Origin of the sequence: Gulosibacter molinativorax (assembly GCF_003010915.2) — a bacterium.
GTDB classification, from domain to species: Bacteria; Actinomycetota; Actinomycetes; order Actinomycetales; family Microbacteriaceae; genus Gulosibacter; species Gulosibacter molinativorax.
In genome coordinates, this window is sequence record NZ_CP028426.1 from 57672 (window position 1) to 113515 (window position 55844).

Here is a 55844-nt window from a genome sequence, read left to right on the forward strand (position 1 = left end):
GTACTCGGCTCGTAGGGCACGCGCGGGGGCACCGGTGAGCTGCACGAAACTGTCGATCGACTCGGTGTGGTCGATGTGCTCGTGCGTGAATATCACCAACTCGACCTCGCCCGCTGCGGCGACGATCGCATCCAGGTGCTCGGCCATATCTGGACCCGGGTCAACCACGACCGATCGTCCGGAATTCGCTCCAAGCACATAACTGTTTGTACCCTGGAGCGTCATGTGGTTTGGATTTGGGGCCAGGATGCACTGAACTAGGCTCTTAGGGCCATCGAGGGTGGTCATATCTACAGGCTACTCGTCCGCACAGGATGAGGACGGTAGTGTGCGAGACACGCACTTCACGACAACGGAAGGCAAGTTGGATATGCAGTCAGCGGACCGGAACGGGACTCGACTTGCCGCGACGGCAATCTTGATGCGTGACGGTGAGTCGGGGCTGGAGACGCTCATGATGAAGCGTCCGGCGAAGGGCTCGTTTGCGGATGCATGGGTCTGGCCGGGCGGTGCCGTTGAGGAAGAAGATCACGGGGACGCGCTTGCGCCGAACGAGGCCGAGGGGGCCGCGGCACTCGCAGCGGCCGTTCGCGAGACGCGCGAAGAGACCGGCCTTGAGGCTGACCCGTCGACCTTTGTTGCGCACGCGATCTGGAGCCCGCCCGCAGAAGTGAGGCCGCGGTTTCGCACATGGTTTTTTATGGGCCCGAACCCCGGCGGCACGCCGGTAGCGCATGAGTCCGAGGTCGTGGACCTCGCGTGGGTGCGCCCCGGTGACATGCTCGATGCCCACGCGCGCGAGGAAATCGTCCTCGCGCCGCCAACGTGGGTGACGCTGTTCCAGATCAGCGCATCCAGCAGCACCTCCGAGGCGCTCGAGCGCTGCGCGGCCGAGCCCTTCGAGCACTTCGAGACGCGAGTGCGCGAGGGCGGCAAGATGTTCTGCTGGTTCGGCGACGCGAAGTTCGAGGACGAGGACGGCACCGGTAAAGGCCGCCACCGTCTCGAGGCCACCACCAGGCCCTGGCGCTACGTTAGCGAGCCCGGCCGGTAGCTGAGGCTCGCGCTGGCGCACTGAGCTGCGGTCACGCTGGCCCGCCGCGCACGCGCTACTCGCGTCGCCGGCGCAGGCGAGAGCCCGACTACTCCTTGAGGCGGATCATCGCCTCTTGCGACACGCTCGCGACGAGACGCCCCTGGCGGTCGAAGAACTGGCCGTTCGTGAGGCCGCGACCGTTCTGCGCGGCCGGTGAATCGAGCACGAGCAGCAGCCACTCGTCGGCCCGGGCGAAGCGGTGCCAGCGCAGCCCGTGGTCGAGGCTCGCGACGCGGATGCGCCGGTCGATCCACGCGAGTCCGTGGCGGCGAAGAATCGGATCGAGCATGAGGTAATCGCTCACGTAACACAGCGCGGCGCGGTGCACGGCGGGGTCATCCGGCAGCTGACCCTGCGCCTTGACCCACACCATCTCGCGGGCCTCGCGCCGATCTGCCGGGCGAAGATAGAGTGCGCCATCGACGTGGCGCATCGCGAACGGTCGCCGGTGCACCCAGTAGTTTGCGAGCGACTCACCGGCCACCGCGACCTGGCTGGCCTCGCTCTCGAGAGATTCGGGGTCGGGGATGCGGCCCGGCATCTCGGCCGCGTGGGTTAGCCCGTCCTCTTCGACCTGGAAGCTCGCGATCATCGACCAAATTTGCTGTCCATGCTGGAATGCGCGCACCGAGCGGGTGCTGAACGAGCGGCCGTCGTGGATGCGATCGACCGCGAACGTGATTGGAAAGCGAACGTCGCCGGGGCGTAGGAAGTAACCGTGCATCGAGTGCATTGGCCGGTCCTCGTCAACGGTGAGGCTCGCGGCCATGATCGACTGGGCCGAGACCTGTCCGCCGAAGACGCGACCGTGCGGCATCCACTGGCTCTTCCCGGTGAAGATGTCGTTGCTCGTGCGCGCGCCCGTGTCGACGAGGTTGAGCGTTTCGAGGAATGACTCGAGCGGCGGCAGCTTGTCGATATCGCCCATCTCGGGTGCATCCGAGTCATCGAGCGGGTAGTTCTTAGTCATTCACGATCTTTTCTTTGACTTGGCGACGCAGGACCTTGCCGAGCATGGATTTCGGCAGCTCGTCCCAGACGAGATAGTTGCGGGGCACCTTGTGCTCCGCGAGGAATTCGCGGGCGTGTGCGCGCAGGCCGATCTCGTCGAACTCGGCGCCGTCTTCGAGAACGACGACCGCGGTAATGATTTCCGCGCCGGACTTGCCGCGGGAGACGCCGACGACGGCGCTCTCCGCGATGCCGTCGTACGCGTTCAGCACGCGCTCGACCTCGGAGGGCGCGACGTTGTACCCGCCCGTGATGATGAGCTCTTTCTTGCGGTCGACGATCGTGACGAAACCATCCTCATCCTGCGATACGAGGTCACCGGTGCGCAGCCAGCCGTCCTCGAGCAGGACCTTGGCGGTCTCCTCATCGTTATTCCAGTAGCCCTGGAACACCTGCGGGCCCTTGACAAGCAGCTCGCCGGTCTCGCCGAGCTCGACCTCGACATCGGGATTGTCCTGGTCGACGACCTTCATGTGGGTGGATGGGCAGGGCAGGCCAATCGTGCCGATCTTGCGCTTGTCCGAGAACGGGTTCGCGAAGAGGAACGGCGATGCCTCGGTGAGGCCGTAGCCCTCGTTGAGCTTGCCGCCGGCGACCGCTTCCCAGCGTTCGACGGTGGCGTCCGTCAGCGTCATCGCGCCGGACATCGCGTACCGGGACTGCGATAGGTCGAGATCTGGGTTCTGCTTAGCCACGCGCGCGAGCCGGTCGTACATCGGCGGTACACCGGGGATGAACGTGGCGGGGTGCTTCTTGGATGCGGTGGCGATGAGCTCCGGGTCGAAGGTCGGGAAAAGGGTGACACGCGAGGCCGACACGATGCAGTAGGTGAGGCCCAGCAGCATCCCGAACGAGTGGAACAGCGGGAGGAACGAGTAGATCGTCTCCTCGCCGGGCTTGAACTCGGGCATCCACGCCGAACCCTGTCGGCCGTTCGAGAGGAGGTTCGAGTGGGTGAGGATCGCGCCCTTCGTGGTACCAGTCGTGCCCGAGGTGTAGCTCAGGCAGGCGATGTCGCTCGCTGCGGGGCCGGGGAGTGACTCGGGCACCGGCTGCTGGCCGAGGAGCTTCTCGAAGGGGACGGTGCCCGGCGCCCTTGCGGTGAGCTTCTCCTTCGATTCCTTGGCCTTCGCGACGGGGAGGGACAGCGCGAGGCGCAGCTTCAGCGGCATCATCTTCGTCATGTTGACGGCGATGACGTGCTGCACGTCGACCTCGCCGGCGAGCGACTGCACGGTGGGGGCGACCTTGTCCCACGCGATCGTGATCTTCGCGCCGTGGTCGCGGTACTGGGTGAGCAGCTCGCTGCGGGTGTAGAGCGGGTTGTGCTCGACGGCGATCGCCCCGAGCCGGAGGATCGCGAGGTAGGCGATGACGTGCTGCGGGCAGTTCGGCATCACGAGTGCCACGCGGTCGCCACGCTTCACGCCGATGCGGCGCAGGCCGTTGGCGAAGCGGAGGACGTGCTCGTGCAGCTGACCGAACGTGAGCTCGGCGCCAAAGAATTCGAGTGCGGGGGAGTCCCCGTAGTTGTTGGCCCGGTTCGCTAGCGCGTCGTACATCGACTCGGTCACTGGGTCAATGTCGGTGGGTACGTTCTCGGCATAGTTCTTCGTCCACGCGCGCGTGGCATTCATCTGCTTCGCATCCATAATTTCGAGTCTATGCGTCAGGCGCGAAATGTCGGGGGTTGGGGCGACAATAGGGGGTATGTCGAAGAAGGATTTTGGTGCTCGGGAGGTTGGCGTTGTCGCCGACGACTCGACTGCCACCATCCTTCATGTCGACATGGATGCGTTCTTCGTCGAGGTCGAGTTGCTCGATCGTCCCGATCTGCGCGGCAAACCGGTGGTCGTGGGCGGTTCGGGCGGGCGCGGGGTAGTTTCCTCCGCGAGCTATGAGGCGCGCGCGTTCGGGGTGCGCTCCGCGATGCCGATCGGCCGAGCACTGCAGCTGTGCCCGCACCTCGAGATGCTGCCCGGTCACATGGAGAAATACCGCGCGGCAAGCGCCGTTGTGATGGGCATCTTCCGCGAGATCACGCCGTTGGTCGAGCCGCTTTCGATCGACGAGGCGTTCCTGGATGTGTCTGGGGCCACCCGGTTGTTCGGCTCGCCAACCGAGATCGCGCGGTTGATTCGCGCGCGGGTGCTCGAGCGCACGGGCCTGCCGTGTTCTGTCGGGGTCGCAGCGACGAAGTTCGTGGCGAAGCTCGCGAGCGGGAAATCCAAGCCGAACGGGCTGCTGGTGATTCCCGAGCAGGACACCGTCGCCTTCCTACACCAGCTCCCGGTCGGCGCCATGTGGGGCGTCGGCGACGCGACCGAGAAGCGCCTCGCGAGCCGGGGCATCCACACCGTGTTTGAGCTGGCGCACACGCCCGTGCCGGTGCTGGAGCGGATCGTGGGCAAGGCTGGCGCGGGCCGGCTCTCGGAACTCGCGTGGGGTCGCGACTCGCGAGCGGTACAGACCGAGCGGGCCGAGAAATCGGTCTCTCACGAGCAGACGTTTTTCGACGAGGTGACCTCGCACGCTGAACTCGAGCGGGAGGTGCGGGCCCAGGCGGATGCGGTGGGCACCCGGCTGCGCAAGGCCGGCTTGGTCGCGGGCACGATCGCTCTGAAGTTGCGGTGGTCGAGCTTCGAGACGATCACTCGGCAGACCCGGCTTTCCCGGCCGACCGACACAGGGCTGACGATTTTCAAGGCGGCGAGTGGGCTGCTCGACGAGGCGCACCGCGAGGGGCAGGCCGTGCGGTTGATCGGTGTGCGCGCCGACCAGCTTGCGGTGGGCGGCGAGGGGATGGCGCTCACGCTGTGGGACGAGGAACAGACCGACGAATGGGACACCGCCGAGCGCACCATCGACCAGGCGACGACCCGGTTCGGTCGGGATGCGCTGCGCCCCGCATCCCTGCTCGGCCGCCGCGAACGTCGCGACCGCGGCACCGGCCTCAGTGAGCGCCCGAACCGCCCCTCCCAGGGGTTTGACTGACTGTTGCTGTCGGCACGACCGTTCACCATCGGCGCTCGTCTGGAATGAATCTTCGCTTTCGTCCCGAAGCCTGGCTGGAATTTTCATGTCCGCCACGAAGCGTGGCTACGAGTTTTAAGCCACGCAAATGATGATTTGAAAAATCCCGCCGAATGGCTTTCACCGAGGCTATATACCTCCACACCAGCTATTTGGCGTTCATTTTCAGACGTGAAAAGTGCGGTCTGAAGATTTAAGCCCGCGTTTGCTTTTGCGTGAAATTTTAGGCCACCCCTGATTGCGGTGTGAAGATGTTGACCGAATTTCTTGAGGTCACGAGCAGTCGGAACGCGCCCGCTGTCAACTTTGTCGTTTGATAGACTAATGGCATGTGTTCTCGTGCATTGATCGCCTTCGTTCGGATTCGCCGCTCATAGCGGCGGGCTGACTCCTCTCACTCCGCCGTTTCCGGTATCCAGCCGGGCGGCGATACATGCTGCCCGGAAGTTTGCAACTTCTGCGGAGTATTTTCTAATGTCTACATATCGTGGCGGTCGCCATGAACACGGTCAAAACTTTCTCACCGACCGAAAAACTATTGCCAAGCTAGTGCGCCTTGTGGCTGAAACTAAAGGACCAATCCTTGAGATTGGCGCAGGGTCAGGCGCGATCACACTCGAACTGCAGGAATTGGGTAGGCCCATCACCGCGGTGGAAATTGACGGCACACTCGTCGACCGCTTAAAGCCACGGGTCGACGATTCCGTGCTGGTCGTTCACGAAGATTTTCTCAATTGGCGGCTCCATCCATCCACGAGCGTCATTGTGGGAAACCTGCCGTTCCATCTCACGACCGCGATGCTTCGACGCATCCTGCATAGCAATACGTGGACCGACGCCGTTTTGCTTGTGCAGTGGGAAGTGGCCAGGCGACGCGGAGGCGTCGGCGGCGCGACGATGATGACGGCGCAGTGGTGGCCGTGGATCGAGTTTTCTCTTGAAGGCCGAGTCCCGGCCGCGGCCTTCAAACCGCGGCCCAGCGTGGACGGCGGGTTGCTCAGGATGCGTCGACGACCGGAGCCTCTCGTGTCGCGAAAACAACGGAAAGCGTACAACCGGTTCGTTCACGCAGTGTTCACGGGTCGTGGGCGAGGACTGCATTCGATTCTGCAGCGCACAGTCGAGCCAAGCGCCCGAAATAATGTTCAGCGGGTCCTTGCCGAGGAACGGATTGTGTCTTCAATGCTTCCTAAAGATCTGAATGCTCAGCAATGGGTAACCTTGTTTGCGGCATCACGCACAAATTGAAGCTCGCCGTCGGACATGTGGTGTTGAAGGGATGTGAGCCCAGGTGAAATAAGGTGTCGCGAGTTTCGGCAGCATGGAATTGTATTCAGGAAAGTTTTTTTCGGTTTAATTCCTTCGGCCTTGACACTTTTCCCGCCAAAAATTCGTAAGGCGTTAGCTTTCTGGTGTGAGGTTTCACCGTATTTCGCGAGTTAAGGCTTGAAAATTTAAGCACTGCGCGAGTTCTCGATTGAAATTTTAAGCCGCCAAACGGTGGCTTAAAAAGTTCTGCCAAATACCTGGCGCGGAGGGTATATCCCCTCGGCGGCACGTATTTGGCTTGATCTTTCACCGAAGAAAATACTGGCTTGAAAATTCAAGCCACCAATCTCGCCAGGCTTGAAAATTCAAGCCGCAGAACCAAACCTCACTCGGGCGTCGGGCCGAAGACCGCGGCACTGTACGGCGGCAGTGTCGCGCGCTCGCCGTCCACGCGCACGTCGTCACGAGTCGCGAACAGGATGCGCGGCAGCTCGCGGTATTCAGTCCAGTGCACGTCGACGTCCAGCGCGACGTGCTGGGTCTCATCCGAGAAATTCAGTACGACTTCAAGGTCGCCGCGCCAGAAGGTGAACACACGCGATTCGACGTGGTACTCGGCTGTCACATCCCGCAGCCATGGGGAAGTGAGCTCAGGATGCGCCTTCCGCAGCGCGATCAGCCGCCGGTACACATCCAAAAGCGCCGCGCGCTCGGGCTTGTCGAGCTCCATCCACTCGAGCTTCGAGCGGCGGAAGGTCTCCGGATCCTGCGGATCGGGAATCTCGCTCTCGTCCCAGCCCATCCGCGAAAACTCCTGGATGCGCCCCTGCGAGACCGACTTCGCGAGCTCGGCTTCGGGATGCGACGAGAAGAACTGGAACGGCGTCGTCGAACCCCACTCCTCGCCCATGAACAGCATCGGCGTGAACGGCGAACACATCAGCAGCGTGGCGCCGACCGCGAGCTGATCGGCCGAGAGCTTCTCCGACAGCCGGTCGCCGCGGGCGCGGTTGCCGATCTGGTCGTGGTTCTGGGTGGATGCGACCAGTCGCCACGCGTTGGTTCCGGGGGAGAGCGGACGGCCGTGGTGTCGGCGCCGGAACGTCGAGATTGCCCCGTCATGGAAGAACCCGCGGGTGAGTACCTTCTTCAGCGCGCCCATCCCGTGGCCGCGGGTTTCGGCGAAGTCCTCGTAGTAGCCATCGTCCTCGCCTGTCAGCGTCACGTGGGCGGCGTGGTGAAAGTCATCGGACCACTGAGCAGTAATCGCGTAGCCGCCGGCCACTCGCGGCTGGATGATCCGGGGCGCGTTCATGTCGGATTCCGCGATGAGCGTGAGCGGCCTCCCGACGTGGGCCGAGAACGCTTCCACCTCCATCGAGATTTCCTCGAGGATGTGCACCGCGCGAGTGTCGACGAGCGCATGCACCGCATCTAGCCGGAGCCCGTCGACATGGAAGTCCCGCACCCACATCAGCACGTTGTCGGTGATGTAGCGCCGCACCTGGTCAGAGTCGAAGCCGTCGAGATTGACCGCATCGCCCCACGCCGTCTGGTGCTGATTCGCGACATAGGGCCCGTACTTGCCGAGGTAGTTACCGGACGGACCGAGGTGGTTGTACACCACATCCTGAATCACGCCGAGACCGCGCTGATGGCACGCATCCACGAAGCGCTGATACGCGAGCGGGCCGCCGTAGGGCTCGTGCACCGCGAACCAGTAAGCCCCGTCGTACCCCCAGCCGTAGTCTCCGTTGAAGGCATTGACCGGCATGGGTTCGACGAAGTCGACGCCGAGGTCAACGAGGTGATCGAGCCGCTCAATCGCCGAGTCGAGCGTGCCGTCGGGGGTAAACGTACCGATGTGCAGCTCGTAGATGACTCCACCGGCGAGCTGGCGACCACGCCACTCCGAGTCGCCCCAGTCGTACCAATTCGGGTCGAAGGTGCGCGAGAGCCCGTGCACGCCGCCGGGCTGGCGGCGCGATCGCGGGTCGGGGTATGGATGCGCGTCATCGTCAATCAGGTAGCCATAGTCGGACTCATGACCGGCACCCTCAGGGGGCAACTCCGGAAGTCCGACGGGACGCCACCACGACTCGTCGCTACGCACCATGTCGTAGATCTCGCCATCAACCTGGACGCGCAGCCGCTTGGCGAACGGTGCCCAGACATCGAAACGTGGATCGCGCATGGCGATCAGCCTCCTTCACTAGCGGTCGAGCGCAGCGCTGGTCTTTCGGTACACTTCGCTACTCAAGATCCGTGACTCAAGAATCGGCACTAACTTCGCAGGAGAATCGCGACGGGCAGTTCGCTCAGCAGGGCGCCGAGCGGAACCGACCCTGCGAACTGACGGCCCGAGAGCTGGTCCACCCAGGTGCCCTCAGGTATCGCCAGCTTCGTGTCGTGCCAGCCGCCGCCGGCTTCGAGACCGACGGGTCTGCGCATCCCGACAAAGGCCATGCCGCCGCGATTGAATGCGATCACGTGGTCGCGGCCCGCTCCCGTCGCGTACAGCGGTTCGTAGCGGTTCAGCCGCTCCGCGAAGTGCTTGCGAATCCGCAGCGCCGCGGTCGTCACCATCAACTTGGCCGCGCCCGACTCGTCGATCTCCGGGCGGGCGCCGCGGTTCACGGCGTCGAGCGCGGTCCGGCGCGAGTCCCAGCGCACGGCGCGACGGTTGTCGGGGTCGACGAGCGAGAAGTTCCACAGCTCGGAACCCTGATAGACATCCGGCACGCCCGGGGCGAGAAGCTGCATGGTCTTCAGCACGAGCGAATTCGTCCAGCCCGGGACGCGCACGAGGTCGAGGAAGTTGTTGATCAACGACCGCACCGCGGGGTGGTCGAAGGCTGTGTCGACCGCGGTGAGAAGCTCGGCCTCGTAGTCCTCGTCAACCTCGGTCCAGGTCGTGTGATCGCCAGCCTCCCGCGCCGCCTTGAGCGCATATTCGTGCAGGCGTTCCCGACGCGCGGGCCACACACCGATCACGGCCTGCCACAGCAGATTCGCGAACGAGTGGTTGCGGATCGGCGCGATCTCCAGCAGCTGCTCAAGCAGGTCATGCCACTGCTCGGGCAACTCCGACAGCACGTCGATGCGGGCGCGCACATCCTCGCTGCGCTTCGTGTCGTGCGTCGACAGCGCGGTCTGCGCGGCGGGCCACCACTCGAGGCGGCGCTGCTGCAGCGCGTGGAACGTCCGAAGGTCGATCGAAAAGAGCGACGGGTCGCCGCCGACCTCGTTGAGCGAGGTGAGCCGCGAATACCGATAGAACGCGCGGTCCTCGACGCCCTTGGCCATAACCATGCCTGTGACCTGTTGGAATCGCTTCGCGGCAGGATGCGTGGGGTCGGCCAGCAGCGCGTAGACCTGCTCGATCTGCGCCGCGAGGTCTTCGCGCCAGTCGGCGGCGTCGCGCGCAGCTCGGTCCAGCTGGTCGCGGCCCGTCGGGAGGTAGGTGCGATAGACGGCGAAGGATGCGGCGATCTCCGACAGCGCATCTTCGGCCCGGTCGATCTGCACGCCGGAGCGCGCGATCTCCCGCGCGACCCAGCGGATCTCGGCCTGCAGCGGGCCGTCGGTCACGAAGCGCTTCATCTTGTGCACGAGCGTCGGCCAGTCATCGATGTCGGTGTGGGAGAGCGCCGAGGTCGATTCGTCGAGCACCTGCACCGCCGTCGCATCCACGATGACACGCTCGTATTCGCCGAGCGCGTCGTAGCCGGTCGTCCCATCGCAAGACCAGTCGGGCAGGTCCTCGCCGGGTTCGAGAATCTTCTCGACCGTGACGTAGATGCCATCGGTGCGATCGCGTAGCTTCGCGAGGTAGCCCTCCGGATCGCGCAGTCCATCTGGGTGATCGATCCGCAGGCCGTCGACGAGGCCGTCCCGCACCCACGACAGGATCTCGGCGTGCGCATCCTCCCAGACCTCGTCGTCCTCGACGCGAACACCCGCGAGGGTCGTAACGGTGAAGAAGCGGCGGTAGTTCAGTGCGAAATCGCCCTCGCGCCAGTGCGCGAGCTTGTAGTGTTGGCGCCGCAGCACCGTGCGCGGGTCGTCATCCTCGTTGTCGGCCGTGCCCGGCGCGAGCGGGTACTCGTGGTCGTAATAGCGGACGACGCCGGCCCCACGGTCGATCCACAGCCCACCGATCGGGTCGCCTGGGCTCGGCGGCATGTCGTCGTCGCCGATCACCGGGATGAGCACCCGGCCGCCACCGTGATCCCAATCGATGTCGAAGAATTTCGCGTACTTCGACTCCTGCCCGTGCTGCAGCACATCCCACCACCACGGGTTTTCGCGCGGTACCTCGATGCCGACGTGGTTCGGCACGATGTCGACGAGTACGCCCAGCCCCGCGTCGTGTGCCGCCTTCGAGAGGGCCTCGAGGCCGCGTCGCCCGCCGCGGGATTCATCCACCCGAGTCGGGTCGACGACGTCGTAGCCGTGCGTCGAACCGGTCTTGGATTGCAGGATTGGGGACAAGTACACCCAGTCGACACCGAGCCCCGCGAGGTAGGGCATGATCTCGGCAGCGTCGTAGAGCGTGAACTCCGCGTTCAACTGCAACCGGTAGGTACTCGCTGGCGTGCGCATTTGCATCTTCCTTCTGCTTAGCTGGCGGGCGTCTCGTCGATTCCTGGGGTGATGACTTGGATGGGCTGGGTCCAGTTCGCGACCGATGCCGCAACCGAGTGGTCCGGTTCGGCCGCGGGTTCGTCGTACTCGCGCATCACGACAAGCGTCCGCTGTGGCAGCGTGAACGTGTCACCGGGCTCCAGGATCGCGCTGTCCGTGGTAGTCCCGGAGGTATCGATCAGCGATTCCCAGTTGAAGGTGATCTCGCCGGAGGGGAGAGTTACCTCGACGTCGTTTCCGGATGCATTGAAGTAGATGAGGAAGCTGTGGTCGGTGATGCGCTGTCCGCGCGAGCCACGGCCGGCGATCGCGTCACCGTTGAGGAAGTAGCCCATGGCCTTGATGTAGGCCTCGTTCCAGTCCTCGTGCTCCATCTGGCCGCCGTCGGTCGAGATCCAGACGACGTCGGGGAGGCCCTGGCCATCGCCACGTTTTGCCGGCCTGCCGTTGAAGAAGTGGCGGCGTCGGAATGTCGAGTGTTCGCGTCGCAGCTGGGACAGGGCCTTCGTGAACTCGATGAGCGCGTCGTCTGCCTGATCCCAGTGGATCCACGACAGCTCGCTGTCTTGTGCGTAGGTGTTGTTGTTGCCCTGCTGCGAGCGTCCGAGCTCGTCGCCGTGCAGCATCATCGGCACGCCCTGCGACAGCATCATCGTTGCGATGAAGTTTCGTTGCTGCCGTGCGCGCAGCGAGTTGATCTCGGGGTCGTCGGTCGGTCCCTCGGCGCCCATGTTCCAGGAGCGGTTGTGACTCTCGCCATCGCGCCCGTCCTCACCGTTGGCATCGTTGTGCTTCTCGTTGTAGCTCACGAGGTCGCGCAGCGTAAAGCCGTCGTGTGCGGTGACGAAGTTGACGGACGCGACCGGTCGGCGGCCCGAGTGCTCGTAGAGGTCTGGGGAGCCCGAGATTCGTGTCGCAAACTCGCCGAGGGTCGACGGCTCGCCGCGCCAGAAGTCGCGGACCGTGTCGCGATAAATGCCGTTCCATTCGGTCCACAGCGGCGGGAAGTTACCGACCTGATAGCCGCCGGGGCCAACATCCCAAGGCTCCGCGATGAGCTTGACCTGCGAGACGATCGGGTCTTGCTGCACGAGGTCGAAGAACGCCGAAAGCTTGTCGACGTCGTGCAGTTCGCGGGCAAGCGTGGACGCGAGGTCAAAGCGGAAGCCGTCGACGTGCATCTCGGTGACCCAGTAGCGCAGCGAGTCCATGATGAGCTGCAGCGAGTGGGGGCTGCGCATGTTGAGCGAGTTGCCGGTGCCCGTGTAGTCGGTGTAGTAGCGGCGGTCTTCCTCGAGGCGGTAATACGACTCGTTGTCGATACCGCGGAAGCTGAGGGTCGGGCCGAGGTGATTGCCCTCGGCGGTGTGGTTGTAGACGACGTCGAGGATGACCTCGATGTCGTTCGCGTGCAACGTCTTCACCATGGCCTTGAACTCTTGCACCTGCTGGCCGTGATCACCTGCGAAGGAGTAGTCGCCGTGGGGCGAGAAGAAGTTAAGGGTGTTGTACCCCCAGTAGTTCCGCAGGCCCTTCTCTTCCAACACCGAGTCGTGCACGAACTCGTGCACCGGCATGAGCTCGATCGCGGTCACACCGATTTTCTTGAGGTGTTCGATAACGGCCGGATGCGCGACGCCCGCGTAGGTCCCGCGCATCTCCTCGGGTACCTCGGGGTGCAGCTGGGTGAGACCCTTGACGTGCGCCTCATAGATGAAGGAATCGGCATACGGGGTGCGGGGGTGGCGGTCTCCGGCCCAGTCGAAGAACGGGTTAATGACAACGCCCTTCGGCATGAATGCTGCCGAGTCGTCTTCGTTGTGTGAATCCGGGTCACCGAAGTTGTAGCTGAAGACGGCCTGGTCCCATTTGATATCGCCGCTGACGGCCTTCGCGTAGGGGTCGAGTACGAGCTTGGAAGGGTTGAACCGTTGCCCGGAGGCCGGGTCATACGGCCCGTGGATGCGGTAGCCGTAACGCTGGCCAGGTTGGATCGAGGGGACGTAGCAATGCCAGACGTATGCATCCTGCTCGAAGAGTCGAAGGCGACGTTCGGTGCCATCGTCATCGAACAGGCAGAGCTCTACGCGCTCCGCGCCTTGCGAGTAGATCGCGAAGTTCGTGCCGGAGCCGTCGTAGGTTGCTCCAAGCGGGTAGGGGGTACCGGGCCAGGTCTCAGCGATAGTTGACTCGTTCATCAATAGGTCACTCTATGTCGGGATGGTGGCCGTTCACCTGAATCGGGGTGTCCGTGTCCCGGTATGCGCGGGGCACAACGATTCGACCGCGGCTTCCAGGATGTACGGATGCAAGCTCCGTAGCGTGTGACCCATGAGTGAACGACTGAATCCAGCCGGTGACGCAATTTCGAAACTTGGTGCGCGCCTCGCCTATGGCGACCGCATCGACCTGGGCCACGAGCAGATCATCCCCGTGGCATTTTGGGCCGGAGGCTCGGCAGAGGGCGAAGGCGGCGTTGACAGCGACCGCCACGCCGAAGGTACGAGTGAGGGCGGCGTCGCAATCCCGCTCGGTGCGTACGTCGGCGACGACTACGGCACGCGGTTCCGTCCGAACATCATCGCGCTGCTCGCCGTTTGCGTACCGCTCACGGTGGTCGCAGGCTGGGCACTTCCTCGCGTGATCAAAGCGCTGAAGAAGTAGCAGCTCCTGCATATAGTTGCGCTCGACGGCCGCTCGGGATCTGGCAAGACCACTCTCGCCGACCAGCTGGCTCGCCGCACCGGCTGCCAAGTCCTCCACGTCGAGAATTTTTATCCCGGCTGGGAGGGCCTGGATGCCGGTTCGGAGTATCTCGTGCGCGAAGTGCTCGTACCGCTTCGTGAGGGCAAGAGCGTCCGCACGCATCGGTGGGACTGGCACGTCGATCAATTTTTCGCGGGGGCGCTGATCGAACCGGCCGGGCTCATCGTGATTGAGGGATGCGGCGCGATCTCGAATGCGTCGCGCCCGCTTCTCGACGTCGCCATTTGGCTGGAAGCCGACGAGCGCATCCGCCGTGCCCGTGCGACCACGCGCGACGGCGACGAGTCCTGGTGGCTCGGCTGGCAGGCGCAAGAGGATGCGTTCTACACCCGCGAGCAGTCGGACCGGCTCGCGGATTATGTGCTCGACGCGGATGCGACGGCCGACGACGTCCTGGCGCTCTTGCGGGGCGAGCGCGGCTAGTAGTTCGTGACGCTGCTTGGCTCTTCGAGCCCGGAGAAAAACGCGATTCCCGCGGTGGCCATGATAATTGCGGCCACAATCATCAGCACGATGAGGATGGCCGACCACAACAGTGACGCGCGGGCATAGTTTTTCTTCGCCACCGACTCGGTTCCGCCAAACGCGAGCACCAGCAGATAAATGAACCCCACCACCGGAATCATCATGAGGAAAACGGCGAGCATCCAGCTGCCGAGGGAGTCCGTCTCCTCCGGGTGCCGCTGATACGGCTGAACGGCATAGTGGGGTTGTGCGTGCGGCTGCTGGTAGGGCTGGTACTGCGCCAAGAGTGCTTCTTTCGCTCGGAATCGGTCGCTACGCCCAACCCAACTCGTGGAGGTGCGCATCGTCAATACCGTAATAGTGGGCAATTTCGTGGACGAGCGTGACATGGATCTCGTGGCGAAGTATCTCGACGGATTCGCTGATCGCGAGTAGGGGCTCGCGAAACAGCACGATGCGGTCGGGGAGCTGACCGTAGCCGTAGTTGGCGCGATCGAAGAGGTCGTGACCCTCGTAGATGCCGAGCAGGTCGAGCGAACCATCGTCGGGACGGTCCTCGACGACGAACACGAGGTTCTCGAGCCCTTCGACAACTTCGTCGGGGAGCAGGTCGAGTTCCTCAACCACCAATTTCTCGAACTCGTCCATCGCCAGATCCATGGTGCTAAGGTACCGCGTGAAGCTCGGCTCGAGAGCTTGCGGACGAGGGAGCAGTACCCGCACACGACAAGACTGACTCGAAAGGGTTGACAGTTTTGTCGTGGCTTATTTTGATTCTAAGCGGGATGCTCGAGGCAGTCTGGGCGAGCGCGCTCGGTGCCTCGGATGGCTTCAAGAAGCGCGGGCCGACCATCCTGTTTCTCGTGTCGATGGTGCTGAGCATGGTCGGGCTCGCGTACGCGATGACTGATTTGCCGACCGGCACGGCATACGCCGTCTGGGTCGGCATCGGCGCGACGCTCACCGTGGTCTGGGCGATGGTGACCGGTGCCGAGAAAGTATCCGTGGCGCGCGTGTCGCTCCTCGTGTTGCTGATCGGATGCGTTGCTGGCCTGAAGGCGGTGAGCTAGATGGCGTGGTTCGTGTTGATAGTGAGTGCGGTGTTCGAAGCCGTCTGGGCAACCGCGCTCGGAATGTCCGAAGGGTTCACGAAGCCCTGGCCGACGATCGTCTTTCTCGTCGCGCTGACGCTCAGTATGCTCGGCCTCGGCTGGGCGGCAAAGTCGATTCCGATGGGGACGGCATACGCGGTATGGACGGGAATCGGCGCCGCCTTGACGGTGACGTACGCGATGCTCACCGGAAGCGAGCCGGTTTCGGCGCTCAAGATCGTGTTCCTCGTGGGCATCATCGCGGCCGTCATCGGGCTCAAGCTCGTCCCGACGAAGGAAGAATAATTGCTGGGGCGTGAGCTAATACCCGGAACTAACCGCAGGAAGCGCAATCGGCTCGGTTGGGTCTTTCAGCGCCGGGCTTTCCAGCGCAGAGTTCTTCACCCGGGCACGCGCGCTGGCGCTAAGTTTGAGGCCCGCGACGATGTCTTGGTAGCCCTCGTGCACACCGATAAACACGACCGAACCGACGAGCGCGAGCAAGGCAGTCAGTGCCGCGAACACGCTCCCCAGGACGTTGCCGAGCATGATCGACGTCGCCGAGGCCGCCGCGAGCCCGAGCGCGATGAGGTAGGGCAGTATGACGAATAGGCCCGGGGCGGCGACGCGATCGGCAATCTTCGGCGTCCGCGCGAATGGAATCTTTCTACGGGTGATGCCCTGCTGGATCGACTTGAGAACGCCGGCGAGATTGACCGGTAGCAAGACGAGGTTGAGCGATTGCACCCAGACGACGTCGATCAGCCGGTGGCCGACCCGACGCAGGTCGGCGGCCTGCGCGATGATGAACGGCACCGAGATGAGAAAGAGGAATGGGCTGAGCGGTGTGCCGAGGATCGGCAGGAGCAGAATGATGGGTACTGCGATGCTCGTCCACGCGATGGAGCCGAGGTAATCCAGCCGGAGTGCCACTTCGCCGAGGCCGATCCGCTCGCGGTCCGCGAGCCGACCGCGAATCACATCAACAATCTTCGGCAGGATGATCAGACCCCCGTTTGCCCATCGTCGTCGCTGCACGACCAACGATCCGAAGTCGGGCGGGGTGGCGCTGTAGCTCAGGCGCTCGGGGTAATTGATCAGGCTCCAGCCTCGCGCGGCGAGGTCCATGCTGGACTCGGTGTCCTCGATCACCGTGCGGTCCTGGATATAGGTGTGGACCTTGAACCCACGATCGAGGTTGATCTCCTCGATATCGGTGAGCGCCTCGCGCCGGATGATCGCATTCGCACCAACCCAAAAGGTGGCGTTGAAGTGTGTCTTACCCAGGTGGTGTAGGTGCTGCAGATCGGTGGTCGCGCCGGCCACACGCTCAACGCGGGTCGGCGCCCCGGGGAACGAGCAGTACGGCGTCTGGATCACGGCAACGCGTTCGTTCCCCGGTCGCTGCAGCTCGTGAACGAGCCGGGTGCAGTAGTCGCGCACGAGCAGCGAGTCGGCGTCAAGCGTCAGCACGTAGTCAGCATCCGGAATGATGAAGTCCGCGGCGGTCGGATCGGTCGTCGCGACCAAAACGTCACCGTCGTGGGTGGTGGTTACTTGCCACGCGTGACCCATGAGTGACAGATACGAGTTGAGGTTCATCGCCTTATTCGCTTCTTGAGAGAGCGAGACATAGCGCTTGCGCTCGAACGTGTCGAGCTTGCACGAAAAAATCCGCACGAGACGAAGATAGGATGCCTGGAGCATGTCCCGGTTCGGTAGGTCATTCGCGGAAGCCTGCGCGCGGAATCCGTCGGCCAGTTCGGTGAACTCCGTGGCGAGGCCGAGGAAGACCTGGTCGACGAGGAACGCATCCGAATGGTCGGTCAACGACCAACGCGCGGCGAACTGGGTAAGCCATTCGGCGGCAGCATCGTAGGCGGAGGCTAGGGCCTGCAGATCCGCCGCGCACACGTCGTCGCCGCGGGCGCACGCGAAGTCGTTCAGCGCCAGCCGGGCCTGGCGGTGAGGCTCGGCCAGCTCTGCGGCGATCTGGCCGGGAAGCGCCCTGGTTTCGTCGAGTTTTGCGAGCACCGCGGGGTCGGTCGGGTGGGGCTTGTCGTCGATCAGCAGCACGACACGCAGTGAAGGGAATTCCTGCAGCGCGGCGGACCAGAGCGTCGCGTTAACCACCCGCGGCTCCTCAGCGTAGGAGGGCACGAGGACGGTCATCGTGGAGTCGTCGTCCAGGAAGGTCACGTCAAGTTCGGCGCGAGTGAGGCGACGGTGATTTCGCAGACGGACTAGCGCCCCGGCTCGGCCGAGGAGATACATGCCGGATGAGTATGCCAGGGCACTCGCCGCGAGCAGACTCACCACGAGCCACGCGATTCCGGCGCCCGTAAGCGTGGGGAGGGAGAGCAGCGTGTGGATGAGAAACCACAGGAACAGCAGCAGCGAGATCACGGGTGCGGCCGCGGCGATCGCGACGCTGGCCCGCGACGGCGGACGATGATCGAAACTCGGGTATGGGGACTTGGCTGAGGCAGCGTACGGCGCGCGCGCAGGGACGGAAACCATGGGAAGTTTGAACCGTTCTGGACCAGGGCTCCACTCGAGAGCCGAAATGAGGGGGAAATGGTTCCACCGACTAGGTTTTGCCACCTCGGTTACCTGCTTTACGGTACCGAGTTGCGGGGATCGTATCCCGAAATTTCGGGGAACGGTACCTAAACGATTGCCTGGTCCAAGCGGAATTTTTCGCCCTCTGCGGCACTTACCCTCTGCGGCTATGCGGCAGTTGCGTGCGCATCGCAGCGGATGCGCTCCCCGGCGCATCCTTCGCAGGTCACGAGGCGCTCGCGGCAGGAGGGGTCGCCACAGTTCTGCAGTCGGGCGGTTGGGTCGCCGCACTGGTGGCAGCGCCCGAGCACCTTGGGGCTCGGCGCGAAGTCGATGTGCTCGCGCCCATCGAACACGGTGAGCGAGCCCTCCCACAGGCCGTCATTGCCGAAGCGCTCGCCGTAGCGCACGATGCCCCCGTCGAGCTGGTACACCTCGCGGAAGCCGCGTTCGATCATGAGCGCCGAGAGCACCTCGCAGCGTACGCCGCCGGTGCAGTACGTGACGATGGGCTTGTCCTTGAGGTCGTCGTACTTGCCCGACTCGATTTCGGAGATGAAGTCGTGCGTGGTGTCGGTATTCGGCACGATCGCGCCCTTGAACCGGCCAACCTCTGCCTCGATCGCATTGCGACCGTCGAAGAACACCGCATCCGGCTTCTCGGCGAGGAGCTCGTGGAGCTCGTCCGGCTTGAGGTGTGTGCCACCGCCAACGACGCCGTGCGCGTCCACGCGCAACTCCTGCGGCGCGCCGAACGACACGATCTCGTCGCGCACCTTCACGCTGAGCTTTGGGAAATCGATCGACTGGCCATGCGCATCCAGCCCGGTACCCTCCGACCACTTCATGTCGACGTCCTTGAAGGCAGGGTATTCGCGCAGGCGGCGGTAATACTGCTTGCACGCGTCAATATCGCCGCCAACCGTGCCGTTGATACCGTCCTTCGAGATGATGATGCGCCCGCGCAGGCCGAGCCACTCACACAGGTCTCGCTGCCAGAGGCGGATCGCGTCGGGGTCAGCGAGCGGGGTGAACACGTAATACAACAGAATCTTGGGGACGGCCATCAGACAATTCTATGGTCGTTACACTTTCTCCATGACAAGCGAAAATGTTTCCTTCGAGCTGAAGAAGGAGCCGAAGAAGAAACCCAAGGTCGGGCTGCTGTTGCGCATCTTCATCGCGATTGTCCTGGCCGTGATCTTCGGACTGTTCGTCCCCGAGTGGATCGCGCGCATCTTCACGACGTTCAACGGCCTCTTCTCGCAGTTCCTCGGATTCCTCATCCCGTTGATCATTGTTGGACTCGTGACCCCAGCGATTGGCGAACTCGGCCGGGGCGCGGGGAAGTGGGTCGGCATCACCGCCTTGATCGCCTACACCTCGACGATCTTCGCGGGCTTCCTCGCGCTCACGGTGTGTTGGTTCGTGTTGCCGAGGATGTTGTCGGGCGTAAGCGTCGGGCCGCTCGATAACCCCGAAGACAGCGCGCTCGCGCCGTACTTCTCGATCGAGATCGATCCGGTGTTCGGCGTCATGACGGCGCTCGTGCTGTCATTCTGTCTGGGTATCGGACTCACGTTCATCCGTCGTGGCACGCTACAGAAGGCGAGCGTCGAGTTCCGCACGATCATCGTGCGGATCATCGAAAAGGTCATCATCCCGCTCCTCCCGATCTATATCTTCGGGATGTTCCTCGGCCTCACGATGAACGGCCAGATTTGGACGGTTGTCGGGACGTTCGCGGGCGTCATCGTCGTGGTGTTTGTGCTCACGGTGGTCGTGCTGGTGGTGCAGTACCTCGTGGCCGGCTGGGCGATGAAGAAGAACCCGTTCAAGATGCTCTGGAACATGATGCCGGCGTATATGACGGCGCTCGGGACGAGCTCGTCCGCGGCGACGATTCCGGTGACGCTCGAATCGACGCTCCGAAACGGCGTTCCGGGACCAATCGCATCCTTCGTCGTTCCGCTCTGCGCGACGATTCACCTCGCCGGCTCGACGCTGAAGATCACGAGCTTCGCGATGGCCATCATGATCATCACGGGCCAGGGCCTCGACCTGTGGACGCTCGTCGGCTTCGTGTTCATGCTCGGCGTCGTGATGATCGCGGCTCCCGGCGTGCCCGGCGGCGCAATCATGGCCGCGGTCGGCGTGCTGCAGTCGATGCTCGGCTTTGACGACGTGGCGGTCGGCCTCATGATCGCCAGCTACATCGCGATCGACTCCTTCGGTACCGCGACCAACGTCACGGGTGACGGCGCGATCGCCGCGATCATGGCGCGCATCACGAAGGGCAAGGATTTCTCTTTTGGTGACGACGAGGAGGATGAGCGCGAGGCGGCTGAGGCCAAGGAGGCCTAGCTCGAGCTCGACCCCAACTCCTGATCGACGCGGTAGTGAAATACCGCGTCGATTGGTTTTCCGAAGACCTCGGCGATCTGGAAAGCCATCTCGAGCGAGGGCGAGTATTTCCCGCCCTCGATCGCATTGATGGTCTGCCGGGTCACACCGATGCGGCGTGCCAGCTCGGCCTGCGTCATCTCGTCATTCGCGAACCGTAGGGCCCGGATGGTGTTCGTGACTCGAGTCTTCTCGGTCATTCCGCGGCCGAACGACGGTAGGTGATGATGCGGATGACCGACGACACGACCGCGTACAGCACGAAGGCGAGGTAGATCACGTTCGCGATCCAAAAGTGGGGCAGCTCGATCATCGCGAAGATGAGGGCGAGGATCGCGCCCGCGATCACGAGCGACTGGCCGATCATGTCGCCGAGGCGCGAGATCTCACGGTCGCGAACATCCGTGTGCGTGTCGCCTTTACCCGAGAACGCGCCGAGCGTAATTCCACCAATGATGCCGATGACCACGGCCGCGCCAATCGAGCCGAGCAGCGGAAGTTGGTAGGCGGTCTGCTCGAGCGGCGCCCCGCCGGCAAGGCTGAGCACGACGATCACGTAGACGAGATACACGACGATCGCGGTGCTGCCGTAAAACCAGGCGTTTTTCTCTTGGTAGCTCAAGCGGGGGCCTTTCGGTGAAGTCGGGGGTAAAGGATCAACCAAATCATGAGAACGACCTCGCCGATGAACGTGACGCTCGAAAGCTCGAATTCCGCGTCGAAGAACGGCAGGACGGCCGAATCGACGAGGTAGCCCAGACCCGCGAGGCCGACGAGCGAGATGATCCAGATCGGGACCGTGCGCCTTGCCAGGCCGAGCGCGCACACCGCGAGCAGGTGCATCCCGAACACGACAAGCGCGATGCTCCAGATCGTGTTGAAGAGCGCGACGTCGCCGAGAAATAGCGGCACGGTGGCGAGTGCGAGCCCGGCGGCGTACAGGACGCGCAGGCCGGCTGTGACCTGGGCGAGCCGGCTGCTGGCGGGGTCGAGGATCCGGGGGAGTGTCACCGCAACGACGATGTCGAGAATCGCGACGAGCACGAAGACCGCCGCGGCTGCCGTGAATGCACCGGCGGGAATGAGCGCGAAATTGGCGATCGGCGCAGCGATCGCGAGCACGAGTAGGCCGTAGCCAGAGGTGAGCGCGTCGCGGTTGACGCGTGATAGGGCGTGAGGGGTGCGTGTGGCGACTTGGGCGGACATGACGTCTCCTGAGGTCGGATTACCAATACCTCAAAGGTAAAGCATATTTGACGTTATGTAAAGAAATCCATACATGAAGTCAGCTGTGCTTTACTCTTCCGGGGGGAGGTGTTGCTCCACCCAGGCCAGCGCCGTCCGGGTCGTGGCGAGGCCGTATTGCAGTGTTGCCATCTGGTATTTCGCGACGTCCGCGTACTGCTCGGGCACCTCCAGTGCGGAGATCTCCACCTCGGCCTTCGCGAGATTGTCGTGATCCTCGCGGATGCGGCGCTCGATATTGCGCGCGACCGTCGGTCGATCGCTTGGGTCCAGGAGTCCTAGGAAGTAGGAGCGCGACAGTGCACCCACCTCGTAGTTGTTCCCGGTGATCTCCTCGAGCATCCACGCGTGAAACTCGTCGCGCCCGCTCTCGGTGATCGAGTACACCTTCTTACCGCGAGGGCCGGTGGATGCCTCGGCCTCGATGTGGCCACTGGTGAGCAACTGGTCGAGTGCGCGCTTGATGCTGCCGGTACTGGCGCTGTAGAACAGCGAGACTCCCGCTTCGAAGCTTTTCGTGAGCTCGTACAGGCTCTGCGGCCAAAGCATGAGGAGTCCGAGGATGACGTGGGCCATGTTGCTGAGTCTAGTTCTGGCGAATTTGTAATGGTACTATTAGATAGGTCTAAGAGATATAACGCGGACTCTGTCTGGAAGGTCATCATGGATGCTCACACCGCAACTCGACGAATCGCCAAGTCCATCGAAGCCACAACGAGCAAGAGGTTTCCCGTCGTCCCCGTAGCGCTGGTTTCGGGGCCGAGCGTCGACTTGGTCACGGGAGATCCCGACCAGCCCTTCTTTATCGCGAGCATCGACAAGGTCATGATCGCGGTGCTGATCGCGCAGCTCCTCGATGAGGACTCGTTCGCGCTCGATGCGCCGATCGGTGGTCTGGTGCTTGCGGCCGACTTGCAGCCGCTGCCGGCGGCGAAGAGAATCGACAACGCGCGCGACGTGACCGTTCGGCACCTGCTTTCGCACACATCCGGCCTGCCCGATGTAGTGCTGCCGCCGGACGGCTATGACAGGCCGAGTTCGATTGAGAACCTTGTCGCACATCCGGCACACGTCTGGACGCTCGCGGAATTCTTGCAGCAGGCAGAGGGGCTCCCGTCGATTGGTCGGCCAGGCGAGAAGTTTCTCTACAGCGACACCGCATATTTTCTGCTGATCCGGATCATTGAGGAGGCCAGAGGTAAGCCATTTGGCGAGGTCCTGCGGGAGCGCATCCTAGAGCCAGCGCACATGCGTGACACCGCTGACTGGCTCGTGCCTGATGATGCGACGCTTAAGCGGCTGCTGCCGAACCTGGCGCCGTTCTGGCTCAGCGCGTCGCGGCGCGCGATCACACCGGGTCAAGACGACAGCCGGGCCCTGGTGCCAAACATCATCCTGGCAAATGGCGTTGGCGTGGTCTCGACCGCGAACGACCTCGTCCGCTTTCAGCGTGAACTCCACGGTGGACGGCTATGCGATACGAAGTGGTTGCAGCTATTCGCTGAAGGAAAATCGCAGCTTCGTCGGGGGATCTACTACGGCAACGGCATGGTGTCGCTGCGCTTCGGCGAGTTCTGGCCACTCATGCGCGGGTACCCGACGCCCTCCGGGGGCCTCGGGTACACCGCGACGCACATGTTCTACTATCCGAAGCAGCGAACGCACGTCATCTTGAATTACCACGCGCATCAGCGGATGCAGGCGAGCTTCCAGATGCATATTCGGCTCGCGGGGCTTATTAACCGGTTTGGGTAGCGACTTTGGGCTGGGGCTTCGCGGTTGTGGATGCGCTGGTTGGCATCACGCCGACGAGCGCGAGCCCGACGCCGGTAACCACCTCCACGAGTCCCGGGTGTGCCCAGCGCGGGGCAGCAATCCCGACGACAATCAGTAACAGCAGCGCAGGCACCACGCCCAAGAGCACCCGGCTGCCCACCCCGAGCGGATTGCGGCGAATGAGCGCGAAACCGAGTGCAGCCGCGAACACGAATGTGCCAAGGAACGCGGGCGTCGTCACCCAATTCGAGAATTCGAGGAGGAACCCCGATTGTTTCGGGATTCGGGCGAAGATCGACAACGGTTCGGCCACGAGGAACGCGAGTGCCATCGCGGCGCTCGTGACGATGAGTGCGATCCGCATGATGCGTGCGAAGACGTTCGTTTCGGCGAATCGTGAGCGTTCGTTGACGAGCACCACGATGATCGTGACGTACGCGATCCCGTGCACGAGGGCCATCGCGAGTGACGCGCTCGCGAGACCTCCGGTCAACGGGTCAGGAGCGCTCCCCGGAATAATGGAATCGCCGGTCGTGCCTTGAACGATCGCATCGGTGATGGCGATGGCTCCGAGCGCGAGGTTCGCAACGAGGGCGACGAAATGAGACTTGGACAATCGCACGATGATGACCTCCGTGTCATGAGCCCGTGGTCGGGCTGCGTGAGGCCAGAGTAGGAACGTGAAGGCGTCCGCCACCTCGCTCGAACAGCACCGAGTTTGCCTGCGGCGCGGAGGAATCAGGGTCGTTCTTTTTGATGAGGTCGATGTCTGTTCCGCGTGTCATTCTGAGGGTATGAATGCCCGCCGCATCGCTGCTGCCGCACTGCTTGTGGCGATGGTCGTTGGCGGGTATTTCTTGGGCGCCGCAGAATCGGGAAGCGCGCTGAACGGTGTGTTCGTGGCGGTCGTTGCCACCCTCGTTTGGGTGCTGGGCGTGATCATTGCTCGAGCCCTGAAACGGTCAAGGGATGCGCGACGCGCCGCACGAGAGATACTCGCGCTCGATGACCACGCGATGATCGAGCGGTCGGTGGCGGATGAACGACGGCGGCTCGCCGAGGAAACGGACCGGCAGCTACGCGCCACGCTGGCCGAGATTGCGGCGACTTCCGCGGAACACCAGCGGGATTCCGCGTCGGACCTTGGAGCCGTCGCGAGGAGCGTGCATCGCGCGAGCCGTGAGGCAACTGCGGAGCTGCGTCGGCAGCTGGGCCTCCTTCGATCTGCCGAACAGTCCCCAGCGAGTGGGTCGACCGAGGCTCGGCATCGCGGCTGGGCACCGCGCTATGCGGATGCCATTGTCACGGTCATCGTCGTGGTGATGGCGCTCGCCGAGGGCGCGCCCTACTTTGGCTCTGCCTTCTACGCTGGCGCCTGGTCGGCAGCCAGTACGGCGCTCGCGTCGTCGACAACACTCATGTGGCGCAAGGCACCCGAGGCCGGCGCCATTGCGTCGGGAGTTGTCTGGCTCGGTGCTGCGCTCCTCGGTGCCCCAGTCGTCGGCGGTCTCTGGGTGTTCGCGAACTTCGGTCTGCTGGCCTATGGCGTCGCGGCCCGGGCGCGCATCTGGGTTGCCCTCGGCACGCTAGTTGCGTTCGCCCTCGCGATCGGAATCGCGACGTGGCTGGTCGAGCCGCTCAACGTGCCAATAAATCTGCTGACCATTGCCGTCGGCGCCATGGTGGGATTCGTCGTGCGCTGGTCTCGAGTCAGAGTTGAGTCGGCGCGGCGGTCTGAGCGGAAGCGCTCGGAGGCATTGCGGCCGCAGATCGAGCAGGCGATCTCCACTGAGCGGGGCGGATTCGCGCGGGAGTTGCACGACACCGTTTCGCATGCCGTGGGCGTGATTGCAATGCAAGCCGGCGCCGCCGAGGTATCTTTGCCGGAGCATCCTGAACGGTCGCGCGCGGCGCTCGCGGTCGCGCATGAGACCGCGGTCGAGTCGCTAGCCGAGTTGAACCGCCCCCGTGGCGGTGCCAGTGCGAGTGTTGAAGCGTCGTCGGCAGCCGAGGCTGGCGCAGGTCTGAGCGAATCCGAACGGCTTCACGCTCTCATCGACCGGTTTCGTAAGGCTGGACTCGAGGTGACCTATCGCGGGGATGCGGTGCCGGAGAAGCTGCAGCCGCTTGTGCTCAGAGTCATCCTGGAGGGACTCACGAACGTTCTTCGCCACGCGGAAACGGCGTCCGCGACGGTGTCGATTTCGCGCGAGCCCGAGAATCTTCGTATTTCTGTGGCGAATGGTGGGCGGCCGCGGGACGCGCCGCATCCGCACGGTTTCGGCCTGGTGGGCCTGCGCGAGCGAGTTGAGCTGGCGGGCGGGGCCTTCACTGCCGGGCCGGGTACGGTCGAAGGATTCCAACTCGAGGCCATCGTGCCGTTGGAGAGGAGCGCGGCATGAGCATCCGCATCGTCATCGTCGACGACAACGCTCTGCTGCGGGCGGGGCTCGCGACGGTGCTCGACATCGATCCGGAGTTCGAGGTCGTCGGTGAGGCCGCGAGTGGGCCGGAGGGTGTGTACCGTGCGACTGAGCTGCAACCGGATGTCGTCCTCATGGACGTCGAAATGCCGGGCGGGGATGGAATCACCGCGACCCGCGAGCTCGTCACGAGGTTTCCCGACCTGCGCATCCTGATTCTGACGATGTTCGATCTGGACGAGTATGTCGCGGAGGGATTGCGTGCGGGCGCGGCGGGGTTCCTGCTGAAGACCACGGAACCGCAGGCGCTGCTTCGGGCGGTGAGGGATTGCGCAGTGGGGGAGACGCCACTGAGTCCGCGCGTGCTTGAGCGGCTTGTCGAGAATTTCATTGACCGGCCTGCGGAGCCCGAGCCGCCGCCCGGCTACGAGCTGCTGACCGACCGCGAGCGCGACGTCTTGCTCTCGCTGGCCGAGGGCCGCTCGAACGCGGAGGTCGCGGCCCATCTGCACCTCGCCGAGACGACCGTCAAGACACATGTCGCGCAGGTGCTGTTCAAACTCGGGGTGCGTGACCGGATGCAGGCAGCGGTGTTGGTGCATCGGGCCGGGCTCGTTGGTCGTGACAAGCAGCGTTGAGCGCAGTACCGCTGTCGCGTCCAGTCACAGTGACATGTGATGTTGACATGTAACTGTATCAGGTGCGAGAATGGTGGCACCTGCTCGTCAACGATTCGGGGCTAGCAATGTGGCACCTCATTTTCGTTTCAGTACACGTCCTCTCAGCCGCTACGGCGCTGGTATTCGGATTCATCGCCCATCGTCGGCCGCACGCCAGCGCGTCAGTGGAGGTGACCTAGACCATGTTTGCCGGTCATTACGGCGTTGCGCTCGCAGCCAAAGCCGTTCGGGGCGATCTGCCGCTCGGCGGACTCTTCATCGCAACCCAAGCCATGGACATCGCGAACTCGGTCCTGCTGCTGACAGGGTTAGAGCGAATCCGTATTCACGCCGAAGCCACGGGCGCTGAAGCCGTCGAGACGACTTACGCGCCATGGAGTCATAGCCTCCCTGGCGCGACCGTTCTTGCCGCGGTGATGGCGCTACTCATTACCCTTGCATTGCGTCGACGGCGGCAACGCTTGATGGCCGCGGTCCTCGTTGCACTCGTGGTTGTGAGCCATTGGCTGCTTGATGTCTTGGCGCATCCCGACGGCATCCCGGTGATCGATCACAGCGTGGAAGTCGGCCTGGGTATGCCGTTGGTGGTGTCGATCGTCGTGGAGTCTGTGCTGCTGTTGGTTGGACTCGCCTTCTACATTCGCGCGACGCGTCCGGTGAATGCGCTTGGACGATTCGGTATGCCCACCTTCGTGGTCGCAGTGGCCGCGTTCAATATCTATGTCGCAACCTCGACGGCGCCGGCGACTGTCACACTTGTAGCACTGTCAACGTTGGCCGCGCATGTCCTGTTCGCGGTTGTTGCCTGGTGGCTCGATCGCCAGCGCATCCCCGCATCGAAGCGAGCCCGCTCCGATGCCCATGCCCTCGCCGTTGACGTGCCATGATATTGAGCACGTCAACGAAAGGGGACCTGTGTCGAGGCCTTCATCGGTAAGTGCGACTGCGGGGGCGCTGCTCGGGATGCTCGCGGAAGGTCCAAAGTCGGGATGGGATCTCGTCGAAGAAGCCAAGACCAGGGTTGGAAACTTTTGGACCATTCAGCACAGTCAGGTCTATCGCGAACTTGCCAAGTTGGAAGCAGATGGGCATGCGGAGCCGCTACCGGTGGAGGGTCGCGGGCGCCGGAGATACCGCATTACTGACCAGGGGCGCGAGGCATATCTTGACTGGGTGAAGCGCGCGCCGGGTGATGAGAGCGTCCGAATTCCTTTCCTCTTGACCGTCGCATTTGCCGACGACATGCCGGCGGAGCAATTCGCTGAGCGCATCGCCGAGCAGCGGCGGCGGCACACCGAGCGACTGAACGAATATGAAGCGATGTGGCAGGAACTTGCTGACGAGCGTGCGGACGGGGGAGGGGCTCGTCTGGCCACACTCGCGCTCGGAATCGGCTACGAACGTGCCGCGTTGGCTTGGCTCGAAGAACTACCGTCGTTTTTCGGTTCGGACTCCTGAGCGCATCCTTCGACTCGTACTGAATCAGCTTGGAGCGAGGGCGCGAGCCGGAGCTTCCGCGGGGAAGGAACGTGGTTGTGTGGCTGCTGCATCCGGGATAGCGTCGAAAGCAACGATCACCGGGAGCCGCCAAGACGAGGCTCTCACCATGGAGAATCGACGATGCCGTACATCACTCCGGCTGGCGCCGTAGAGCGACAGATTCTGCTGCCCGAAGGGCCGGTTCGTGTCTTGAAAGGTGGTCAAGCCGCTGGTCCTGGCGTTCCGTTGGTCATGATTCACGGTGGTGGGTATGACCACGCGGGGATCTCTTGGTATCGCAGCTTCGAGTCACTTGGCTCAGCAAGGCGCCTTTACGCGGCGGACCTGCCAGGTTTTGGCGGTAGCCGCGCGATAGCGCCGCTGCACGGTCCTGTCGAGATGGCTGATTTCGTGGTGCGCGTGATGAACACGATGGGGGTCGACCGTGCCGTTGTCGTGGGTGTTTCCATGGGCGGCGATGTCGCGCTCAATGTGGTGCTCCAGCATCCTGAATTCGTGGCCGGGCTGGTGCTCGTTTCGCCGGGCGGTCTCGCGGAGCGGGTTGGCGATCCATTCACCCATCGCTTGGCTTGGCTCGGCGCCCAGATCCCCGATTGGCTCCTGCTGCCGATGACTCGAGTTGCGAATCGTTATAGCGGCAGCGCGATCAAGGCGTTTGTCAAGGATGCGAGTCGGTTGCCCGACGAGGTGAAGAGGGAGTTCGTGAAGGAGGCTCGGGCGCCACGCGCAGGCATCGCCTATGGCAGGTATAACCAAGCCACGCTAGGTCGCACGCGACTCACTAATAATCTGCGCGGACGGATGCACGAAATTAAGGTGCCGACAATGCTATTCCATGGTGCGGAGGATCCGATGGTTTCCCCGGACGATTCACGGTACGCCGCTGGCGCGATTCCGGATGCACGGCTCGTCCTCGTCCCCGACACGGGGCATTGGGGACAGCTGGAGGCCCACGACGCATTCACGGATGCCGTGCTGGAGTTCCTTGCGGAGATTGACCCGCCTGCGCCGCGAGAGTCAAACCGCGAATAGGAAAGCGTGCCCAAAACGTGCCCACGGTGGGTAAATTGTGGGCACGACCGTGCCCAGACGAACGAGCAAGTCCCCAGCATCCTTGCAATTATGCGGACGTTGGGGACTTCTGTTTGGGGTGAGTAACGGGGCTTGAACCCGCGACCTCCTGGACCACAACCAAGCGCTCTACCAGCTGAGCTATACCCACCATGTCGACCGCCTCGCGGCAGCCAACCATGAGATCTTACATCATTTCTGAAGGTAAGGCGAAAACGCCTCGACGACGCTTGTCGACATCGTCTTGAGCGACTTGGAGTCCGGTCCTGGCTGCGGCACGCACATCGCTTCGCGGTAGTAGCGCAGCTCGCGGATCGACTCGAGAATGTCGGCGGTGGCGCGGTGTCCGCCGTTCTTCTCGGGGGCGTTGAAGTAGATGCGTGGGTACCAGCGGCGCGAGAGCTCCTTGAACGTCGACACATCGATGTTGCGGTAGTGCAGGTAGGCGTCGAGCCCGGGCATCTGGCGGTTGATGAACATCCGGTCGGTGCCGATCGTGTTGCCGGCGAGCGGTGCCGTGCGCTCGGCCGGCACGAACTGCTTGATGTAGGTGAGCACCTGTTCTTCGGCCTCGGCCATTGTCACCCCGGATTCGAACTCGTTGATAAGGCCCGAGGTCGTGTGCATGTTGGTCACGAACTCGTTCATGTTGTCGAGCGCTGACTGCGAGGGCTTGATCACGACATCGAGGCCCTTGTCGTCGAGCAGGTTCAGTTCGAAGTCGGTCACGAAGACCGCGATTTCGCAGATCTCATCCACGTCCACCTCGAGACCGGTCATCTCGCAGTCGATCCAAACAAGGCGGTCCTGTGCAGTAGTCATGGGCTCAATCGTAGTAACCCCAGCGACACGCAGACACATTGAGGCGGCATCTGCCAGAATTTCCGGCAGGGTCGGCGCCACTCCCGACCAGGAGAGAAAGACACACCGGAATGGGAGAGCCGCCCCGCCGCCATGGGATGCCGTGGCCCGCGAAATTCGCGCTGGTACTTGGACTCGCGGCCCTCGTGTGCTCGTTCATTCCGGTCGTCGGCGACTACGTGACTATCCCGCTTGGGGTGATTGCGATCATCCTGGGCTGTCTCGATATCTGGCGAGCGGAGCGCGGCCGTCGCGCCCGCGTGGTGCCCGCGACCTTCGGCACGATCTTCGGCGGGCTCGCGCTGCTCCTAGTCATGATCTCGATGATGGCAACGCAGGATGTGCCGGTCTAACGTTGCGTTCGCAGGGCTCAGATGCTCCTATATCCTTGTGGCATGCCTCCGTAGCTCAGTGGATAGAGCAACGGCCTTCTAATCCGTCGGTCACAGGTTCGAATCCTGTCGGGGGCGCTTTTACCATCAAAAATGCGGTGAGGTGGTCGGTATTGCATGACTCAGTCAACTAAACCCGGCAAAACTCACGCGAAACGTTCGTTGGAACGGTATGCCGTCGCGCTGGAGACGCAGCGTGTGCAGCGTGTGCAGCGTCGGACGATGACCGTCCTCATTATCATGCAGATTGTCGGCACGATTGGTGTGGGCATCGCGCCGTCGATAGGCGTGCTTCTCGCTGGGGAAGTTACGGAAAACGAGGCGTGGGCTGGGCTCGCCCGCACGGCGAGCACGCTTGGTGCCGCACTCATGGGGTTGCCGCTCGGCAACCTCGCCGCGAAATTCGGCCGCCGGTTCGCCCTCTCGAGCGGCTGGTGGCTGGCCGCGGCGGGTAGCACGATTCTCGTGTTCGCAGCGCAGCTGAGCCTGATCGTGCCGCTGTTTATCGGCTTGCTGCTCATCGGAGCCGGCTCGGCGGTCAGCCTGCAGGCTCGCTTCGCGGCAACCGACCTCGCGGAACCACACCACAAGGCGCGCGCGCTCGCTCTCATCGTGTGGGTGGGGACGATCGGCTCGGTGTTTGGCCCGAACCTTGGCATTCCAGGCGAAGTCGTCGGTAACCTCGTCGGGCTCAACGTCTACGCGGGCGCGTTCCTCATCGCGGCCGTCTGCCTCGCAGCGGCGGGCCTGATCGTCTTCGTCTGGCTGCGCCCAGACCCGCTGCTGCGGCTCCAGCAGCTGAAGCCCCACGCATCCGCCCCAACCGGGAAGCGGCGCGGCCGCATCCGGCTAATCTTCGCGGAAATGCGCACGAACGCCGACGCTCGCTACGCCGTCATCGCCATCCTCACGGCCCAGATCGTCATGGTTTCGGTCATGACGATGACGCCGGTGCACATGGCGCACCAGGGCGGCTCGATCACGCTCGTCGGGATTACGATCAGCCTGCACATCCTCGGCATGTACGCGTTCGCACCACTCGTCGGCTACCTCGCCGACCGGGCTGGGCATCGCATCACCATCGCCTTCGGCATCGGAATCTTTCTCGTGTCGCTCGTGTTCGGCGCGCTGTGGCCCGACGACACCGGCTGGATCATCGCGTCACTCTTCCTGCTCGGTGTGGGCTGGTCGTTCGCGAACGTCGCCGGCTCGGCATTCTTCAGCACGGTCGTCTCGGACGAGACTCGCGCATCCTCACAGGGCGGGGTGGATGCGCTGTCTAACCTCTTGGGGGCGACGGCGGCATTCGTGGCCGGACCGTTGCTCGCGCTGACTAACTTCTCGGCGCTGTCGGTGATCGCGATGTTCGTTCTCGTGCCCCTCGCCATTCTCACGCTGAGCCGGCCGCGGGAGACCCTCGCGAACTAACCACCGCAAACCGCAGTCGGGTCTCGCGCGCGAACTCGCCGACGTTCAACTTGGCGGGCGTACTCTGTGCCAATGCAAATGACCACGCGTGGGCAGACGCCACGCATTTCGCCCATGAGCCGCGAGCAATGAGAGTCCTAGTCGCGGAAGATGATGAGCGCATCCGCTCGCTCCTCGAGCGGGCCCTGCGCGAGAGCGGCTATTCGGTGGATGCGCACGAGGACGGCGAATCGGCGCTGTTCGCGGCCGAGACCGAAACCGTTGACCTGTTGATCCTCGACATCATGCTGCCCGGCGCGATCAACGGCGTCGAGGTGTGCCGGCGGGTGCGAGAGACGAACCCGTCGGTGCCCATCCTGCTGCTCACCGCGCTGTCCACTCCGCGACATCGAGTCGCGGGCCTCGACTCCGGCGCGGATGACTACCTCACCAAGCCCTTCCACCTCCCGGAACTACTCGCGCGCGTTCGGGCGCTGCTGCGGCGCTCTCCGCTCGCGGTCACGCCGGTGCTGAGCGTCGCGGGCATCGAACTCGATCCGGCGACGCATACGGTGGCCCGAGACGGCAACGCGATCGACCTCACCGCTCGTGAGTTCGCGGTGCTCGAACTGCTCATGCGCAACCCAGGCCGGATTGTGTCGGCGACCGAGTTCATCGACCACGCCTGGGACGCGAACTACGACGGCTACAGCAACGTCGTCGCGTCCACAATTCGTCACCTCCGGGGAAGCTCACTCTGCCCGGGCAACCCGAGGTCATCGAGACGGTGCGCGGCCGCGGCTACCGGCTGATTGGCGGTGAAGCGTGATCCTGCGCCGCGCGACGCTGAAGCTGGCCGCCTAATATTCGCTCCTGATGCTCGGGCTCGTCGCGGTGTTCGCGATCGGGGTGGCGGTCTACGCATCCTTCGCCTTCGACCTCGAGCTGCCGGAAACGACCGAGGAGGCGCTGAACCAGGCCAATGTGACGCTGCGAACCGTGCTCGTAGTCTGCTTCATTGCGTTCGTGGTGGTCGTGCCGCCGCTGAGCTATCTGCTCGCCCGGCACACGCTCGCGCCGGTGCGCGCGAACCTCGAGGCGCAGCAGCAGTTTGTCGACGATGCGTCGCATGAGTTGCAGACCCCGATCGCCGTGGCACAGGGCGAGCTTGAGCTCGCACTCCTGCAGCCGCGCCGTCCTGAGCAATATCAGGAGTCAATTACCGCGGCGCTGGGCGCGCTCGATGAGCTTGGCAGGCTCACGAGGGATCTCCTGATCCTCGCGCGGGAAGACGGCGTCGAGGATGCGCGGGAGGTGATCGATCTTGCCGAGCTCGGGGAGCGCGCGCTCCTCGCTTGCCCTCCCGAGACGCGTGCGCGCGTGCGGCTGCGGCAGAAGGGCTCGGACAGATTCGTCGGCATCCTGCCGTTGCTCTCGCGCGCAATCGGGAACCTGCTCGAGAACTCGGCCAAATTCTCACCCGCGTCGGAGCCGATCGAGCTGCTCCTGGAACGAGACGGCGAGGTCGTGCGGATCTCGGTCTCCGACCACGGGCGGGGGATGAGCGCCGTGCAGGCGTCTCGAGCCTTCGATCGGTTCTGGCGGGCCGACAATGCGCGGAGCACGCCCGGGCGTGGCATCGGGCTTTCAATCGTGCGGCGAGTCGCCGAACTCCATGGCGGCCGGGCGTTCCTCCGTAGCGAACCGGGGCACGGCACTGTGGTGACGATTGAGATTCCGGTGACACCCGCATCCTGAATGTGCTCCCAGGGCCGCGTCATCTTGTCGTCACGATCCGCTTCATAACGTGGTGATCACGGAAATCGCACAGGGCGATACCGGAAAGGAACACACCATGGAAAAGCGCAAGAAGCTCGGCATCGCATCCGGTGCAGCACTCCTCCTCTCGCTGGGCGCGACGGCACTCGTCGCTGGGCCTGCACTCGCCGCGGACAGCGGTTCTGCCCCTGCAGCCCCGGCCGCAGCCGTGACGACGGTGGACAGCACCTCGACCGCCGACATCCCGAACGACCCCAACGAGGCCCCCGGTACCGAAACGAACGACGACAACGAGGCGAACGAGGCCCCGGGCACCGAGACCAACGACGACAACGAGGCCAACGAGGCCCCGGGTACCGAGACCAACGACGACGGCGGTAAGGATCAGGGCGTCGAAGACGGCACGAACGACGGTGAGACCAACGACGACACCGGAGCCGCGAAGTAATGACTTCAGGCTCTGAGGGTGAGGCCGCTCGCGGCCTCACCCTCCCCTTCGGGGGAAGCCCCGTCGGGAACGGTGCCGTGGACGGGGCTCAGCCCGCATCGGCCGCCGAGGTCATGCTGAACAAGGTGCCGGAGATCACGCTGCTGTTCTGGCTCGTGAAGATGATGTCCACGACCGTCGGTGAGACGGGCGCTGACCTCCTCTCCGGGACACTCGGCTGGGGCCTGCCCGTCACCTCCGCGGCGGTGACGGCGCTGCTCATCGTTGCGTTAATCGCGCAGTTCCGCGCCAAGTCCTACGAGCCCGCGAAGTACTGGGTTGTCGTACTGCTTATCTCGGTCGCCGGAACCCTGGTGAGCGATATGCTCGTCGACCTCGCGGGCGTCCCCCTCACCGTCACGACGGCGGTGTTCGCAGCACTCCTCGCCATTGTCTTTTTCGCGTGGTGGTCTCAGGAACGCACGCTCAGCATCCACACCATCAACACGCGTAAGCGTGAGGCGTTCTACTGGGCAGCCATTCTCGTCACCTTCGCGCTCGGCACTTCGGGCGGCGACCTGCTCGGCGAGGCCCTCGGCTTCGGCTACGAGCTCTCGGCACTCGTCTTCCTCAGCGCGGTCCTGTTCATCGCGTTTGCTCACTTCGCGCTCCGGCTCAATGCCGTGTTCGCGTTCTGGGCCGCGTATGTCCTGACGAGGCCGCTCGGCGCATCCTTTGGCGATCTGCTTTCGCAGCCGATCTCCGCCGGCGGGCTTGGCATGGGCACCGTGCCGGTGAGCATCGCGTTCACGGTGTGCATCGTCGCCGCGATCGCGTGGTTCGTGTACGAACAGCGTCGCGCGGCGACCGGCCGCCATCGAGAAATGGAGGTATCCGTAGCCTGAACAACGACACCACCACCTCTTCCGTTCACCGCTGAATCCTGCCCGTCGACGCATCCGGGCGGGATTCAGCGCGTGCAAATCAGGCGACGTTCACTCTCAAATTATGCGAGGAGAAGAACGTAGCCTTGCAGCATGCCGAACAACTTGAACCTCCCGAACCAGGGGGCAGAGTCCGCGCACACGGGCCTAGCCCAAACCACTGCGAAGCTCCTCGGCACCAAGCATCCTGTATTCGGCATGTCGCTGATCACGCCGGAGAAGGCCGAAGTCTCGGTACAAAACGCGGACCTAGAGGCGGACTTCGAGCTCGCGTCAATCTCAAAAGGAATCACCGGACTCCTCTACGCGCTTGCGCTGTCCGAAGGCGAGATTACCGAACACACCACGCTCGGCGAGCTACTATCGCTGCCGAACTCATCGGTGGCCGACGTCACACTGAAGTCTTTGAGCATGCACCGGTCCGGGCTGCCCTCGCTTCCGAAATCGATGAAGCCGTTTAAGCGAGACCGCGAGTGGCGGCGGCACGGCCGAAACCCCTACGGCGACAGCGTGGATGACTTGCTCGAGCATGCCCGCACTGTCAAGCTGGGCCGGCCTCGACCGAAGTACTCGAATTTCGGCTTCATGCTGCTCGGTCACGCATTGGCGAGCGCGGCTCGGATACCGTACGTCGACCTGATTCGTGAGCGAGTTTTCGAGCCGTTCCAGATGTCGGGCGCATACGCGCCGATCACGCGCCATGATTTGCGTTCGACCGCATTACTCGGTCGACGCGGCTCCCGCGAAAATCAAGCGCCTTGGACCGGCGAAGGGTTCGCGCCAGCGGGAGGCATTCGGGCGACCGTGGAAGATCTCGGTAACTTCATGCACGGGTTGCTCGCAGGCGACCATCCGATGCTCGCCGCACTCGACCCAGTCGAGGATTTCGGGGCGGGAAACCGCATCGGGGCGGGATGGCTCACGCTCACGAACGACGGGCGGGAACTCACCTGGCACAACGGTCGTTCTGGTGGCTTTGGCTCGATCATCGTGCTTGACCGCTCGGCAAGGGTTGGCGTCGCCATCGTGAGTGCGAGGTCGGCGACGATTGATCGAGCTGGATTCCGGCTGATCAGCGAGCTGTTAGGCCGCACGAATAGCACCGAGTCGTGACAGAATCGGCATATGACTGAGCTGCAAGCAGAAATCATTCGAGCGCTCGGGGTGAAGCCCGAAATCTCGCCGGCAGATGAGATTCGCTCGCGGGTCGACTTCATGAAGGACTACCTGTGTAACGCTCACGCGAAGGGCTTCGTGCTCGGGGTTTCCGGCGGCCAGGACTCGACCCTCGCCGGGCGTCTCGCGCAGCTCGCGGTCGAGGAACTCCGCGCCGAAGGCTACGAGGCCCGCTTTTTCGCGGTACGCCTCCCGTTTGGTGTGCAGCAGGACGAGGCGGATGCGCAACTCGCGCTCCAGTTCATTCAGCCCGACGAGTCCGTCACCGTCGACATCAAGCCGGCGGTCACCGGCCTCGACGCTGGGACCAACATCGAGTTCAGCGACTACAACCGCGGCAACGTTAAGGCGCGGATGCGCATGGTCGCGCAGTACGCGATCGCAGGGGAGCACGGGCTGATGGTGATTGGCACGGATCACGCCGCCGAGGCCGTGACGGGCTTCTATACCAAGTTCGGTGATGGGGCGTGCGACCTCACGCCCCTCGCTGGGCTTAATAAGGGTCAGGGGCGACAGATTCTGCAGGAGCTGGCCGCGCCCGAGCAGCTCTACCTCAAGGTGCCGACTGCGGACCTCCTCGATGGCGTCCCCGGCCGACCCGACGAGGTCGAGCTCGGCGTCACCTACGAGGAAATCGACACCTACCTTACCGGCGACACCGTCAGCGACGAAGCCGCGTCGAAGATCGAGGGGTATTACCGCCGCACGCAGCACAAGCGCGAGCTGCCGGTGACCCCGTGGGATACGTGGTGGCGCTAGGCTCCACGCAATCCCAGACAGGCCCGCACCGGCCCGACGCGAGCCGAGCCGACGCGACTCGACAGACCGGGCCTACATCCACTTCAATGCGCTAATGGCCTCGTGCTCGCTCCCGAACGTCCCGAGCGTCACAAAACCGCGGCGATCGGCGGTCATCCGCGAGATCGCCCACGCGTCTGAGCCAGCGCAGCCATCACGGTGCTCGAGGTACCCGACGACGGCGCCGGTGACGTTCGTGATGCGCCAGCGCGCCTCGGTGAGCTGCTTGAACTGAAACCCGTGGCGTTCGAAGTGAAGGCCTGCGATGCGGGGGAGAAGCGTGGTTGTCATGGGAGGCTCCTTCCGTGTCTGAGTGCTTGCTCGTAACAGTAAGGCCAGCCCCCGACATCGGCGTTAGCATGATGGCCATGACGACTTCATTTGTTCTTGCTGGCGGTTGCTTCTGGTGCTTGGACGCCGCATACCGCAACGTTCGCGGGGTGAGCGATGTCGTGTCCGGCTACACAGGTGGCGACGTCGAGGACCCCAACTACCAGCTGGTGTGCACTGGAACGACCGGTCACGCCGAGGCGGTCCGCGTCGACTTTGACGAGTCGGTGGTCCCGGCCGATATCATCCTCGACATGTTCTTCACGATGCACGACCCGCGCCAGCTCAACCGGCAGGGTAACGACATCGGCACGCAGTACCGCTCGACGATGTTCCCCGCCGACGAGGCGCAAAAGGAGCTCTTCGAGAAGGCGCGCGATCGCGCGGACGAGGCGTGGGGCGGCGGAATCGTGACGACCATGCAGCCCCTCGAGAAGTTCTGGGTCGCCGAGGAGGCACACCAGGACTTCTTCGCGAAAAACCCGACGCAGGGCTACTGCCTCGCGGTGGCGGTACCGAAGGTCAATAAGATCCGCGCCGGGTTCGCCGAATACGTGCTCTAGCTTCGCAGGGAGATCGCCATCTCCGAGGCACGCACGGGCGAGGGCAACATGGATGCGCCGAGCAGGTGCTTCTCGACAGCCGCTGCGGCCGCGCGTCCCTCGGCAATCGCCCACACGATGAGTGAGGCGCCGCGGCCGGCGTCGCCGACCGCGAATACTCCCGGCACATTCGTCGCGTAGTCATCGTCACGGGCGATGTTCCCGCGCGAGGTGAAGCCGACCTCGAGTTGCGAGGCGAGTGCATCCTGCTCGGGGCCGGTGAAGCCCATCGACAGCAGCACGAGATCCGCCGGGATGGTTCGCTCCGTGCCCGCCTTCGGCACGCGGCGGCCGTCCTCAAGGAAATCGGTGTCGGCGAACTGCAGCGCGACGACGTGACCATCCGCATCCGATACGAACTCGACGGTGGACGCCTCGAAGAGCCGCTCGCCGCCCTCCTCGTGCGAGGTTTGGACCTCGAACACGCGCGGGGTCATCGGCCACGGCTCCTTTGGGGTGCGGAACTCCGGCGGCTTCTTGCCGATCGCGATATTGGTGACGGATGCCGCACCCTGGCGGTGCGCCGTGCCGATGCAGTCTGAGCCGGTGTCGCCACCGCCGATGACGATGACGTGCTTGCCCTCGGCCGTGATCTGGTCATGCACGTCGTCGCCCGCGACCGCGTGGTTCGACTGCACGAGGAACTCCATCGCCTGGTGCACGCCGCGAAGGCTGCGGCCCGGCACATTCAACTCGCGGCCGACGGGCGCACCCGTCGCGATGATGACCGCGTCGTAGCGGCGGCGCAGGTCGGACCAGCTGATGTCGCGCCCGATCTCAATGTTGGGGCGGAACCGCGTGCCCTCCTCACGCATCTGCTCGAGGCGACGATCCAGCACCTGCCGCTCCATCTTGAAGTCGGGGATGCCGTAGCGAAGGAGCCCGCCGATGCGGTCGTCGCGCTCGAAGACGGCGACGGTGTGGCCCGCACGGGTGAGCTGCTGCGCGGCGGCGAGGCCCGCAGGGCCCGAGCCGACGACGGCGACGGTCTTGCCGGTGAGGCGCTGCGGCGGTTGCGGTTCGATCCATCCCTGGTCGACCGCCTCGTCGGCGATCGACTGCTCGATGCGCTTGATCGTCACCGCGGGCTGAGAGATGCCAAGCACACAGGCCGATTCGCAGGGAGCGGGGCACAGGCGTCCCGTGAACTCCGGGAAGTTATTCGTCGCGTGCAGTCGCTCGGACGCGGTGTGCATATCGCCGCGGTACGTCAGGTCGTTCCACTCGGGGATGATATTGCCGAGCGGGCAGCCCTGGTGGCAGAAGGGGATGCCGCAGTCCATGCAGCGGCTCGCCTGGGCGTGCAGTTGCTTCGGGTCCTGCTTCTCGTAGATTTCCTTGTAGTCCATGAGGCGCAGGGGGACGGGGCGTCGTGCGGGCAGCGCGCGCTCGCGCTCGTTGAGGAAGCCTCTCGGGTCAGCCATGGGTTGCCTCCATAATCTCGCTCCAGGTTTCGTCGCCATCCGGGTCGATGCCCGCCGCGACGGCCTGTTCGCGGATGCTCGTGACCGTCGCGTAGTCGCGCGGCAGTACCTTAGAAAATTCGGTTCGGGTCTGGTCAAAGTCGGTGAGGATGCGCTCGCCGAGCACCGAGCCCGTGCGCTGGACGTGCTGGCGAATGAGATCGCGCAACTCCTCCGCGTCGGCGTCGGACAGCGGCTCGATCCGCAGCTCGCCGGTGCTGAGTGCGCTGGGGTTGACGAGGGTCGTGTCGAGATTTCGGACGTACGCGATCCCACCTGACATACCCGCGCCGAGGTTGCGGCCGGTGTCGCCGAGGATGACCGCGAGGCCACCGGTCATGTATTCGAGCGCGTGGTCGCCCACGCCCTCGACCACTGCGGTGGCACCCGAGTTACGCACGAGGAAGCGTTCGCCCACGACACCGCTGATGAACATGGTGCCGCTCGTGGCGCCGTAGCCGATCACGTTTCCGGCGATGACGTTCTCGGACGCCTCGAACGCGGCGTGCTCATCGGGCCGGAGCACGATCTGGCCGCCCGAGAGGCCTTTCCCGACATAGTCGTTCGAGTCGCCCTGCAGCTCGATAGTGACGCCCGAGGGCAGGAACGCGCCGAGGGATTGCCCGGCCGTACCGTTCAGGGTGATGCTGATCGTGTCGCGCGCGAGGCCGTGCTCGCCATTCGCGACGGTCACGCTGTGTCCGAGCATCGTGCCGACGGCGCGGTCGGTGTTGTGGATCGGCAGCGCGATCTCGACGCGCTCGCCCTTGGTGATCGCCGCATCCGCGAGCGAAATGAGCTGGTTGTCGAAATGCTGGTCGAGCTCGTGATCCTGGTCGCGCATCCGGCGGCGTGGCGCATCCGCGGGCAACTCGGGGCCATTCAAAATCGCGTCGAGGTCGAGCCCGTCGGCCTTCCAGTGACGCTTGGCCTCGTCGGAGTCGAGCAGGTCGTCGCGGCCGATGATCTCGTCGAGGCTGCGGTAGCCGAGCGCAGCGAGATACTCGCGCACCTCCTGCGCGATGAACTCGAAGAAGTTCACGACGTGATCGGCCTGACCGGTGAAGCGCGAGCGCAGGTCCGGGTTCTGCGTCGCGACGCCCACGGGGCACGTGTCCAGGTGGCACACGCGCATCATGATGCAGCCCTCGACGACGAGCGCGGTCGTCGCGAAGCCGTATTCCTCGGCGCCGAGCAGGGCACCGATCACGACGTCGCGCCCGGTCTTGAGCTGACCATCCACCTGCACGCTGACGCGATCGCGCAGCCCGTTCAGGCGTAGCGTCTGCTGTGTCTCGGCGAGGCCGAGCTCCCACGGGGTGCCCGCGTGCTTGAGCGAGTTCAGCGGGGATGCGCCGGTGCCGCCATCGTGGCCTGACACCAGGATGACGTCGGCGAGCGCCTTCGTCACACCCGCGGCGACTGCGCCGATGCCGTTCTCGGAGACGAGCTTGACGTGGATGCGCGCGTCCGGGTTCGAGCGCTTGAGGTCGAAGATGAGCTGCTTGAGGTCCTCAATCGAGTAGATGTCGTGGTGCGGCGGGGGAGAGATGAGCCCCACGCCCGCGGTGGCGTGGCGGGTATTCGCGATCCACGGGTACACCTTCTGCGGCGGCAGCTGGCCGCCCTCGCCGGGCTTCGCGCCCTGCGCGAGCTTGATCTGGATGTCGTCGGCGTGAGTGAGGTACATACTCGTCACACCGAAGCGGCCGGAAGCGACCTGCTTGATCGCGCTGCGACGCTCGGGGTCGAGCAGCCGATCGACGTCCTCACCACCCTCGCCCGTGTTCGACTTGGCGCCGAGTCGGTTCATCGCGATCGCGAGGGTCTCGTGCGCCTCCTTCGAGATCGAGCCGTAGCTCATCGCGCCGGTCGAGAATCGCTTCACGATCTCGGAGACCGGCTCGACCTCATCCACCGAAATGGGCTCGCGATCGCTTGCGAACTTGAAGAGGCCGCGCAGCGTCGAAGTCTCCTCGGCCTGCGTGTCGACGCGGGAAGTGTAGTCCTTGAAGATGTCGTAACGGCGCTCGCGCGTCGCGTGCTGCAGTCGAAAGACCGTGTCCGGGTTAAAGAGGTGGGTGGGGCCCTCGCGGCGCCACTGATACTCGCCACCAATCTCGAGCGGCCGATGCGGCAGCCCCGCGCCATCGAGCGGGTAGGCGGCCTCGTGTCTCGCCTGCACCTCGACGGCGATGATGTCGAGATCGATCCCCGAGATCTTGGAGGGCGTGCCGGTGAAGAACTCGTCGATCAGCTCCTGCGAGAGGCCGACCGCCTCGAACGTCTGCGCGCCCGTGTAGCTCGCGATGATCGAGATGCCCATCTTCGACATGATCTTGAGCACGCCCTTGCCGAGCGCCTGCAGGAAGTTCTGCACCGCCTGTTCGGGGGTGACGCCCTCGATGTGGCCCGAGCGCGCCATGTCCTCGACGGATTCCATCGCGAGGTAGGGGTTGATCGCGCTCGCGCCGTAGCCGAGCAGGACGGCGACGTGGTGCACCTCGCGCACCTCACCCGTCTCGATCACGAGGCCGACGCGCAGGCGTCGCTGGGTGCGGATCAGGTGGTGGTGGACGGCGCCGGTCATGAGCAGCGACGGGATGGGCGCCCAGTCGCGGTTCGAGTCGCGGTCGGAGAGCACGATGAACTTCGCGCCATTGTCGATCGCCTTATCGGCCTCGGCGCACAGCTTGTCGAGCCCCTCGCGCAGCCCCTCGACGCCGCGATTGACGCGGTAGAGCCCGCTGAGCGTGACCGTCTCGTCAATGCCGGGTCGGGTCTCGAGGTGCTGGAGCTTCGCGAGTTCGTCGTTATCGAGGACGGGGAAGTCCACGATGATCTGGCGCGCGTGATCCGGGCTGATGTGCAGCAGGTTCTCCTGCGGGCCGATCGAGGTCGAGAGGCTCGTCACGACGTCCTCGCGAATCGCGTCGAGCGGCGGGTTCGTGACCTGCGCGAAGTTCTGCGTGAAGTAGTCGAACATTAGTCGCGGTCGGTTGGCGAGCACGGCGATGGGGGTGTCGCTTCCCATCGCGCCGAGCGGCTCGGCACCGGTTCGCGCCATCGGCTCGAGCAGGATGCGCAGCTCCTCTTCCGTATAGCCGAACGAGCGTTGGCGACGGACGATGGAGGAGCGGGTGTGGCTTACGTGCTCGCGCTCAGGCAGTTCTTCGAGGCGGATGCGCCCCTCGTCGAGCCAGTCGCCCCAGGGCTGCAGCTCGGCGAGGTCGTGTTTGACCTCTTCATCCTCGACGATCCGGCCCACCTCGGTGTCGACCACGAAGACGCGGCCCGGGCGCAGGCGGCCCTTGCGGACAATGCGCTCGGGGGCGGCCTCGAAGATGCCGACCTCGGAGCCGACGACGACGATGCCGTCATCCGTCACGACGAAGCGACCCGGGCGCAGGCCGTTGCGGTCGAGGGTCGCGACGAGGCGGCGACCATCGCTGAAGGCCATCGACGCGGGGCCGTCCCACGGCTCCATGACGAGTGAGTGGTACTCGAAGAAGTCACGGATCTCGGCGGGCATGTCTTCGCTGCGCTCCCACGCCGCGGGCACCATCATGTGCACCGCGTGCACGAGTGAGCGGCCAGAGAGGGTGAGCAGCTCGAGTACCTCGTCGAAGCTCGCCGAGTCGCTGTTGCCCTCCGTGATGATCGGGGTGAGCTGAGTCACGTCACCGAGATAGTGGCTCTCGAGCTGTGACTCACGTGCGCGCATCCAGTTGCGGTTGCCGCGAATCGTGTTGATCTCGCCGTTGTGCGCGGTCATGCGCATCGGCTGCGCGAGCGACCACGACGGGAAAGTGTTGGTCGAGTAGCGCGAGTGGACGATCGCGAGCCTCGATGCGAAGCGTTCGTCCGAGAGGTCCGGGTAGAACGGCTGCAGCTGCAGCGTCGTGACCATGCCCTTGTAGGTAATGGTGCGGCTACTCAGCGAGCAGAAGTAGGTATCGATCGTGTGCTCGATGCGCTTGCGCAGGCGGTAGGCCTGGCGATCCAGCACGATGCCCTTGCGAGGGTGGCCTCGGTAGTTCTGTCGCTCCGAGCGGATGAACAGCTGCTCGATGACGGGCATGGCGTCGTGCGCGAGCGGGCCGAGCTGTGTCTCGTCGATGGGGACCTTGCGCCAGCCGAGCACCCGTAGTTCTTCCTCGGCGCAGAGCTCCGCAATGCGCTGCTTCATTGCAGCCCGTTCGGTCTTGTCGACGGGGAGGAACGCGTTGCCAACCGCGTAGCGATCGGGGGAAGGTAGCTCGAAGTCCACGACAGCGCGGAAGAATTCATCCGGGATCTGCGTCAGGATGCCCGCGCCGTCGCCGGTGCCCGCGTCGGAGCCGACGGCGCCACGGTGTTCCATGTGGCGAAGCGCCTCGAGTGCGATTTCGACGACCTCGTGGCTCGGCGCGCCCTGCATGGTCGCGACCGACGCAATGCCACACGAATCGCGTTCGTTGGCAGGGTCGTACATTCCCTGGGCAGCGGGAAGGCTGGTGAAATGGTGCGCGGATGCGTTCATTTTGCCCCTCGTAGTTGTCATAGGCCCACCGCGGTGGACTTTTAGAATAAGGGCACGGAGCCCATTTGCAAAGTCACATTCGAGTAGCACTGTCCGCTACGTGATAATTGGGCGGGTCATGGCGGTGGGTCAGTTCTGCAGGTTCTGCGCCCTGTTCGGCGGTTTTTCATATCGCGCTCGGTACCCGTTTGGGGTGTGGATGGCGAGATATTCACAGGGCGGAGCGAGGGGCGTGCGTCGCCCGTGTGTCCGCCACACACTGGTGTCGTGTCCCGGCGGGCAGCAGTTCTCGCACGGTGCGGCTGGCCGGGGCACCCACTATTAGAAATGGCACCTCACTCTCCTTGAAGGGAGCTTCAGATGACCGACTTCATTACTGTGACCGGCACCGTCGGCACCACCCCCGAACACAAAGTCGTAGGCGAGCAGGCGCTCAGCCGAACGACGTTCCGGCTCGCGAGCAGCGAGCGGCGCCGCGCGGCCGACGAGCAACGCTGGGAAGACGCGCACACGAACTGGTATTCGATCACCGCGTTCGGCCGCCTCGCGGCGAATCTCACTGCATCGCTGGAGAAAGGCCAGCGCGTGATGGTCAGCGGCAAGCTACGGATCCGCACGTACACCCGCGAGGACGGCTCGCAGGGCACACAAGTGGAAATCATCGCGAGTGCAATTGGTCACGACCTCTCATTCCAGATCGCGACGGCCGCGAAGCGCCCGGGCGGGGAACGTAGCGGTGACGCCGCCGCTGAGGGTCCGTTACCCGACGGGCCGACGCCCGAAGACGCCTCGCCCGTGTATCCGGCCCCGCCGCCCAACTATTCGCCGGCGCAGGCGGCACCCTCGACCGCGGATTGGTCCTCCGGCCTCGGGGCGACGGCGACGGTCAGTCCGGCCGAAGTCGACGGCGAGGGCGACGACGACGGCGAAAGCGAGAGCGACTCCAGCATGCTCGTGGATGCGCAGACCGGGGAGGTCGTGGAGACTCCGTTCTGACCGGCCCGTTCTGACAGGCCATTTTGACCGGCCCGCGGGTTCTCGCGTGGCATCCGCTGGCACCCGACCAGCGGCGGTAGGCGATGCCGCCGCTGGTCAGGAGTTACGCATCCTTCGACCCGCATCCCTTGTCCCGCATCCTTCGGAGCGCATTCAGCGGGGTGCACCCAAGCTCTTCTATGCTCGTAGCTTGTGATTCCAACAGAAGGGGTGCCGGTGCACTTGGTTCGAAAGCTCACCGCGGTCGCGGCGCTGGCGGTTGCGAGTCTCTCGCTCGCCGCATGCTCGACACTCGGGATCGACTCCGGGCCCGGCCCAACCGAGACGGAATCGACCGCCGCCACGGCATCGCCCGAGGCGACATTTGTTCCCGGCGGGGGAGCAGAGGAGAACAAGGCGTACTTCGACAAAACGTTGCAGGCGCTGCTCGACGCGAATCCCGACGCCGGATCCCACGAGATGGTGAACGCACTCACGGACGCGGGCTTTGATAAGGCGCAGATGGAGGTGACGTTCGACAAGACGAGCGTCGACCTCGACGCGGACTTCGTAATCGTGTCCGTCAAGATGCCCGATGACATGTGCCTGATCGGCCAGACGGGCACCAAGGGCTACGCGTCGACGGTCGGGGCACCGATGAAGAGCACCGGTAAGTGCCAGATCGGCGTGACGCAAGACATCGACTGGTAAGAAGCGCACAGCCCCCGGCTGATAGCATCTCGGCAGGCCCTTGTGAGGGCCACATTGCTTTATCCACTCGCCCGGTATTGGGCTCGACGACTGGAAGTTATGGCTGAGTACATCTATCAAATGGTTCGTGCCCGAAAGAAGGTGGGCGACAAGCTCATCCTCGACGACGTGACGATGTCGTTCTACCCCGGTGCCAAGATCGGCATGGTTGGCCCGAACGGCGCTGGTAAGTCGACCATTCTGAAGATCATGGCAGGGCTCGACACCCCGTCGAACGGTGACGCCACGCTGACCTCGGGGTATACCGTCGGCATTCTCCTGCAGGAGCCGCCGCTCAACGAGGAAAAGACGGTCCGCGAGAACGTCGAAGAGGGCGTTGCCGAGATCAAGGGCAAGATCGACCGCTTCAACGAGATCTCGGCGGAGATGGCTGACCCGGACGCCGACTTCGACGCGCTCATGGAAGAGATGGGCGTGCTTCAGACCGCGATCGACGCGGCCGATGCGTGGGATCTCGACTCGCAGCTCGAGCAGGCGATGGATGCGCTTCGCTGCCCTCCCGCCGACGAGCCCGTGACGAACCTCTCGGGCGGTGAGCGCCGCCGTGTCGCGCTGTGCAAGCTCCTCCTCGAGAAGCCCGACCTCCTGCTGCTCGATGAGCCCACGAACCACCTCGACGCCGAGAGCGTGTTGTGGCTCGAGCAGCACCTGCAGAAGTATGCGGGCGCCGTCATCGCCGTGACCCACGACCGGTACTTCCTTGACCACGTCGCTCAGTGGATCGCCGAGGTCGACCGCGGCCGCCTCTACCCGTACGAGGGCAACTACTCGACCTACCTCGAGACGAAGCAGGAACGTCTCGAGATCCAGGGGAAGAAAGACCAGAAGCTCGCGAAGCGCCTCAAGGAAGAACTCGACTGGGTTCGCTCGAACACCAAGGGTCGCCAGGCGAAGTCGAAGGCTCGTCTTGCGCGCTACGAAGAGATGGCGGCCGAGGCGGAGCGCACCCGGAAGCTCGACTTCGAGGAGATCCAGATCCCGCCGGGGCCGCGACTCGGAAACATCGTGCTCGAAGCCAAGGACATTAAGAAGGGCTTCGGCGATCGCGTGCTCTTCGACAACCTCACGTTCTCGCTTCCGCGTAACGGCATCGTCGGCATCATCGGCCCGAACGGAGTCGGTAAGTCGACCCTCTTCAAGACGATCGTCGGCATCGAGCCGCTCGATGACGGTGAGCTGAAGATCGGTGAAACCGTCGAGCTGTCGTACGTCGACCAGAGCCGTGCCGGCATCGACTCCGAGAAGAACGTGTGGGAGGTCGTCTCTGACGGTCTCGACTACATTCAGGTCGGCAAGGTCGAGATCCCGTCGCGCGCTTACGTCTCCTCGTTCGGATTCAAGGGCCCGGACCAGCAAAAGAAGGCCGGCGTGCTCTCCGGTGGTGAGCGCAACCGCCTCAACCTCGCGCTCACGCTCAAGCAGGGTGGGAACCTCCTGCTCCTCGACGAGCCGACGAACGACCTGGACGTCGAAACCCTCTCGAGCCTCGAGAATGCGCTGCTCGAGTTCCCGGGCTGTGCCGTGGTGATTACCCACGACCGTTGGTTCCTAGACCGAGTCGCCACGCACATCCTCGCCTACGAGGGCACCGACGAGAACCCGTCGAACTGGTACTGGTACGAAGGTAACTTCGAGGGCTACGAGGCGAACAAGGTTGAGCGCCTCGGACCGGAAGCCGCGAAGCCCTCGCGAGTGACCTACCGGAAGCTCACGCGCGACTAATGCAGGCGGGTCGGATCTCAGGAGACAAGGACGGCGAACGCCGGTATCACGTTGCAATGCCGGTGCGGTGGCGCGACCTTGACGCATATAACCACGTCAACAACGCCACGATGCTGACGCTGCTCGAGGAAGCGCGCACGATTGCGTTCTGGAAAGTGCATCCTGACGATCCGACCCTCGAGCGGCCGCTTGCCGTCGTGGATGCGCAGGCCACGTCCTCGACGAACACCCTCATCTCGCGGCAAGAGGCCGAATACAAGGTGCCGATCGAATACGGGCACGAGCCGCTCGACATCCAGATGTGGATCAGCGAAATGACGCCGGCCTCGATCGAGGTCTCGTACGAGGTGTGGAACCCCGTGACCGCGCCCAAGCGCATCCTGCACACCGTGGCGCGCACCACGATCGTGTTCGTCGACACCGCGACCGGCAGGCCGCGTCGCGTCAACGCCGAGGAACGTGCCGCGTGGGAGCCATTCATCGGCGAGCCTACGCGGATGCGCGGCGACCGATCGCGCCGAGGCTAAGGATGCCGGCCACGCTCACCCTCGCAAGCGCCGAGGTTCGCCGCGATCTCGCGACGTTCCTCGGCCGCGCGGGGCGCATTGAGGATGCGGGGCTGCGGCTCCAGGAGGTATCCGGCGGGATTGCCTGCTGGGTGCCGGTTCTTCGCCCCGCGGGCATCCTGACCAACTCGCCGCTCGTGATCGGGGTTCGCGGCATTCCGGCGCGAATCGAGAGCACGGAAGCGGAGGACCATGTCGGCGATCGCGTCGACATCGTCGTGCCGCTGCGCGGGATGCTTGACAGGCTCGCGCGCGAGCCTGAAAGCGAGGCCGAGGCCCGCCGGATGCTGCTCCCGACAGAGCGTCTGCGGGAATCGTGGACGGGAGTCACCCCACCACTTGCCGGGTGGCAGCGCACCGCAACGCTCTCGAATGACATCCTCATCGCGGTCGCCGAGGAGGGAATCGCCGAGGTCGGCCAGCGCGCCGACGGGATCGGCCAGATCCTCGCCGAGCAGGTGCGCGCCACGACGTGGACGCGCACGCTTCCGGAGCTCGCACGGGTGAAGGATGCGCAGGCGAATCTCGCGCAGGATAATCTCGCGCAGGACAATCTCGCGCAAGATGCGGACTCGCAGGATGCGCACGCGTTGGATACATACACGCAGACTCCCGCACTGCTGCCTCCTGCGGGCGCAGCATTCGCGGCGCTCGCCCTCGGCTTCCTGAAATCAGGCCGCACCGGCCAACTTTCCGAAGCACCCGGCTGGTGGCGCCTCGCCTTTCCAGCCGGGCAAGTCCTGATTCGTCGCCGCTAAATCGTGGAAAAGGTGCGCGATTCTCACGATACGGACTACGATTCAATTCGGTGGCTGAACTCCACAGCCTAGAAAGGAAATCCCTCCTGTGACTTCAATGCACTCGACCATTGAGAACCTGAAGCGCGATATCTTCGCCCGCAACTCTGGTGAACCAGAATTCCAGCAGGCCGTCGCGGAAGTTCTCGATTCGCTGGCGCCCGTTCTGGAGCGCCACCCCGAGTACCTCGATCAGGACATCGTGCACCGCCTCGCGGAGCCCGAGCGTCAGATCATCTTCCGAGTGCCCTGGATCGACTCCGAGGGTCGCGCACACATCAACCGCGGATTCCGAGTCGAGTACAACTCGGCACTGGGCCCCTACAAGGGTGGCCTTCGCTTCCACCCGACGGTGAACCTCAGCATCGTGAAGTTCCTCGGCTTCGAGCAGATCTTCAAGAACGCCCTCACCGGCCTGCCGATCGGCGGCGGCAAGGGTGGCTCGGACTTCGACCCCCGTGGCCGTTCGGACCGCGACGTCATGGCGTTCTGCCAGTCGTTCATGACCGAGCTGTACCGCCACATTGGCGAGTACACCGACGTCCCCGCCGGTGACATCGGTGTCGGTACCCGCGAAATCGGTTACCTTTTCGGCCAGTACAAGCGCATCCGCAACCGCTTCGAGGCTGGCGTGCTCACCGGTAAGGGCCTCTCGTGGGGTGGCTCGCTCGTTCGCCCCGAGGCGACCGGTTACGGCACGATCTTCTTCGCGCGCGAGATGTACGGCACTCGCAACGAGAGCTTCGAGAACAAGACCGTCTCGGTCTCGGGCTCGGGTAACGTCGCGATCTACGCGATCGAAAAGGCACAGCAGCTCGGCGCCAAGGTCGTGACCGCATCCGACTCGTCGGGTGTCATCTACGACCCGGACGGCATCGACCTCGAGCTTCTCAAGCAGGTCAAGCTTGAAGAGCGCGGCCGCATCCGTGAGTACGCCGACCGCCGCGGCAACCGCGTCGAGTTCCGCGAAAAGCTGAGCGACGTGTGGCACGTACCGGTAGATGTCGCGCTTCCCTGCGCGACCGAGAACGAGCTCGACCTCGAGTCGGCGCAGGCGCTCATTAAGAACGGCGTCCAGGTTGTGGCAGAGGGCGCGAACATGCCCTGTACCGCAGAAGCTGCGACGCTGTTCCGCGAGACCGACTCGGTGCTCTTCGGCCCGGCGAAGGCCGTGAACTCGGGCGGTGTCGCCACCAGCGCGCTCGAGATGCAGCAGAACGCCTCGCGTGACTCCTGGTCGTTCGAGTACACCGAGGCCCGCCTCGACGAGATCATGGTCTCGGTGCACGAGCGCTGCCGCACGACGGCCGCCGACTACGGTGCCCCGAACGACTACGTGCTCGGCGCGAACATCGCGGGCTTCACCAAGGTCGTCGAAGCGATGATCGCTCAGGGCCTCGTCTAAGCCGCAGCTCCAAACCTCCCACGGCCGGGCGTCGACATCTTCGGATGCCGACGCCCGGCCGGATTGTTGCTAGGCTTGCGAACTACGACAGGGGAGCGCCGGGCGGCGCTGAGAGTGCGGAGAACCGCAGACCCTCGAACCTGCCCGGTTAGGACCGGCGAAGGAAGTCGAGTTTCTCTCCCTGCATCGCCATATCGCGATGCAGGCCCTCCATGGCTATGGAGGACAACATGACACGTCGAATCAATATTGTCGCAACGATCGCACTGGCCGCGCTCGCCCTCACGGGATGCTCAGCGGCAGATCAGGCCGGGGGAGCGGCTTCTACAGAGGGCGCGGGCGGCACCGTCACGATCCTGACGCACGACTCGTTCGTGATCACGGATGAGCAAATCGCCTCGTTCGAGGAGCAGTCTGGCTACACGCTTCAGACCACCGCGCCCGGTGACGCCGGAGTCGTCACGAATCAGCTCGTGCTCTCGGGCGACTCGCCAACGGTCGACGGCGTGTACGGCATCGAGAACTATTCGACGCAGACGCTCCTCGATGCCGGAGCGCTCGCGAGCTACGAATCTCCCGACCTCCCGGAATCGGCGGCGAGCCTCATGATCGAGGACAAGCTCACGCCGATCGACCAGGGTCAGGTCTGCATCAATATTGACCACGCATGGTTTGAAGAAAACGGGGTGGCCGAGCCGACGACGCTCGACGACCTCACGAAGCCGGAGTACGCATCCTTGCTCGTGACGATGAACCCCGCGACCTCCTCGCCGGGGCTCGCCTTCCTCGTCGCCACGATCACCGAGAAGGGTGACGACTGGGAGAACTACTGGCAGCAGCTGCTCGACGGCGGCACCAAGGTCGTGTCGGGCTGGTCGGATGCGTATTTCGTCGACTTCTCGGGCGCGGAAGGTGCGGGCGAGTACCCGCTCGTGCTGAGCTACTCGTCGTCACCCGCGGAGGCGGACGGCCGCACCGGTGTCCTCGAGACCAGCTGCACGCCGCAGGTCGAGTACGCCGGCGTCGTCGAAGGTGCCGCGAACCCCGCGGGCGCGCAGGCGTTCATCGACTTCCTGCTCTCGGACGAGTTCCAGTCGGGCGTGGCCGAGAACATGTACATGTACCCGGTCAACTCTGAGGTCGCCCTGCCCGAGACCTGGGCGCAGCACGCGACGCTCGTGGATGCACCCATCGAGCCGAACCTCAAGGACGTCGCTGCGAACCGCGACGCGTGGATCGCCGACTGGACCACGCTCTTCGAAAACAACGCCGGCTAACCGGTTGGCAGGCAATACGCGCGCCTCGGGCGTGCTCGGAAAGATCGCTTGGACGGCGGCGGCCGTGGTGCCGCTCGCCTTCCTCGCGGTCTTTTTCGGGTGGCCAGTGGGCGCGATTCTGGCACGCGGGTTCGTCACCGACGGCCAGTTCAGCCTCGCGATGTTTGGCGAGGTGCTCGGCGAGAGCCGAACCTGGCGGATCGTCGCGCAGACCCTGTGGATGGCTATCGGCGGCACCCTCGGCTCGGTGCTTCTGGGCATCCCCGGGGCATACATCCTGTACCGGCGCCGTTTCCCGGGACGGGCGGTGCTGCGCGGGATCGCGACCGTGCCGTTCGTGCTGCCGACGGTGGTCGTCGGCGTCGCGTTTCGCGCGCTGCTCGCGAAGCAGGGTCCGCTCGGATTTCTCGGCCTCGATGGCACGACCACCGCGGTGATCCTCGCGATGGTGTTCTTCAACTTCTCGATCGTGGTGCGCCAAGTTGGGTCGCTGTGGGCGACCCTCGACCCGCGCATGACCGAGGCGGCACGCACCTTGGGCGCATCCCCGTTCCGGGCCTTCCGCACGGTCACCTTGCCGCAACTCGGCCCGGCGATCGCCTCCTCGGCCAGCCTCGTGTTTCTGTATTGCTCGACGGCGTTCGGCATCGTCGTCACGCTCGGGCAGCCGGGTTACGGCACGCTCGAGACCGAGATTTACACGCAGACCACGGTGTTCCTGAATCTCCCGGGAGCCGCGGTGCTGTCCGTCCTGCAGTTCGCGATCGTGCTCGTCGCGGTGCTCGTATCGAACCGCGCGCGCAGCGGCACAGAGACGACGCTCAAGCTTGGCGAGGTGAAGGATGCGCGGCTCGGTCGCGGCGATCTGTGGCCCGCGATCGTGACGTTTGGGACGATCGGCACGCTCATCCTGGCCCCGCTCGTTGCGCTCGTGGCGAGGTCGCTGCAACGCGGTGGCGAGTGGAGCTTCGCGAACTACGCCCTGCTCGGCACGAGCGGCACCGGGTTTGCGGGCGGCGCAACCGTGCTGGAGGCGCTCGACCACTCGCTAAAGATCGCGCTCGATGCGACGATGATCGCTCTCGCGATCGGGGTGCCGCTCGCGCTCGTGCTGTCTCGGCGCACGAAGAGCCGCGGGTTCCAGCGCGCGCAGCGGGTCATCGACGGGGCGGTCATGCTGCCGCTCGGGGTATCGGCCGTCACGGTCGGGTTCGGCTTCATTGTGTCGATTCAGGCCTTTGCGCCGCAGCTCGCGATGTCGGGCCTGCTCGTGCCGCTCGCGCAGGCGGTCGTGGCGCTGCCGCTCGTGGTTCGCTCGCTCGTGCCGGTGCTTCGCGCCATTGACCCGCGGCTCCGGGAGGCCGCGGCGACCCTCGGTGCCTCTCCCGCGCGCATCCTGAGGACGGTCGACGGGCCGTTCCTCGCGCGGGGTCTCGGGCTCGCCGCGGGCTTTGCGTTCGCCGTCTCGCTCGGTGAATTTGGTGCGACGAGCTTCCTCGCCCGCCCCGACTACGTCACGCTGCCCGTGCTCATCGTGCGGCTGCTGTCGCGCCCCGGCGCGGATAATTATGGAATGGCGCTCGCCGCCGCGGTCCTCCTCGCCGCCGTCACGGCCACCGTGATGGTCGTGTGCGAGAAGCTGCGGCCCCGCGGTGCCGGAGAGGTCACCGGATGACGACAACACCACCTGCGCTCGAGCTCCGCTCGGTCGGTATCTCGTTCGAGGACGAGTACGAATGGATCAAGGACGCCAACCTGCGCGTCGAGGATGGCGAAGTGGTCGCGCTCCTCGGGCCCTCGGGCTCCGGCAAATCGACGCTCCTCCGCGGCGTCGCGGGCCTCGAAACCCTAACGGCTGGGGAGATCTGGATGCGCGGTCGCCTCGTGAACGACGTGCCCACGCATCAGCGCAACTGCGGCATGGTCTTTCAGGACGGCCAGCTTTTCCCGCACCGAAATGTGCGGCGCAATGTCGCCTACGGGCTCGAGGCCGCACACTGGTCGAAATCCGCGATCAACGAGCGGGTGGATGCGATGCTCGAGCTCGTGGGGCTCGCGGGCTTCGGCGATCGGGCGGTGCAGACGCTTTCGGGCGGGCAGGCTCAACGAGTCGCGTTGGCGCGTTCCCTTGCGACGAAGCCGCAACTGTTGCTGCTCGATGAGCCGCTGTCCGCCCTCGACCGAGAACTGCGCGACCGGCTCGCGACCGATCTTCGGCGCATCCTGACCCAGACCGGGTCGAGCGCGCTGCACGTGACCCACGACCTCGACGAGGCGAAGACGATCGCGGACCGGACGGTGTTTATCGACGAGGGTCGGCTGCAGCCGAGCTAGCCGGTGCGGCCTCGACTTCGTAGTCGTTTGGCCGACCGATGAGGTACGCGGCCGGGAGGGTGACCACCGCGGTGCCGATGAGGAACCAGATCGGCGCGACCCACGTGCCGGTTAACGACTGGATCATCGCGAACAGGAACGGGCCGCCCGCCGCGAGGACGTAGCCGATGCCCTGCACAAAGCTGCTGAGCCGCGCGGCGCCCAGCACGGTGGCGGACTTGAGGCCGACGAGCGCGAGCGACACCGAGAACAGCAGCTGGCCCGCGCCGAGCAGTGTGACCGCGAGGAACACGAACGAGCTGGGGAGCGCGAGCAGCATCGAGTAGCCGGCAATGAACGAGCCGATGCCGAAGAAGGATGCGGGGCGCACGACCGTACCCCGGCTCGCGATGGCGGGCGCGATGAAGCCGGCCGGGACACCGACGAGGGCGAACCAACTCAGCAAGAGATTCGCGCTGCCCTGCTCGAGTCCGCTGTGCTCGACGAGAATCCGGGGGAGCCAGGCGAAGACCGCGTAGGAGTTGAGGGAGCACACCGAGAACAGTGCGACGAGAGTCCAGGCCGTCCTCGATCGTGCCGGATGCGCGCTGGTGGCATGGCGCGGCGACGCCTCGCTCGCGGCCGGGTCGATTACGCCCGCGTTGCGGTCGGTTACCCAGAGGATGATCCACGGGATCATGGCGCACAGCGCGACGCCGCCCCAGAACCCGAGCGACCAGCGCCAGCCCTCGCCTTCGGCGAAGACCGCGGCGACGAGCGGGGGAACCGAGGCCGAGATTGCGATGCCGATGATGTACATCGACGTCACGGGAGCGATGTGGCCCGGGAACCGGGCCTTCACGATCGCTGGCATCAGGACATTGCCGATGCCGAGGCCGAGGAGCGAGATGGCCGTACCGATGGCGATCGACGCGGCGTTCCAGGCGAGCGCCCGCAGGCCGAAGCCCACGACGGCCACGGCCAGGCTCGCGACGATGAGGGACTCGAGCGAGAACCGCTGGCTCAGCGGCCGAGCAATAAAGCCGGCAGCGGCGAAGCACAGTGGCGGGAGCATCCCGATTACACCCAGCGCGAGGCTCGAAAGCGGGACGTCCGAGTCGACGAAGGTCGTGATCGGCGAGAAACTCGAAACCGGGGTTCGCAGGTTGATCGCAAGCAGCGCGATCGCGAGCAGTCCGAGTGTGGTGAAGACCCAGGCGGGCCGGCGAGCCACGGCCTACCGTGATTCGGTCGTGCGCTCGCCGTCGGGGGTTGGTTCGAATGTGTTCACCATCGCGGTTGCGGCCCGGTCGAAATACGCGAGGAGCTGCTGGCGTGCGATCGGCGAGAACTCCATCGAGTCGACCGCCGCGGTCATGTGCTTGAGCCAGCGTCCCCGGGCATCCGGGTTCACATGGAAGTTCACGTGGCGCATCCGCAATCGCGGGTGACCCCGCTGTTCCGAGTATGTCGACGGCCCACCCCAGTACTGGGCGAGGAAGCGGCTGAGCCGCCAGATGGCACCCTCGAGATCTTCCTTCGGGTACATCGGCCAGAGCACTTCATCGGCCTGCACGTCGTCATAAAATCGGCGCACGAGCTCCTCGAACGGGTCCATGCCGCCGACCTCGTCGTACAGGGTCAGCGCGGGGGTGTCACTCATGGCTCTAGCCTAGCCAGCCTTCCCGACTTGTCCGTCAAGGGTTAGGCGTCCGTCAAGGGTTAAGCGGTGGGCGCTTCCCCGGCATCAGTTCGACGCTGCTGATCCTGCTTATCGTCGATGCCGGTAGCCCTGCGCGGCTGAATGCCGTTCGGGCCGTCGAAGACGATGGTGTTCATAGCCGGCAGGTCAATTTCCTCGCGCTTGAGCGCATCCTGGATGCGGGCGCGCAGCTCGCGCTCGACACCCCAGCGGTCGCCCGGCGTGGTCTTGACCACGAGCCGGACGATGACGGCCTCGGCCGAGAGCGTCTGCAGGCCCCAGATCGTCGGTTCCTCGAGGAGCTTGAGCATCCAGTCGGGATCCTCCGTGAGCTCCTTGGCGGCCTCGAGGATGGTCTGCTGCACCTTGGCTCGGTCCGCATCGAACGGGATCGCGAGGTCGATGATCGCGCGATTCCAGCCCTGCGAGTTGTTGCCGACGCGCTGAATCTCACCGTTTCGAACGAACCAGAGCTGGCCATACACATCGCGAATCTGCGTGACGCGTACGCCGACCGATTCGACGACGCCGCTGGCGTGCTCCATGTCGACGTCGTCGCCGACGCCGATCTGGTCCT

The 55844-nt window shown here is 64.4% G+C and carries 54 protein-coding genes, 2 tRNA genes and 2 riboswitches (2 of these 58 cut by a window edge); of the genes, 33 read left to right on the forward strand and 23 right to left on the reverse strand.

Going from position 1 to position 55844, the window contains the following annotated elements; genetic code table 11:
* Window positions 1–198, reverse strand: the 5' end (the start) of a protein-coding gene (locus GMOLON4_RS00260; protein WP_245575470.1) for an MBL fold metallo-hydrolase. It extends 486 nt beyond the left edge of the window; 198 of the gene's 684 nt are visible here — the first part of the coding sequence; its start codon is at window positions 196–198; its stop codon lies off the left edge, out of view.
* 172 nt (window positions 199–370) lie between these two features.
* On the opposite strand from GMOLON4_RS00260, the gene GMOLON4_RS00265 reads away from it, so the two are divergent.
* Window positions 371–1054: an NUDIX hydrolase gene (locus GMOLON4_RS00265; RefSeq protein WP_106486590.1), complete on the forward strand. Its 684-nt coding sequence runs from the start codon at window positions 371–373 to the stop codon at window positions 1052–1054.
* Between the two features lie 88 nt (window positions 1055–1142).
* On the opposite strand, the gene GMOLON4_RS00270 is transcribed toward GMOLON4_RS00265, so the two are convergent.
* Together GMOLON4_RS00270 and GMOLON4_RS00275 are read right to left on the reverse strand one after the other, a co-directional pair.
* Window positions 1143–2024 carry an acyl-CoA thioesterase gene (locus GMOLON4_RS00270; RefSeq protein ID WP_051266977.1) on the reverse strand — a complete coding sequence of 294 codons (882 nt, stop codon included), beginning with the start codon at window positions 2022–2024 and terminating at the stop codon, window positions 1143–1145.
* Between the two features lie 34 nt (window positions 2025–2058).
* Complete coding sequence (locus GMOLON4_RS00275; RefSeq protein WP_245575469.1) at window positions 2059–3759, reverse strand: AMP-binding protein; 1701 nt, start codon at window positions 3757–3759, stop codon at window positions 2059–2061.
* 58 nt (window positions 3760–3817) lie between these two features.
* Between GMOLON4_RS00275 and dinB the strand changes: the two genes are divergently transcribed.
* Both dinB and erm read left to right on the forward strand, forming a co-directional pair.
* Complete coding sequence (gene dinB / locus GMOLON4_RS00280; RefSeq protein ID WP_035732976.1) at window positions 3818–5101, forward strand: DNA polymerase IV; 1284 nt, start codon at window positions 3818–3820, stop codon at window positions 5099–5101.
* A 513-nt stretch (window positions 5102–5614) separates the two neighbouring features.
* A complete protein-coding gene (erm, locus tag GMOLON4_RS00285; protein WP_026937172.1) occupies window positions 5615–6388 on the forward strand; it encodes a 23S ribosomal RNA methyltransferase Erm in 774 nt (257 codons plus the stop codon).
* 406 nt (window positions 6389–6794) lie between these two features.
* On the opposite strand, the gene treZ is transcribed toward erm, so the two are convergent.
* The 3 genes from treZ to glgX form a co-directional block, all read right to left on the reverse strand.
* The gene (gene treZ / locus GMOLON4_RS00290; protein WP_026937171.1) at window positions 6795–8603 is read right to left on the reverse strand and encodes a malto-oligosyltrehalose trehalohydrolase; all 1809 of its coding nucleotides are present in this window, start codon (window positions 8601–8603) and stop codon (window positions 6795–6797) included.
* A gap of 89 nt (window positions 8604–8692) precedes the next feature.
* Window positions 8693–11014 carry a malto-oligosyltrehalose synthase gene (gene treY / locus GMOLON4_RS00295; protein WP_026937170.1) on the reverse strand — a complete coding sequence of 774 codons (2322 nt, stop codon included), beginning with the start codon at window positions 11012–11014 and terminating at the stop codon, window positions 8693–8695.
* Between the two features lie 17 nt (window positions 11015–11031).
* Window positions 11032–13254: a glycogen debranching protein GlgX gene (glgX, locus tag GMOLON4_RS00300; RefSeq protein ID WP_035732975.1), complete on the reverse strand. Its 2223-nt coding sequence runs from the start codon at window positions 13252–13254 to the stop codon at window positions 11032–11034.
* A 133-nt stretch (window positions 13255–13387) separates the two neighbouring features.
* On the opposite strand from glgX, the gene GMOLON4_RS00305 reads away from it, so the two are divergent.
* Together GMOLON4_RS00305 and GMOLON4_RS00310 are read left to right on the forward strand one after the other, a co-directional pair.
* A complete protein-coding gene (locus tag GMOLON4_RS00305) occupies window positions 13388–13720 on the forward strand; it encodes a hypothetical protein (RefSeq protein WP_035732974.1) in 333 nt (110 codons plus the stop codon).
* Window positions 13721–13786: 66 nt separating this feature from the next.
* Window positions 13787–14245, forward strand: a complete 459-nt coding sequence (locus GMOLON4_RS00310) for a nucleoside/nucleotide kinase family protein (protein WP_245575471.1) — start codon at window positions 13787–13789, stop codon at window positions 14243–14245.
* On the opposite strand, the gene GMOLON4_RS00315 is transcribed toward GMOLON4_RS00310, so the two are convergent.
* Window positions 14242–14571: a hypothetical protein gene (locus GMOLON4_RS00315; protein WP_106486591.1), complete on the reverse strand. Its 330-nt coding sequence runs from the start codon at window positions 14569–14571 to the stop codon at window positions 14242–14244. The two genes, GMOLON4_RS00310 and GMOLON4_RS00315, sit on opposite strands and share 4 nt — an antisense overlap.
* A gap of 28 nt (window positions 14572–14599) precedes the next feature.
* Window positions 14600–14947 (reverse strand): metallopeptidase family protein, encoded by a 348-nt coding sequence (locus GMOLON4_RS00320; protein ID WP_026937168.1) that lies wholly within the window; start codon window positions 14945–14947, stop codon window positions 14600–14602.
* 16 nt (window positions 14948–14963) lie between these two features.
* A riboswitch (guanidine-III (ykkC-III) riboswitch) is annotated at window positions 14964–15029 on the forward strand.
* A gap of 13 nt (window positions 15030–15042) precedes the next feature.
* Between GMOLON4_RS00320 and GMOLON4_RS00325 the strand changes: the two genes are divergently transcribed.
* Both GMOLON4_RS00325 and GMOLON4_RS00330 read left to right on the forward strand, forming a co-directional pair.
* Window positions 15043–15357 (forward strand): DMT family transporter, encoded by a 315-nt coding sequence (locus GMOLON4_RS00325; RefSeq protein ID WP_026937167.1) that lies wholly within the window; start codon window positions 15043–15045, stop codon window positions 15355–15357.
* Window positions 15358–15684 (forward strand): DMT family transporter, encoded by a 327-nt coding sequence (locus GMOLON4_RS00330; protein ID WP_026937166.1) that lies wholly within the window; start codon window positions 15358–15360, stop codon window positions 15682–15684.
* Between the two features lie 15 nt (window positions 15685–15699).
* On the opposite strand, the gene GMOLON4_RS00335 is transcribed toward GMOLON4_RS00330, so the two are convergent.
* Complete coding sequence (locus GMOLON4_RS00335; protein ID WP_051266961.1) at window positions 15700–17898, reverse strand: glycosyltransferase family 2 protein; 2199 nt, start codon at window positions 17896–17898, stop codon at window positions 15700–15702.
* A gap of 209 nt (window positions 17899–18107) precedes the next feature.
* Window positions 18108–19007: an oxygen-dependent tRNA uridine(34) hydroxylase TrhO gene (gene trhO, locus GMOLON4_RS00340; protein ID WP_026937165.1), complete on the reverse strand. Its 900-nt coding sequence runs from the start codon at window positions 19005–19007 to the stop codon at window positions 18108–18110.
* 31 nt (window positions 19008–19038) lie between these two features.
* On the opposite strand from trhO, the gene GMOLON4_RS00345 reads away from it, so the two are divergent.
* On the forward strand, window positions 19039–20304 hold the full coding sequence (locus GMOLON4_RS00345) for a dicarboxylate/amino acid:cation symporter (RefSeq protein WP_051266959.1): 1266 nt from the start codon (window positions 19039–19041) through the stop codon (window positions 20302–20304).
* On the opposite strand, the gene GMOLON4_RS00350 is transcribed toward GMOLON4_RS00345, so the two are convergent.
* The 4 genes from GMOLON4_RS00350 to GMOLON4_RS00365 all read right to left on the reverse strand — a co-directional run bounded on the left by GMOLON4_RS00350 (window position 20301) and on the right by GMOLON4_RS00365 (window position 22164).
* Window positions 20301–20543 carry a helix-turn-helix transcriptional regulator gene (locus tag GMOLON4_RS00350; protein WP_026937163.1) on the reverse strand — a complete coding sequence of 81 codons (243 nt, stop codon included), beginning with the start codon at window positions 20541–20543 and terminating at the stop codon, window positions 20301–20303. The two genes, GMOLON4_RS00345 and GMOLON4_RS00350, sit on opposite strands and share 4 nt — an antisense overlap.
* Window positions 20540–20965, reverse strand: coding sequence for a hypothetical protein (locus tag GMOLON4_RS00355; protein WP_026937162.1), 426 nt, complete (start codon window positions 20963–20965; stop codon window positions 20540–20542). The genes GMOLON4_RS00350 and GMOLON4_RS00355 overlap by 4 nt, the downstream gene beginning before the upstream one ends.
* Window positions 20962–21549 (reverse strand): DUF4386 family protein, encoded by a 588-nt coding sequence (locus GMOLON4_RS00360; protein WP_026937161.1) that lies wholly within the window; start codon window positions 21547–21549, stop codon window positions 20962–20964. The genes GMOLON4_RS00355 and GMOLON4_RS00360 overlap by 4 nt, the downstream gene beginning before the upstream one ends.
* 90 nt (window positions 21550–21639) lie before the next feature.
* Entirely contained in the window at window positions 21640–22164 is a 525-nt protein-coding gene (locus tag GMOLON4_RS00365; protein ID WP_026937160.1) for a PadR family transcriptional regulator, read from the reverse strand.
* An 87-nt stretch (window positions 22165–22251) separates the two neighbouring features.
* Here GMOLON4_RS00365 and GMOLON4_RS00370 point away from each other — a divergent pair, with 87 nt between their 5' ends.
* Window positions 22252–23343, forward strand: a complete 1092-nt coding sequence (locus GMOLON4_RS00370) for a serine hydrolase domain-containing protein (protein ID WP_051266957.1) — start codon at window positions 22252–22254, stop codon at window positions 23341–23343.
* Here the strand turns inward: GMOLON4_RS00370 and GMOLON4_RS00375 are convergent.
* Entirely contained in the window at window positions 23327–23980 is a 654-nt protein-coding gene (locus GMOLON4_RS00375; RefSeq protein ID WP_146137449.1) for a hypothetical protein, read from the reverse strand. The genes GMOLON4_RS00370 and GMOLON4_RS00375 overlap by 17 nt on opposite strands.
* A 178-nt stretch (window positions 23981–24158) precedes the next feature.
* On the opposite strand from GMOLON4_RS00375, the gene GMOLON4_RS00380 reads away from it, so the two are divergent.
* The 5 genes from GMOLON4_RS00380 (at window position 24159) to GMOLON4_RS00400 (ending at window position 28999) form a co-directional block, all read left to right on the forward strand.
* Entirely contained in the window at window positions 24159–25766 is a 1608-nt protein-coding gene (locus GMOLON4_RS00380) for a sensor histidine kinase (RefSeq protein WP_026937158.1), read from the forward strand.
* A complete protein-coding gene (locus GMOLON4_RS00385; protein WP_026937157.1) occupies window positions 25763–26425 on the forward strand; it encodes a response regulator in 663 nt (220 codons plus the stop codon). The genes GMOLON4_RS00380 and GMOLON4_RS00385 overlap by 4 nt, the downstream gene beginning before the upstream one ends.
* Before the next feature lie 224 nt (window positions 26426–26649).
* The gene (locus GMOLON4_RS00390) at window positions 26650–27354 is read left to right on the forward strand and encodes a hypothetical protein (RefSeq protein ID WP_026937156.1); all 705 of its coding nucleotides are present in this window, start codon (window positions 26650–26652) and stop codon (window positions 27352–27354) included.
* Between the two features lie 28 nt (window positions 27355–27382).
* Window positions 27383–27925, forward strand: a complete 543-nt coding sequence (locus GMOLON4_RS00395; protein ID WP_035732969.1) for a PadR family transcriptional regulator — start codon at window positions 27383–27385, stop codon at window positions 27923–27925.
* A 162-nt stretch (window positions 27926–28087) separates the two neighbouring features.
* Entirely contained in the window at window positions 28088–28999 is a 912-nt protein-coding gene (locus GMOLON4_RS00400) for an alpha/beta fold hydrolase (RefSeq protein ID WP_051266955.1), read from the forward strand.
* Between the two features lie 114 nt (window positions 29000–29113).
* Here GMOLON4_RS00400 and GMOLON4_RS00405 read toward each other — a convergent pair.
* Both GMOLON4_RS00405 and orn read right to left on the reverse strand, forming a co-directional pair.
* Window positions 29114–29189 (reverse strand) — tRNA-His (locus GMOLON4_RS00405).
* Window positions 29190–29230: 41 nt separating this feature from the next.
* On the reverse strand, window positions 29231–29860 hold the full coding sequence (orn, locus tag GMOLON4_RS00410) for an oligoribonuclease (RefSeq protein ID WP_026937155.1): 630 nt from the start codon (window positions 29858–29860) through the stop codon (window positions 29231–29233).
* Window positions 29861–29970: 110 nt separating this feature from the next.
* Here orn and GMOLON4_RS00415 point away from each other — a divergent pair, with 110 nt between their 5' ends.
* From GMOLON4_RS00415 to nadE, 9 genes are all read left to right on the forward strand, one after another.
* Window positions 29971–30252 carry a hypothetical protein gene (locus GMOLON4_RS00415; protein ID WP_146137451.1) on the forward strand — a complete coding sequence of 94 codons (282 nt, stop codon included), beginning with the start codon at window positions 29971–29973 and terminating at the stop codon, window positions 30250–30252.
* Window positions 30253–30296: 44 nt separating this feature from the next.
* Window positions 30297–30369 (forward strand) — tRNA-Arg (locus tag GMOLON4_RS00420).
* Between the two features lie 144 nt (window positions 30370–30513).
* Window positions 30514–31719 (forward strand): MFS transporter, encoded by a 1206-nt coding sequence (locus GMOLON4_RS00425; protein WP_051266972.1) that lies wholly within the window; start codon window positions 30514–30516, stop codon window positions 31717–31719.
* A 128-nt stretch (window positions 31720–31847) separates the two neighbouring features.
* Window positions 31848–32510: a response regulator transcription factor gene (locus GMOLON4_RS00430; RefSeq protein WP_265576762.1), complete on the forward strand. Its 663-nt coding sequence runs from the start codon at window positions 31848–31850 to the stop codon at window positions 32508–32510.
* Window positions 32511–32574: 64 nt separating this feature from the next.
* A complete protein-coding gene (locus GMOLON4_RS00435) occupies window positions 32575–33456 on the forward strand; it encodes a sensor histidine kinase (RefSeq protein ID WP_026937152.1) in 882 nt (293 codons plus the stop codon).
* A gap of 97 nt (window positions 33457–33553) precedes the next feature.
* On the forward strand, window positions 33554–33925 hold the full coding sequence (locus GMOLON4_RS00440) for a hypothetical protein (protein ID WP_146137452.1): 372 nt from the start codon (window positions 33554–33556) through the stop codon (window positions 33923–33925).
* Window positions 33925–34809, forward strand: coding sequence for a COG4705 family protein (locus GMOLON4_RS00445; RefSeq protein ID WP_211222695.1), 885 nt, complete (start codon window positions 33925–33927; stop codon window positions 34807–34809). The genes GMOLON4_RS00440 and GMOLON4_RS00445 overlap by 1 nt, the downstream gene beginning before the upstream one ends.
* A gap of 132 nt (window positions 34810–34941) precedes the next feature.
* On the forward strand, window positions 34942–35961 hold the full coding sequence (locus GMOLON4_RS00450) for a serine hydrolase domain-containing protein (protein ID WP_084147544.1): 1020 nt from the start codon (window positions 34942–34944) through the stop codon (window positions 35959–35961).
* Window positions 35962–35973: 12 nt separating this feature from the next.
* Window positions 35974–36783 carry an ammonia-dependent NAD(+) synthetase gene (gene nadE, locus GMOLON4_RS00455; RefSeq protein ID WP_026937149.1) on the forward strand — a complete coding sequence of 270 codons (810 nt, stop codon included), beginning with the start codon at window positions 35974–35976 and terminating at the stop codon, window positions 36781–36783.
* 72 nt (window positions 36784–36855) lie between these two features.
* Here nadE and GMOLON4_RS00460 read toward each other — a convergent pair whose 3' ends face one another.
* Window positions 36856–37113 (reverse strand): hypothetical protein, encoded by a 258-nt coding sequence (locus tag GMOLON4_RS00460; RefSeq protein ID WP_026937148.1) that lies wholly within the window; start codon window positions 37111–37113, stop codon window positions 36856–36858.
* A 77-nt stretch (window positions 37114–37190) separates the two neighbouring features.
* On the opposite strand from GMOLON4_RS00460, the gene msrA reads away from it, so the two are divergent.
* Entirely contained in the window at window positions 37191–37715 is a 525-nt protein-coding gene (msrA, locus tag GMOLON4_RS00465) for a peptide-methionine (S)-S-oxide reductase MsrA (protein WP_026937147.1), read from the forward strand.
* Here msrA and GMOLON4_RS00470 read toward each other — a convergent pair.
* The gene (locus GMOLON4_RS00470; protein ID WP_026937146.1) at window positions 37712–39178 is read right to left on the reverse strand and encodes a glutamate synthase subunit beta; all 1467 of its coding nucleotides are present in this window, start codon (window positions 39176–39178) and stop codon (window positions 37712–37714) included. The genes msrA and GMOLON4_RS00470 overlap by 4 nt on opposite strands.
* Entirely contained in the window at window positions 39171–43760 is a 4590-nt protein-coding gene (gltB, locus tag GMOLON4_RS00475; protein ID WP_035732967.1) for a glutamate synthase large subunit, read from the reverse strand. The genes GMOLON4_RS00470 and gltB overlap by 8 nt, the downstream gene beginning before the upstream one ends.
* Window positions 43761–44099: 339 nt before the next feature.
* Here gltB and GMOLON4_RS00480 point away from each other — a divergent pair, with 339 nt between their 5' ends.
* From GMOLON4_RS00480 to GMOLON4_RS00520, 9 genes are all read left to right on the forward strand, one after another.
* A complete protein-coding gene (locus GMOLON4_RS00480) occupies window positions 44100–44735 on the forward strand; it encodes a single-stranded DNA-binding protein (protein WP_051266953.1) in 636 nt (211 codons plus the stop codon).
* 192 nt (window positions 44736–44927) lie between these two features.
* Window positions 44928–45425: a DUF6993 domain-containing protein gene (locus GMOLON4_RS00485; protein WP_245575468.1), complete on the forward strand. Its 498-nt coding sequence runs from the start codon at window positions 44928–44930 to the stop codon at window positions 45423–45425.
* 99 nt (window positions 45426–45524) lie between these two features.
* Window positions 45525–47207 carry an energy-dependent translational throttle protein EttA gene (ettA, locus tag GMOLON4_RS00490; RefSeq protein WP_026937143.1) on the forward strand — a complete coding sequence of 561 codons (1683 nt, stop codon included), beginning with the start codon at window positions 45525–45527 and terminating at the stop codon, window positions 47205–47207.
* A gap of 56 nt (window positions 47208–47263) precedes the next feature.
* Window positions 47264–47734, forward strand: a complete 471-nt coding sequence (locus tag GMOLON4_RS00495) for an acyl-CoA thioesterase (protein ID WP_035732997.1) — start codon at window positions 47264–47266, stop codon at window positions 47732–47734.
* 2 nt (window positions 47735–47736) lie between these two features.
* Window positions 47737–48531 (forward strand): hypothetical protein, encoded by a 795-nt coding sequence (locus GMOLON4_RS00500; RefSeq protein WP_026937141.1) that lies wholly within the window; start codon window positions 47737–47739, stop codon window positions 48529–48531.
* Between the two features lie 97 nt (window positions 48532–48628).
* Window positions 48629–49975 carry an NADP-specific glutamate dehydrogenase gene (gene gdhA, locus GMOLON4_RS00505; protein ID WP_026937140.1) on the forward strand — a complete coding sequence of 449 codons (1347 nt, stop codon included), beginning with the start codon at window positions 48629–48631 and terminating at the stop codon, window positions 49973–49975.
* A 79-nt stretch (window positions 49976–50054) separates the two neighbouring features.
* Window positions 50055–50158, forward strand: a riboswitch (TPP riboswitch).
* Between the two features lie 47 nt (window positions 50159–50205).
* Window positions 50206–51252, forward strand: coding sequence for a thiamine ABC transporter substrate-binding protein (locus tag GMOLON4_RS00510; protein WP_026937139.1), 1047 nt, complete (start codon window positions 50206–50208; stop codon window positions 51250–51252).
* On the forward strand, window positions 51158–52927 hold the full coding sequence (locus tag GMOLON4_RS00515; RefSeq protein WP_084147543.1) for an ABC transporter permease: 1770 nt from the start codon (window positions 51158–51160) through the stop codon (window positions 52925–52927). Before GMOLON4_RS00510 ends, GMOLON4_RS00515 begins: the two co-directional genes overlap by 95 nt.
* On the forward strand, window positions 52924–53586 hold the full coding sequence (locus GMOLON4_RS00520) for an ABC transporter ATP-binding protein (RefSeq protein WP_026937137.1): 663 nt from the start codon (window positions 52924–52926) through the stop codon (window positions 53584–53586). The genes GMOLON4_RS00515 and GMOLON4_RS00520 overlap by 4 nt, the downstream gene beginning before the upstream one ends.
* Here the strand turns inward: GMOLON4_RS00520 and GMOLON4_RS00525 are convergent.
* The 3 genes in view from GMOLON4_RS00525 to GMOLON4_RS00535 are tightly spaced (at most 59 nt apart) and all read right to left on the reverse strand, a layout consistent with a single transcriptional unit that may run on beyond the window.
* Window positions 53555–54799: an MFS transporter gene (locus GMOLON4_RS00525; RefSeq protein WP_051266945.1), complete on the reverse strand. Its 1245-nt coding sequence runs from the start codon at window positions 54797–54799 to the stop codon at window positions 53555–53557. The two genes, GMOLON4_RS00520 and GMOLON4_RS00525, sit on opposite strands and share 32 nt — an antisense overlap.
* 3 nt (window positions 54800–54802) lie before the next feature.
* Entirely contained in the window at window positions 54803–55228 is a 426-nt protein-coding gene (locus GMOLON4_RS00530) for a globin (protein WP_026937136.1), read from the reverse strand.
* Window positions 55229–55287: 59 nt separating this feature from the next.
* Window positions 55288–55844, reverse strand: partial view of a mechanosensitive ion channel family protein gene (locus GMOLON4_RS00535; RefSeq protein ID WP_051266943.1) — the 3' portion only. 427 nt of this gene lie beyond the right edge of the window; the window shows 557 of its 984 coding nt (coding positions 428–984); the start codon falls outside the window, past its right edge; its stop codon occupies window positions 55288–55290.

Excerpts from the sequence above, each read along its gene's own strand:
- gdhA (WP_026937140.1), top strand. The coding sequence starts at position 48,629 with ATGCACTCGACCATTGAGAACCTGAAGCGCGATATCTTCGCCCGCAAC.
- GMOLON4_RS00425 (WP_051266972.1), top strand. The coding sequence starts at position 30,514 with ATGACCGTCCTCATTATCATGCAGATTGTCGGCACGATTGGTGTGGGC.
- GMOLON4_RS00470 (WP_026937146.1), bottom strand. The coding sequence starts at position 39,178 with ATGGCTGACCCGAGAGGCTTCCTCAACGAGCGCGAGCGCGCGCTGCCC.
- GMOLON4_RS00305 (WP_035732974.1), top strand. The coding sequence starts at position 13,388 with ATGAGTGAACGACTGAATCCAGCCGGTGACGCAATTTCGAAACTTGGT.
- GMOLON4_RS00520 (WP_026937137.1), top strand. The coding sequence starts at position 52,924 with ATGACGACAACACCACCTGCGCTCGAGCTCCGCTCGGTCGGTATCTCG.
- GMOLON4_RS00495 (WP_035732997.1), top strand. The coding sequence starts at position 47,264 with ATGCCGGTGCGGTGGCGCGACCTTGACGCATATAACCACGTCAACAAC.
- GMOLON4_RS00330 (WP_026937166.1), top strand. The coding sequence starts at position 15,358 with ATGGCGTGGTTCGTGTTGATAGTGAGTGCGGTGTTCGAAGCCGTCTGG.
- GMOLON4_RS00440 (WP_146137452.1), top strand. The coding sequence starts at position 33,554 with ATGGAAAAGCGCAAGAAGCTCGGCATCGCATCCGGTGCAGCACTCCTC.
- dinB (WP_035732976.1), top strand. The coding sequence starts at position 3,818 with ATGTCGAAGAAGGATTTTGGTGCTCGGGAGGTTGGCGTTGTCGCCGAC.
- ettA (WP_026937143.1), top strand. The coding sequence starts at position 45,525 with ATGGCTGAGTACATCTATCAAATGGTTCGTGCCCGAAAGAAGGTGGGC.
- trhO (WP_026937165.1), bottom strand. The coding sequence starts at position 19,007 with ATGGCCGTCCCCAAGATTCTGTTGTATTACGTGTTCACCCCGCTCGCT.
- GMOLON4_RS00370 (WP_051266957.1), top strand. The coding sequence starts at position 22,252 with ATGGATGCTCACACCGCAACTCGACGAATCGCCAAGTCCATCGAAGCC.
- treZ (WP_026937171.1), bottom strand. The coding sequence starts at position 8,603 with ATGCGCGATCCACGTTTCGATGTCTGGGCACCGTTCGCCAAGCGGCTG.
- GMOLON4_RS00275 (WP_245575469.1), bottom strand. The coding sequence starts at position 3,759 with ATGGATGCGAAGCAGATGAATGCCACGCGCGCGTGGACGAAGAACTAT.
- GMOLON4_RS00460 (WP_026937148.1), bottom strand. The coding sequence starts at position 37,113 with ATGACAACCACGCTTCTCCCCCGCATCGCAGGCCTTCACTTCGAACGC.
- GMOLON4_RS00415 (WP_146137451.1), top strand. The coding sequence starts at position 29,971 with ATGGGAGAGCCGCCCCGCCGCCATGGGATGCCGTGGCCCGCGAAATTC.
- GMOLON4_RS00365 (WP_026937160.1), bottom strand. The coding sequence starts at position 22,164 with ATGGCCCACGTCATCCTCGGACTCCTCATGCTTTGGCCGCAGAGCCTG.
- GMOLON4_RS00530 (WP_026937136.1), bottom strand. The coding sequence starts at position 55,228 with ATGAGTGACACCCCCGCGCTGACCCTGTACGACGAGGTCGGCGGCATG.
- GMOLON4_RS00385 (WP_026937157.1), top strand. The coding sequence starts at position 25,763 with ATGAGCATCCGCATCGTCATCGTCGACGACAACGCTCTGCTGCGGGCG.
- GMOLON4_RS00350 (WP_026937163.1), bottom strand. The coding sequence starts at position 20,543 with ATGACCGAGAAGACTCGAGTCACGAACACCATCCGGGCCCTACGGTTC.
- gltB (WP_035732967.1), bottom strand. The coding sequence starts at position 43,760 with ATGACAACTACGAGGGGCAAAATGAACGCATCCGCGCACCATTTCACC.
- GMOLON4_RS00400 (WP_051266955.1), top strand. The coding sequence starts at position 28,088 with ATGCCGTACATCACTCCGGCTGGCGCCGTAGAGCGACAGATTCTGCTG.
- GMOLON4_RS00380 (WP_026937158.1), top strand. The coding sequence starts at position 24,159 with ATGAATGCCCGCCGCATCGCTGCTGCCGCACTGCTTGTGGCGATGGTC.
- GMOLON4_RS00515 (WP_084147543.1), top strand. The coding sequence starts at position 51,158 with ATGCACCCATCGAGCCGAACCTCAAGGACGTCGCTGCGAACCGCGACG.
- GMOLON4_RS00345 (WP_051266959.1), top strand. The coding sequence starts at position 19,039 with ATGACAAGCGAAAATGTTTCCTTCGAGCTGAAGAAGGAGCCGAAGAAG.
- GMOLON4_RS00430 (WP_265576762.1), top strand. The coding sequence starts at position 31,848 with ATGAGAGTCCTAGTCGCGGAAGATGATGAGCGCATCCGCTCGCTCCTC.
- GMOLON4_RS00450 (WP_084147544.1), top strand. The coding sequence starts at position 34,942 with ATGCCGAACAACTTGAACCTCCCGAACCAGGGGGCAGAGTCCGCGCAC.
- msrA (WP_026937147.1), top strand. The coding sequence starts at position 37,191 with ATGACGACTTCATTTGTTCTTGCTGGCGGTTGCTTCTGGTGCTTGGAC.
- GMOLON4_RS00390 (WP_026937156.1), top strand. The coding sequence starts at position 26,650 with ATGTTTGCCGGTCATTACGGCGTTGCGCTCGCAGCCAAAGCCGTTCGG.
- GMOLON4_RS00500 (WP_026937141.1), top strand. The coding sequence starts at position 47,737 with ATGCCGGCCACGCTCACCCTCGCAAGCGCCGAGGTTCGCCGCGATCTC.
- nadE (WP_026937149.1), top strand. The coding sequence starts at position 35,974 with ATGACTGAGCTGCAAGCAGAAATCATTCGAGCGCTCGGGGTGAAGCCC.
- GMOLON4_RS00265 (WP_106486590.1), top strand. The coding sequence starts at position 371 with ATGCAGTCAGCGGACCGGAACGGGACTCGACTTGCCGCGACGGCAATC.
- GMOLON4_RS00480 (WP_051266953.1), top strand. The coding sequence starts at position 44,100 with ATGACCGACTTCATTACTGTGACCGGCACCGTCGGCACCACCCCCGAA.
- GMOLON4_RS00360 (WP_026937161.1), bottom strand. The coding sequence starts at position 21,549 with ATGTCCGCCCAAGTCGCCACACGCACCCCTCACGCCCTATCACGCGTC.
- erm (WP_026937172.1), top strand. The coding sequence starts at position 5,615 with ATGTCTACATATCGTGGCGGTCGCCATGAACACGGTCAAAACTTTCTC.
- GMOLON4_RS00510 (WP_026937139.1), top strand. The coding sequence starts at position 50,206 with ATGACACGTCGAATCAATATTGTCGCAACGATCGCACTGGCCGCGCTC.
- glgX (WP_035732975.1), bottom strand. The coding sequence starts at position 13,254 with ATGAACGAGTCAACTATCGCTGAGACCTGGCCCGGTACCCCCTACCCG.
- treY (WP_026937170.1), bottom strand. The coding sequence starts at position 11,014 with ATGCGCACGCCAGCGAGTACCTACCGGTTGCAGTTGAACGCGGAGTTC.
- GMOLON4_RS00435 (WP_026937152.1), top strand. The coding sequence starts at position 32,575 with ATGCTCGGGCTCGTCGCGGTGTTCGCGATCGGGGTGGCGGTCTACGCA.
- orn (WP_026937155.1), bottom strand. The coding sequence starts at position 29,860 with ATGACTACTGCACAGGACCGCCTTGTTTGGATCGACTGCGAGATGACC.
- GMOLON4_RS00445 (WP_211222695.1), top strand. The coding sequence starts at position 33,925 with ATGACTTCAGGCTCTGAGGGTGAGGCCGCTCGCGGCCTCACCCTCCCC.
- GMOLON4_RS00270 (WP_051266977.1), bottom strand. The coding sequence starts at position 2,024 with ATGGGCGATATCGACAAGCTGCCGCCGCTCGAGTCATTCCTCGAAACG.
- GMOLON4_RS00335 (WP_051266961.1), bottom strand. The coding sequence starts at position 17,898 with ATGGTTTCCGTCCCTGCGCGCGCGCCGTACGCTGCCTCAGCCAAGTCC.
- GMOLON4_RS00320 (WP_026937168.1), bottom strand. The coding sequence starts at position 14,947 with ATGGATCTGGCGATGGACGAGTTCGAGAAATTGGTGGTTGAGGAACTC.